The organism is Desulfosoma caldarium (assembly GCF_003751385.1).
In the GTDB taxonomy this organism is placed as follows: domain Bacteria; phylum Desulfobacterota; class Syntrophobacteria; order Syntrophobacterales; family DSM-9756; genus Desulfosoma; species Desulfosoma caldarium.
The window spans coordinates 57,672-98,706 of record NZ_RJVA01000001.1 but is presented as its reverse complement, the minus strand read 5'-3'; the positions used below and the strand labels follow the sequence as shown (position 1 = coordinate 98,706).

The following is a 41,035-nucleotide window of genomic DNA, read 5'->3' as shown; positions in this document are numbered from 1 at the left end:
ATGTTGCGTTTGAAACCATGACGCGCAGCCTCTCGCGGGCACGAAACAGCGGATAGCTTCTTCGTGGAATACTATAACATGGGACCCAACACCTACCGGTCGATACCCGTAGATGGATCAAATGGTCAGTTGCGCGTTTCGGACTGCCTCGGTGCCTTCGCCGAGACATAGATCAGGCCTGTCGCTGGGTCTTTTTGAAATCATGGCCGACAAACCCGCCACCTGAGCCGGTCCCTCGTGCAGCCCAACGCAAGGAAGGTTAGACTCAATCCGGGGGGCTATAATAAGCGCGTCTCCAAAAAAATTTTCGGTCCCATAACCCCGATGCAGGCACTGAAAAAACGGGAGCGAAAATGGCATCAACTTTTTGTTGCAATGGTTCATACTTTTACGGGACTGGAGAAAATCGCCGTCTGCCGGCAGTGAACCCTGCGCGCCGACGCCAGTACGGAAAAATGACCTTCAAAAAAGGGCTGCCATCTCCCGCCGCTTAATAGATGGTGGATCTGGAGGGCCACGGCCCTGCGAAAGACCCTGAAAGGGTTGAAAAAGCGGGGACCCCCAGCCTGCCCTCTGTCCGCAAAGCCCGCGTGTCTTTTAAGCCCCACATACCTTACAAAGATGCCCATCATGAGGAGTTCACCCACGGACGAAGCAAGAATTCCCCAAGAGGCTGGCCTGGGCGGGCTGGTGATGGTCTTTTCTGAAGCCGACCGTGGCATTGGGCGCGCCGCCGCGCAGAGCTTGGCGCGCGCGGAAGCCCGAACCCTTCTGTGTGCTTGAACCTCAACGCAAATTGAAGAGGCATGCGAGGCCGTTCGAGCGTAAAAAGGGCAGGCCGACGCCATGATGAGCGATGTCTCCACGTGGAAAAATGTGACTCGCTTGGTGGAGCAGGTCATGTCCCTGGCCGGTGTGCCGCACACCGTGGTGGCCAACACCAATGTCATTGAGTCCGTGGGCGATACCTGGGCCGAGCCTCTCGAAGACTGGTCCAAAAACGAAGTCGTCAACCTGATCAGGGCCTTTCACAGGGTTCGCCCGGTCCTGCCGGGCAAGATCGAGGCCAGGTGAGGGGTGCTGATTGTGACCTCAAGCGGCGCCGCGACCCATCCTGTGGCCGGTTGGAGCGTCTATGGCGCCGCCAAGGACGGCTTGGAACTCTTTGGGAAAACCCTTGCCGAGGAATCCCGCGAAGCCTGCTTCAATCTTCGTGTGCACCTGCTCTACGCCAGCATTGTGGACACGGCCGTGCATGAATGGATTCGCCATATGACATTTTCAGCGGTGGAAGAATTTCGGGGCTATGAGCGTTCGGGCCTTCTTCGACCCCTTGAGGAACCAGCGGCCCTCATCTGGTGGCTTGCCACCTCCTTTGCACGGGACACCCTTGATCGCGTGGCCGCCGTGGACGATGGCAACGTGCGGCGACGCCTGGCTTCAAATCTTGGACTGCCTTTGTTTCGACCTTGCGGCGCCGCGGCCTGAAAAAAGCCGGCACATCAAAACCCTTCGTTGACCGAGCCCTGTGACGGCGCGCTTGACAAGGAATGGGGGCCTTGACTATAAGCAACAATTCGCGTCTAGAATGTGCGCCGTAAAAGAGCCCGAAGGGCCATGACCTGAGGCAAGAAAGCGCTTCCGGGTTGAGACATAAGAAAGAAAGGGAAAGGAAAGGTCCATGAAACGCACATATCAGCCTCACAATTTGCGCCGGAAACGCACGCACGGATTTCTCGTTCGCATGGCCACGAAGTCGGGTCGAGCCGTCATCAACAGGAGACGGGCCAAGGGGCGAAAGCGACTGTCCGTGTGATGCAGGCGGAACACGGGGCGGTCGTGTCGGCCACCACAAGATGTCGCCCGTTATCCTTTCGTCCCGAGGAGCGCCTGAAAAAGCGTTCGGAATATCAGAGGGTGAGCCGGGAGGGTTGGCGCCTTTCGTGCGGTCCTTTTGTGCTCAGTGTGGCGCCCAACGGCCTGCCGCACCATCGCCTGGGGCTTGTAGTGCAAAAAAGGTACTGGAAGGCTGCGACAAGGAACCGCATCAAGCGATGCCTTCGGGAGTGGTTTCGGCACGCCAAGAGCACCCTGCCGCCACCAAACTTGGACATTGTGGTCATTGCCCGACCCGGCGCCGAAACCGTCACCCCAGCCCGCATGGCCGACCTTTTCGGTGAATGCTTGAAAAGAGGGGGGCGACGAATGGCATGATGAAACGGTTGGTCTTGTATGCTCTAAGAGTCTATCAAGTGTGCCTGTCGCCCTTCCTTGGAGTCCACTGCCGATTTTATCCGTCTTGTTCCGCTTACATGTATCAGGCCATTGAAAGGCACGGCCTTGTGGCCGGCGTGGTGCTGGGAGGCCGTAGGCTTCTCAAATGCCATCCCTGGCATCCCGGCGGCGTCGATCCCGTGCCGCACACTTTAGGAAAGTCTACGGAGTAATCTACATGGAAAAAAGAGCCTTGTTGGCATTTGCCCTCTCCATGGCTGTTTTATTTCTTTGGGAAGTGTATTTCACGCCGCAACCGGCGCGCAAGGCTGAATCCCCTGCCGTTTCTGAGACGGCAACCGAGCCCAAGCGTGAATCCTCCACGGCCCCGTCGAGCTCTTTTGCTGGGTCGGAGGCTTCGCGTGGCGTGGATTGGTCCCATGTTCCCCAGCAGCACGCCGCCACGGTTGCGCCTTCGTCCAAGTCCTGGGTTGTAGACACCCCCCTTTATACGGCGCGCGTTGCTGCCGCAGGTGGGCGCATCGAAAGCTTCACACTGAAAAAACACCGACAATCGGTCGACCCGTCCGCCCCTCCCATGGACCTCATTCCATCCAAGGGGATGGGATACCTTCCTCTGGCCGTGGATTTGCTCCACCATAAGGAATGGCCTTTGGCGACCATGGCCTACGACGGTGATGCGCCCACGGAAATGCGTCTGAACCCGGGTGATGGGGAAAAGGCCCTAATCCTTTCCGCGGAAGTTCCTGGAATCGTTCGGGTGCAAAAGATTCTGCGTTTTTCGGCGGACACCTACGCCGTAAAGGTGGAGGTTTCCTTGACCAACCTATCCGAGGCGCCACTTACAGACCAGCTGGGAATTAGCTCTTACGCCATGCCCTTTGAAGGTTTGGCATCGTCCTACAACCAGTCCCATGTGACGGTGTTGAAAAACGGATCTTTAGAGCATTTCAACCAAAAAGCCTTGAAAAAGGACACCCCCATTCTAAAACCGCCTGTGCACTGGGTGGGTTTTGACAACAACTATTTTCTCCAGGCCGTGGTTCCCGCTGCAGACCAGCATTTTCAGGTGGCCGCAAGGCTTCTGGATGCCGGTTCCGGCTTGGTGCAGCTGGTCTATTTGACCGACCCCTTTACTGTGGATCCTGGGGCTACACTGACCGTTTCCAACACCTATTATTGGGGTCCCAAGGAACAGGATGCTTTGAAGCGGGGGGACGTGCGGCTGGAGCGCGCCTTGGATTTTGGGTGGTTCAGCTTCCTGGCCAAGCCCTTGCTGATGTTCCTTCGGTGGATTTACAACTACACGCACAACTACGGGGTTGCCATCATCATCTTGACCGTCATCATCAAGATTCTCTTTTGGCCCCTCACCCATAAGAGCTTCAAGTCCATGCAGGTCATGAAAAAGATTCAGCCCAAGATGGCCCAGATACGAGAAAAGTACAAAGACGATCGAGAAAAGCTCAACCAGGAACTCATGATGCTCTACCGCACCTACAAGGTGAACCCGCTGGGCGGGTGTCTTCCCATAGTGCTGCAGATTCCGGTGTTTTTTGCCCTTTATCGAATGCTCTACGGCGCCATCGAATTGCGGCATCAACCGTTTTGGCTCTGGATCAACGATCTCACGGCCCCCGATCGACTGTCCGTGGGTTTTGAAGTGCCGTACTTGGGAGGGCTCCCCGTGCTCACCCTGCTCATGGGGGCGAGCATGTTCATTCAGCAAAAGATGACGCCATCGGCGGGGGATCCCCGACAGGAAAAGCTCATGCTCATGATGCCCGTGATTTTCACCGTATTCTTTATCAACTTTCCATCGGGTCTCGTGCTATATTGGTTTGTGAACAATGTTCTGTCCATCGTGCAGCAGTACTGGATCAACCGTCAGGCTTAACCAGGCGCCTCTCCGCTTCAAATTGGCGATCGTGCGTGCGCTTCGGATGACAAACGGAGGAGAGTATGCCAGCGCAGGAGTTTGAAGGGAAAACCCTTGACGATGCCATTCATTTGGCCTGTGAGGCGTTCCAATTGCCTCAGGAAAAGCTGGACATTGAAATCCTGTCCAAAGGCTCTTCGGGCATTTTTGGCATTGTCGGGGCCCGCAAGGCGCGCATTCGCGTCACCCCCAAGGAAACGCCTCTCGGCATGGCGTGCGAACGGGCCAAGCAGGTGCTCACGGAAATCCTCAAATATGTGGACGTTCCCACCGTTGTGGAAAGTGAAGTGCGGGAAGAGAGTGTTTATTTAAACATCGTGAGCAACGGCTCGGGGCTGCTCATCGGCAAGCGGGGCAAGACCCTCAATGCATTGCAGTACGTGGTGAGCAAGATTGTCAGTCGAGAGGTGGGCGACAATGTGCCTGTGATCGTGGACACGGAAAATTACCGCTCAAAACGTGAAAGCAACCTCACCGAAATGGCCCTTCAATTGAGTGAGCGGGTCAAGAAATCTCGACGTCCTGCAACCACAGGTCCCATGAACGCTCAAGACCGACGGATCATTCACATGGCTTTGAAAGAAGACCGGGGCGTTCGCACTAAGAGCAAGGGCGAAGGCAACCTACGTCGGGTGGTTATCTACCCGGCCAAGAAAACTAAAAACATTCCAGACTCCATGACCGAAGCGAAATCCAACGCACAGTGAGCGGAGGCTGCATCCGCGCACGATGGACATTGCCTGCCGATCCGAGACAATCTGCGCCATTGCGACTCCCATCGGCATCGGGGGCATCGGGATCATCAAGATCAGTGGCCCCGATGCCCTCACCCTTCTGCAGAAAATCTTTCGGCCCGCCCACGCCTCCTTTGTTTTGCCCCCATCCCACAAACTGATCTACGGCTGGATCGTCGACCCAGAAACCCAAAGTCCCATCGATGAAGTCCTGGCCAGTTACATGGCCGGACCGAGATCCTACACCGGCGAAGATGTGGTGGAAATCAACTGCCACAGCGGCTACGTCGTCCTGCAGCGCATTCTCGAGCTGGTGCTGAGCCATGGGGCCCGACTGGCTCGCCCTGGAGAATTCACGCTCAGAGCCTTTTTGCATGGCCGCTTGGATCTGTCTCAGGCCGAAGCCGTGATTGACGTGATTCACGCTCGATCGGAAAAGGCTCTGGAAGCCGCCGGAAAACAGTTGCGCAGGGGTTTTGGGCAGCAGGTCTCGCGGTGGCGTAATGAACTCCTGGAGCTTGAGGCACGGCTGGAGGCGTCGTTGGATTTTTCCGAAGATATGGAGCTCGAGGGCGCCTCTGAGCTGGAGGCTGTGGCCGAACAACTGGAAAGAGACATCCTTCCGGCTCTGCGCCGTCTTGCGGAGAGCTATGAAGAAGCCCGCGTGCTTCGCGAAGGCCTTTCCTTGGTTCTTGTGGGAAAGCCCAACGTGGGCAAATCATCCCTTCTCAACGCCTTGGTGGGGCAGGAACGGGCCATTGTCACACCCGTTGCGGGCACGACGCGAGACGTCATCGAAGACGGTTTCCTTGTCGCAGGATTGTGGGTACGCGTGCTGGATACGGCAGGAATTCGGGAAAAACCTGACATGATCGAATCCCTAGGGATTGAACGGACACTGCGCTGCGTTGACGAAGCCGATTTGGTGCTGTGGATTGTAGATCAAAGCCGATATTTGGATGCGGATGATGATCGCATTCAGGAAAAAACGCGTCATAAAAAGCGACTGGTGATCCTCAACAAGAGGGATTGTCCCATGGAAACCAGTGTGGACGACCTGAAGGCACGCTACGGCCTGGAGAATGCCATTATCCATCTGTGTGCGCACGACCCAGGCGACATCGAGCGTTTGAAACGGTTTTTGGAACGTGACGTGCTTCAAGAAGTTGTCTTGGGAGCGGAATCCACCTTTGCCGTCAATGTAAGACAAAAAGAGTGCCTGGAGCGCGCCGTGTTGGCTCTAGACCGAGCCGTTGAGGTGGCTCGCGCGCAGGGGTTCCCCGAGTTGGTAGCCGAAGAGGTGCGAGCGGCTCGAAGCGCCGTGGAAGAGATCCTGGGCCTCCATGTGGACGATGCAGTGCTCGAGCGCATCTTTTCTCGATTTTGTATCGGCAAGTGAGCCCTTCGAGACCTAACGACCATGATGCAAGCACACCATGGCCCGTGTCGTGAGCTGTTGGCCGGCCTTGCCGCTTCCTGCGGTCTGAAGTTGTCGGCGGACCAGGTGGCCATGTGTTGCCGCCACCTGGAACTGGTGGAGCTCTGGAACCGGCGGATCAATTTGACCCGCATCACGGGCGTGGATGCCGTGGTGCAGCACGTGCTGGACAGCCTCATACCCCGGCCCTGGCTGCCTCAGCGGGGCGTGGCCCTGGATGTGGGGAGTGGCGCAGGCTTTCCTGGCATACCTCTGGCGGTGACGTGCCCGGATCTTCATGTGGTCCTGTTGGATGCTGACCGCAAGAAAGTGAGTTTTCTCAAGTTTTGCGCCGCCGACATACACTTGAAAAACGTGAGGGTCCTGGAGGGGCGACTGGAAGAGGTGTTTCAAAAGCCGGTCTTCCACGGCGGCATTCACGCCGGTGGTGCATGGAAAGCGCTTGAAGTGCCAAGCTTTTTTGACCTCATCACCGTTCGGGCCGTGCGGGTAAATGAAGCCTTGCTCCGCCGGCTGGGGGCGCTGCTGAAGCCAGACGGCGTGGTAGCCTACTGGTGCGGGTTTGTACCTCCGGTCACGGTGCCGCAACATCTGGAATTGAGGTTCTGCCCCACATCCTTTTTCCGTGGTGCGCGGCGAGCTCGGTCAGTGACCAACGAGGCTATGGCCGCACTGAAAGCCGAGAGCACGGATGGGGCGGAACTCGAGGGGGTTCTGAAGCGCCTCGAGGACCGCGAGTACACGCTTCCGGGCTTGGACGAACCTAGGCGGCTACTTTGCTGGAGGCGTCGACGGTCATGATCCAATCTCTTCCGCCACGCGACTGTGCCGGACGCGATCCTGCAGGGCTAGAAGTGGATCGCTGGGGCGCACCGGATAAATTTTTTCCGGCCTGAGCTTTTTGTACTCCTCGGGCAGCCGTTCCCAATCGGCTCGAAAGCGGGCGCGGATTTCGGCAAGGGATTCTTCGGCAGCCGTGCGCCGTCCCTGCACCACCACGGGCTCAAGAAGCGGTTCAGCTCCCGGGTGTTTTTCTTGCTTGAGCCCAAGGATGTCGTATTCCATGAGCCCTGAGGGATCGTAGGATCGAAAAACCTGCTTTTCACCGACCCACGTCTTCTTTCCTGGGCTTAGCTTTAGTACCGGCCGGCCGTCATATTCCACCAGCTTGTAGGCCATGTCCAGATAGGGTGCGTCGGCGGAAACCCCCAGCCGCGTGCCGATGCCGAAAAGATCGATGTGGGCGCCCGACTGGAGCAACTCTTCCACGCGATATTCATCCAGATTACCGCTGGCCATGATGGCCAGGTCCGAAAAGCCGTGTCGGCAAAAGAGTTCACGCACCTGAGAGCTCAATCGTGTCAGGTCGCCACTGTCCAGCCGCACACCTCTCAGTTTCTTACCCTGCGCCTGAAGCTCTCGTGCTATGACCACGGCCTTCTCCGCGGCGCTCAAGGTGTCGTAAGTGTCCAGCAGCAAGACGGTGTTGTCCGGAAATGCCGCGGCATAGGCTCGAAATGCATCCATTTCACGAAGAAAACTGGTGATGTAAGAGTGGGCCATGGTGCCGAACACGGGAATGCCGTACATCTGCCCCGCAAGGACATTGCTGGTGCCGATGAATCCTGTGAGGAAGCTGGATCGCGCCGTCTTTAAGGCGGCGTCGACGCCGTGCGTGCGTCTCGGAGAGAAGTCGATGAGAGGGCGGCCACGGGCGGCGTGCACGCACCGAGAGGCTTTGGTGGCCACAAGGATTTCCAGATGAAGAGTGTTGATGATGAGCGTTTCGAGCAGCTGTCCTTCCACAATGGGTGCCGTGACTTCGAGAATGGGTTCGTTGGGAAAAAAGATGCGCCCTTCGGGAATGGCCCGCACGGTTCCCGTGAAACGTACACTTTCCAGGTATTTTAGAAACCCTTCGGGAAACCGTCCTAATGAGCGCAGATACTGAATGGAGCTCGCGTCGAAATGAAAATCGTCCAGGAAAGCGAGAAGACTCTGCAATCCCGCGCTGACGAAATAGGCTCGATGAGGCGGTAGGTCTCGAATAAAGAGGCTAAAGGCGGCTCGTCCCCGCATGCCTTCTTTCCAATAGCTTGCCGCCATGGTGAATTGGTAAAAATCGGTGAGCAGTTCTGGTCGATAACCGTGCCACAGCGCCATGGACGAGGCCTCCTGGCAAGAATGGGTTCGTGTTCAGCGAACGACGGCACCGTAGACGCGCTCCATGCGTTTCAGCGCAAAAGCATGAAATTCAGGGTCGAAGTCGGCGACGGCCTGGGACGGCACCACCACCGCATAATCTCGATTGCGCAGATCCCCTACGGTGTCCATGACGCAGATGGATGTGCACACGCCCACCACCCACACTTCCTCGGGAGCATATTCCTTGAGGATACGGTCCAGATCCGTGCCGAAAAAGGCGCTGTAACGTGTCTTTTCGATCTTGATGGCCCCACTAATCTGGGGCAACTCGGGAATCACAGCCCCGCCCCAGGTGCCGCGCACGGCATGGGGTGCAAACATTTTGAACTCGGGATCGTCCTGGGCATGGGCATCTTGAACCATGACGACCATGTCTCCGTTTTTGGCAAAGTCCTCCATGAGTTGTCCCACGGTGGGAATAATGGCTCTGGCCGTCTCGCCACAGTACAGGGCGCCTCGAGGATCCAGGAAATCGTTCAGCATGTCGATAACCAAAAGGGCTTTGCGTGCCATGGTCCTACCTCCGTGCCGACGAGTTTAGAAAAGGCATTGTATCACAAGTCTAACTGGTATATTAAGCATCCTTTATTCTAGAGGGTGAGAGAAAAGCATGCAGTTGGAGCGCATTGCGGTGACCACGCGTGATCATTATGCCGGGGCCCAAGAGCCTGCAGAGTTCCTATGGCGAGGGCGGTATTATCGAGTGGTTGCCGTCGAAGATCGCTGGTATGAAGGCTTTGTTGCCTCGCATCGAGTGCCCATGCGCTATTATCGCGTGCGGGTGGACACGGGGGAACAGTTCTTGGTGCGCTACCACGAACTTTTTGACAGCTGGAGCCTTGTGGTTGGGCCGCAGGAGGAATCGGCTCCATGACGTGCGTCATGGCCATTGCCAACCAGAAAGGGGGCGTGGGCAAGACCACCACGGCCATCAATCTAGGGGCCGCTTTGGCAGCCAAGGGTGAGCGGGTGCTTCTCGTCGACTGTGATGCCCAAGGCAACGCTTCCAGCGGCCTTGGCGTTCGCGTTGTCGACGCCGAGGCCACTTTATACGGTTTTCTTTGCCACGATGTGCCGCCTCCCTTACATCGACCCGTGGACAGCCTTCCTTTGTGGCTTCTTCCCTCAAATCCCACGCTGGCGGCCGCCGAGTGGGAATTGGCTGCGCAAAGCGGAGCTGAGACGGTCCTGGCGCACAAGATGGATGGCCTTTGGCAGGATTTCGATGCCATCATTCTGGACTGCCCCCCCTCCTTGGGGCTTCTGACGGTCAACAGCTTGTGTGCCGCGCAAAGCGTCCTGATTCCCCTGCAGTGCGAATATTTTGCCATGGAAGGGCTGACCCTCTTGCTGGAAACCATACGCAAGATCAAGATGCGATGGAACCCTCATTTGCGCATTCGAGGCATCGTGCTAACCATGTTTGATCGGCGCAACAACCTGTGCCACCAGGTGGCCATGGAGGTGCGCCAACACTTGGGCGGGCGAGTGTTCAAGACCATGATTCCGCGAAATGTGCGCTTGAGCGAGTGTCCCAGTCACGGGCTGCCCATTACCGTGTATGACAGAAATTCCGCGGGAGCTCGAGCCTACATGGCCTTGGCCGATGAGTTGCTGGAAACGGAGCGCTGTGGTGGCTGAAAAGAGAAAAGGATTGGGTCGAGGACTTCAAGACCTGCTTCCGTCCACCGACTGGCTCAAAAGGGAAGAGGTGCAGGTGTTTTACTGCCCTGTGGAGCGACTGAGGCCGAATCCCTATCAGCCGCGACAAAAGGTGGAAGACGAAGCCTTTCGAGAGCTGGTCGATTCCGTTCGAGAAAACGGTATTCTTCAGCCCATTCTGGTTTCTCGTGGCCCGGAACAGGAAACCTACACCATCGTTGCGGGAGAAAGGCGTTGGCAGGCGGCTCGAGCGGCGGGGTTGCGCGAAGTGCCGGTGGTGGTGCGGGAGGCCACGCCACGGGAAGCTTTGGAATTGGCTCTGGTGGAAAACCTGCAGCGCCAGGATCTCAACTGCATCGAACAGGCGGCCGCCTATCGGCGCCTACACGACGAATTCGGGCTCACTCAGGCCCATATCGCTCAACGCGTGGGTAAGGACCGATCCACCGTCGCCAACATCATGCGCTTGACTCAACTGCCGTTGGTCATCCAAGAGGATCTTTTGGACGGACGCTTGACCATGGGCCATGCTCGAGCCCTTTTGGCCTTGCCCGACGATGAATCTCGTCTAACCATGCGCGATGCCATTTTGCGCGGCCAGCTTTCCGTGCGCCAGACCGAAAAGCGGATCAACTTTTTTCTTCAGGGGAAAAAGCGCAGCGAGGGCGCTCCCCCTCGATCACGCTGGCAGGAGATGGAAAAGCGCCTGCGCCAGCATTTGAATCTACCCGTCACGGTGCGAAGGCAAGGAGAATCCGGAACAGTGACCATTGCCTACCGCGATGCTCAACAACTTCAAACGCTGCTGCGTCACTTGGGTGTGCAGGACGCAGGTGATGCGGACGATGCAGGTTCATGAGCCGGCTTGAGACGCCGCACCTGATTCTGGGAGGGGCGAGAAGCGGCAAGAGCACCTATGCCGAAGCCCTTGTGATGTCTATGCCCCCGCCCCACCGCTATGTAGCTACGGCACAGATCCTTGACGACGAAATGGCCCGGCGTGTGCGGGAGCACCAAAAGCGGCGCGGAGCCACATGGCGAACCATCGAGTGCCCCATTCATTTAGCGGACCTTTTGCGGCAATTGGATTCGGAACCTGCCCCGATTCTGGTGGACTGTCTTACCCTGTGGTATTCTAATCTTGTCTTGTCCTTGGAAGAGGGAGCCATCAGAGCCCAGGTAGCCTCTGTATGCGACGTGCTGCACTCGGCACGATCCCCGCTACTTCTGGTCTCCAATGAGGTGGGGTGCGGTATTGTGCCGGACAACGCCTTGGCGCGATTCTACCGGGATTTGGCCGGTTGGGCCAATCAGAGAATTGCCCAAGCCTGTCGAGCAGTCACCTACGTCATTGCCGGTATTCCGGTGCCTTTGAAGCCGCGATAAGGATTCAGCGCCATGTGGAGGTCCTTCGTTTTCGCGTTGGGATTTCTCACGCGGCTTCGCCTTCCGGGGCAAGGTGCCGTGCTCTGTGGCGACGATAAAGTGGCGAAGTCCCTCACGGCGTTTCCCGTCGTGGGGCTCATGGTCGGCATTCTGCAGGCTGCAGCGGGCTGGAGCCTTGCGATTTGTTTTTCACCCGAATTGACCGCCTGGTGGGTGGTTGGGCTTGGAGTATGGATTACCCGCGGCTTGCACTTGGATGGTCTGGCGGATGTGGCCGATGGCATGGGGGGCGCTTATGAACCCCAGCGACGGCTGGCCATCATGAAAGACAGTCGCGTGGGATCCTTTGGTGTGATCGCCTTGATTCTGGGCCTGGGCCTCAAGGTGTCTGCCGTCTCCGGCTTGCTATCCGCGCAGCGTTGGTCAGCGCTTCTTGTAGTGCCAGCCCTGAGCCGCTATGCCATGGTACTGTCCATGCACAAAGTGGCGTATGCCCGCCCCGAAGGTGGCTTGGGCAAAGCCTTTGTGGATCGGTTGGGGCGTCATGAACTGTTCTGGGCCTCGGTCTGGGCTGTTCTTTTGGCGCTGGCCCTGTTTCAGCACTGGGCCTGGCTCATGCTGGCGGTCGCCATGGTTTCGGCGACAGCGCTTCGATATGCGGCGAAGCGATGGCTTGGAGGCATGACGGGGGATATGTTGGGCGCGGTGAACGAAGTGACCGAAATCCTTCTTTACCATGCGGCTCTGGTGATCACCCAAGGAGTGGGCTCATGACAGGCCGCTCGAGCACATGTCTTGCCATACTGGCGGAACTCAAACGGCGCTGCCATGAAACCGTTTCCGGCAACGAATTGGCCGCTGCTTTGGGCATCTCGCGCACGGCGGTGTGGAAACACATTCGCACCCTTCAATCTCGAGGCTACCAGATCGAAAGCCAGCGCAAGAGAGGCTATCGGTTGAAGGCGTGGAGCCATTCCTTGAGGCCGGAAGAAGTGATCCCTTTGTTGCGCACGCGATGTTTTGGTCGCACTTACGAGTACCACGAAACCATCGAATCCACGAACGATCGCGCCATGGATTTGGCTCGAACGGGCGCGCCGCATGGAACGGTGGTGGTGGCTGAAGAGCAGACGGCAGGTCGAGGTCGACTTCGACGGCCTTGGGTTTCGCTTAGAGGATTGGGGCTCTACCTTTCCGTGATTTTGCGGCCCGAACTGCCGCCGCGCTATGGACACGAAACAACCCTTACGGCCTCTCTGGCTTTGGCTCGTTCTCTTAGGGATCTCTATGGCCTGCCCGCTCGCATCAAATGGCCTAACGATATTTTGATCTCGGGAAAGAAAGTGGCCGGCATTCTTACGGAAATGCACTCGGACCCGGACCGTATACAATTCGTGGTGGTGGGTGTGGGCGTCAATGTTCTTCATAGCTCCATGGATCTGCCGTCCGACACCCTCTATCCCGCCACGTCTCTGGCTCTTGAGCGCGAAAGACTCGGCGCCCAGCCGAGCGGTGAGGAACCGTGGGCGTGGAGCCGCCCCCATGTCCTGGCGGGGTTTCTCAACACCTGGGAAGAACTGGACGAAATCTACATGGCTCAGGGCCTCCAAGCGCTTCGGGAGGACCTCATTGCGGTGTCGGCCGTCATAGGCAAAGTGGTTCGTGTGCAGGTTTCGGAAAGGATTCTGGAAGGCGTCGCACGGGATTTGACAGACCGTGGTGCCCTGGTCTTGGACATGGAGGGTGGGCGGCGCGAGACCGTGTGGGTTGGCGACATCCTGCACCTGCGGGAGGTTCAGCAAGATGCGCCTGAACCGTCATCATCTTAGGCTTCTCGAATCTTTTCCAAAGCCTCTTGGCGACGCTTGCAATCAATGCACAAGGTTGTCACGGGGCGAGCCTTGAGGCGTTCGATGCCGATATCGTCGCCGCAGGCCTCGCAGATGCCAAAGGAACCATCTTCGATCCGCTGAAGGGCTTCGCGAATTTTCGTGATGAGCTTGCGTTCTCGATCGCGAATGCGCAGCATGAAGTTGCGGTCTGATTCCAGAGAGGCCCTGTCGGTGGGGTCTGGAAAGGTCTCTCCTTCATCGGTCATGCCCGTCACCGTCTTTTCCGCTTCCTCGATAAGCTCGCGCAGTCGCTGTTCGAGGATTTCTTTGAAGTAAGCCAGTGTCTCTTGGTCCATGGCGAATCCTCCGCGCGCTGTCATGAAGGGATGTTGGCTAGCACAAGGCATGCCGCCTTGTAAAGCTTAAAATCATGAGACCAGGTCGCGCGAGAAGCGAACTTCAACCCTGGGTATTATCCTTTCAGGACAAATTCGGCGCTTCTTCGGCTTCAAACGTACCGCTTCGACCTCCTGATTTGTGGGTGAGCCGTATGTTTTCCAGGACCATGGAGCGATCCAACGCCTTGCACATGTCGTAAATGGTTAAGGCGGCATGAGTGACGGCCACCATAGCTTCCATTTCCACGCCCGTTCGATCAAAGGTTTTTGTTCGAGCTTCTATGCGCACACCGGGAAGTTCGGGCTCGGGCTGCAAGAAGACTTCCACGGACGCCAAAGGCAAAGGGTGGCATAGGGGAATCAAATCCCAGGTTTTCTTAGCAGCCATGATGCCTGCCAAGCGTGCCGTGTTGAACACGTTGCCCTTGGCCACCGTGCCTTCCAGAATGCGCTCGAGGGTTTCCTTGGCCATGCGCACCTGGCCTCGCGCACGAGCTTCCCGCCAGGTTGGAGCCTTATCGCTCACATCCACCATCTTGGCCTGTCCTTCGCTATCCAAATGAGTCCAGTGTTTGGCGTTTTCTGTCATGCGCTCTCCTCTTTCTGTGAGCCGTTTCTCTTGGTGTGGCCGATGGCCACAACGGCCAGGAGTGAATGGAAAAACTCTTTACGTGCCCATACTCTCTATGGAACTCAGCAAGCATGCCGCGTCACAAGGTTACGTTTCTCGAGGAGAACCACTTCGGGTTTCCCTGAGCGCTTTCTCAAAGAACTCCTCGTCAATGAAGAAGGTCGGCTGCAGTCATTCGCTTCCAGAATAAGGACACCCCCCACCCATCTTGGATGGTCGGGTAGCGGTGGGTTTCCATCTTCAAGGTACCGGCCCGGCGGCGTTGAGTGCCCTTTGAAGCCCGCTGGAACCTCTTCGAGTGCCTTTCCTTCACCTGCCAATGGACCCCGGCGCTGAACGCGGCGAGTCATGCCTCTTGAAGGGAAAAAGCCGACAGACGTCAAAGGGATGGGCTTTGGGGCTTTGAAAACCAAAAGCCCGGTCTCTCCGGGGGACCGGGCCGACTTGTGAACATGTGGCGGAGAGAGAGGGATTCGAACCCTCGGTACCCCTTTTCGGAGTACACTCGCTTAGCAGGCGAGCGCCTTCAGCCGACTCGGCCATCTCTCCAGACGACGCGCGTAATGGCGGAGGGAGTAGGATTCGAACCTACGGGCCGGCTCATCACCGACCAACGGTTTTCAAGACCGCCGCCTTAAACCACTCGGCCATCCCTCCACAGCATGAAGCTGAGTCAGATCTAACTACCATTCACCTTTTTCAGTGTCAAGAGAAGGCGAAACTGCAAAAGGCTATCCTGCTCGAGGAACGAGGCTCGGCTGGTCGTTGACAAGCATGGGAGCGCATTGTTAAGGGGATGCGGGAGGAAGACACCGCACCATGAGCAAACCTTCATGGCCCACCAATTTGCCCGTATTGCCTCTTCGCCACACCATGCTCTTTCCTGCCATGATTCTTCCCCTGTTTCTCTCCGAGGCAAACGAAAAGGCGGTGCTGGCCGAAGCTGAAAAAACGGGCCGATACATCTTTTTGGCGACCTGCTGCGGCGAAGATTCGACATGTGGCCGTGGAGGGCCTGGCGAGCCATCATGGAAAGGCGCTTTGGGCTGTGTGGCCCTGATTCTCAAAACCACGCTGCTGGAAGACGGCAGGATAAAAATTTTGGTTCAGGGCATTGCCAAGGCCCGCGTCCTCAGCGTGATGGCGTCCTCATCGGGACTTATGGTCCGCCTCGAGCCCTTGGTGGAAACGGATATGCCCCTGGACGCAAGCCTTCTGCCTTTGTTGTCCAGAGTGCGCCAAATGGGTTTGAAGCTTTTCACGCTGCGGGGCATGCACGCCGCCGATGCCGAGGCTGTGCTTCACGGTATCGCGTCTGCAGGGCGCCTGGCCGATTTTTTGGCGATGAACCTACATCTGGATCCCCATGAGTGCTGCCGGTTGATGGGGTTGGTCGATCCATCGGAGCGCCTGCGCGCCGTGGCCGAGGCTTTGGGCGAGGAGCTGCAAAAGGCTGAAGTGCAGCAGGAAATCGAGTCCGAAGCCGAAACGGCCCTTCGGCGACGCCAACGGGAACGGTACTTGCGAGAGCAACTCAAGGCCATTCGCAGGGAACTGGGCGAATGGGACGAGAACAAGGAGGAGTGGGTTTACAGGGAAAAGATTCGCGCGGCAGGAATGAGCCCTGAGGCTTTTCAGGTGGCCATGCGGGAACTGGATCGGCTGCTGATGATGCAAAGCGATTCGGCCGAAGCTTCCCTCGTGCGCACCTACCTGGATTGGCTCATTGAAATGCCCTGGCGGCGAACCACCGAGGATCGCTTAGATCTTGCGGAAGCAGCCAAGGTTCTGGACGCCGACCATCATGACATGGAAACCATTAAAGAGCACATCTTAGATTTTCTCGGCGCCTGTAGCTTAAAAGGCAGTCTTAAAGGATCCATTCTCTGCCTGGTGGGGCCACCGGGAGTTGGCAAGACGTCTCTAGGGCGATCTATCGCCAAGGCTATGGGGCGCCGATTCGTGCGCCTTTCCCTGGGAGGAGTTCGCGACGAGGCGGAGATTCGCGGACACCGGCGCACGTACCTGGGCGCTTTGCCCGGGCGCATCATTCAAGGGCTGCGCTATGCCGGCACGAAAAATCCGGTCTTCATGCTGGATGAAATTGACAAGATTGGATCCGACGCTCGAGGAGACCCAGCGGCAGCGCTCCTAGAGGTCCTGGATCCCGAACAGAACAAGGCCTTTTCCGATCATTATCTCAATGTAGCGTTTGATTTGTCCCAGGTGCTTTTCATTGCGACGGCCAACAGCCTGGAGCATGTTCCGCCGGCTTTGGTGGACCGCATGGAGGTGCTGACCCTGACCGGCTATACGGACAGGGAAAAGCTGGTGATTGCCAAATCGTATTTGCTTCCCCGCCAATTGGAAGAGCACGGGCTGCAGCCGGAAGACCTGGCGCTCAGCGATTCGACTCTCATGGCCTTGGTGCGCCGGTATACACGAGAATCCGGTGTGCGCCAGTTGGAGCGAGCCATTGGCACATTGTGCCGCAAAGCCGCTAGACATCGTGCCGAGGGAGGGCGTGCTCCCTTTCGCGTTTTCGTGAAGAATCTGGAGCGCCTTTTGGGCCCGCCATTGAAGGATCTTTCATCGCAGCAGTTTCCCTCCATACCCGGTGTGGCTTTGGCCTTGGCCTGGACACCCCACGGCGGGGAAGTGCTGCGCATCGAGGCGGCTGTCATGACCGGCAAGGGGGCGGTGGTTCTCACAGGACATTTGGGAACGATCATGAAGGAGTCGGCTCAGGCGGCTTTGAGTTTCATTCGTACGCGAGCCGGCCGTTGGGGCTTGCCCTCAGATTTTCATGAAAAGATGGACGTGCACATTCATGTGCCGGCAGGCGCCGTGCCGAAAGATGGACCCTCTGCAGGTATGGCTTTGTGCGCCGCCCTAGTGTCCGCCTTGCTCCAAAAACCCTTGGGAAAACCGTGCGCCATGACGGGAGAGATTTCCCTCTTGGGTGACGTGCTTCCGGTGGGGGGCTTTCGAGAAAAAGCCCTGGCGGCTGCCCGTTCCGGACTCCGCTTGGTGTTTGTTCCTCAAGGTAACATGGACGACGTTGCCCAGTTGCCGGCCTATGTCACACGCGCTGTCAACTTTATCCCCTCATCCCACATGGATCAGGTCTTAGAGCACCTCTTTGGCGCAGACAAGGGGGCGGCATGCGCCTAGCCTACGTGGATGCTTTTTCCGGAGTCAGCGGAGACATGATGCTCGGCGCCCTGATCGATGCCGGGGTTTCGGTGGTTACTTTAAACAAAGCTTTGGAGGCTCTTGAACTTCCAGGGTGGCACCTGGATGTGCGCAAGGAGTCTCGAGGAGCCATCACGGGCACTCGGGTTGTGGTGTGCGAAAGGGGCTCGCCGCCTCTGCGCCACTACCGACACATTCGCCACCTCATAGCGGCTTCTTCTCTGACCGAGATGGTCAAAGAAAGAGCGTTGCATATCTTTGAGCGGCTGGCGCGGGCCGAAGCCAGGGTCCACGGCATGGACGTGGACGATGTGCACTTTCATGAAATTGGGGCCGTGGACACCGTGGTGGATGTGGTGGGCACCGTGGTTGGCCTTGAACTATTAGGTATTCAAAGGCTTTATGCGTCCCCATTGCCCCTTGGGCGAGGTCGCGTGTCCTCTAACCATGGCGTGCTTCCCGTGCCGACTCCGGCCACCGTGGCCCTGCTTGAAGGTGTGCCCGTTCGGGACGGTGGCGTGGAACGAGAATTGGTGACACCCACAGGCGCCGCCATTTTGACCGGGCTGTGTGAAGGGTTTGGACCTCTTCCCGATATGGTCCTCAACACGGTAGGATACGGTGTAGGGGCGCATTCGGCCGACAATCCACCCAACGTGCTGCGGCTCATGGTGGGCGAATCCCAGGCGGAGTGCATCACGCGACGGCTCTTGATGATGGAAACCCAGATCGACGACATGAATCCGGAATTCTACGAACACTTCATGGCGTCGTGCTTTGCCGAAGGTGCTTTGGATGTGGTGCTGGTTCCCGTGTATATGAAAAAGAATCGTCCCGCGACCTTGGTCCGCATCCTCATGGATCCTTCGCTTAAAGATCGCATGGCGACCCGGGTTTTTTGTGAAAGCACTACGCTGGGCGTTCGGTTTCACGAAGTGGACCGCATGGAGCTGCCTCGTGCTTTCATGGATGTGGACACCCCATGGGGCGTGGTGCAGGTCAAAATGATTAGTCTACCTGACGGATCGGTGCGATGTCAGCCGGAGTACGAGGCGTGTCGGGATGTGGCCCGGCGCACCGGTCTTCCTTTGCCGCAGGTCTACGAAGAGGTTCGTCGGCGCGGTCAGGAAAAGGTGGCTCCAAAAAAGTGATGAGTTGTCGGCATGATGGATCAAAACAAACGTTCTGACATTCTAGGTTCGCTTCTCACCGTCGGGGATGAAATTCTCCTAGGGGACATTCTCAACACCAATGCGCATCACATAGCCGGGGTTTTGAGAGCGCACGGGTTTCGTTTGCAAAGAGTGGTCGTGGTGGAAGATGCCGAAGAGGCCATCGCCCTGGAGCTGGAACAGCTCACGGCGCAGAGCCGATTTGTAATTGTCACAGGCGGTTTGGGGCCGACGGACGACGACCGGACCAAATGGGCGGTGACGCGAGCCTTTGCTCTCCCCATGGCGGTGGACGAAGCGGATCTTCAGAGCTTGATGGCCCGAGTGAAGGATCGAGGTGGTGAATGGAGTGATCGGTTGGGCCGTCTCGCCCAGTTGCCTCAGGGAGCCACTCGGCTGGCCCCGGGACGTCCCATGGCCGGCTTTTCCTTGGAGCATCACGGCGTACCCTGTTACTTTCTGCCGGGGGTTCCTCACGAGATGGAAACCCTGCTGCGGGAGGTGGTTCTGCCCGATCTCATGCACCGATTTCCTCAAAGACCCGCCTGCTGTCAACGCGTGCTTCGCCTTTACGGTCTGATGGAAACGGAGATCAACGATCGGCTAAGCGGCTTTGATGCCGTGGCTTACGGCGTCAAGGTGGGATACCTGCCGCAGACGGCGGAAAATTGGGTCACCCTTCTGGCTTCAGCCACAGACGCCGAGGAAGCGCAGCGGCGCCTGAACGCGGCGGAAAAGGAACTGGTTCTTCTTCTGGGCGAGGACCATGTGATCGGCCGCGATGACGAATCCTTGGAAAAAGTTGTGGGAACGCTTTTGCGCCAAAGGGCGTGGAAACTGGCCGTTGCCGAATCCTGCACGGGAGGGCTTTTGGCGGCACGCTTGACGGCCATTTCCGGTGCCTCGGACTATTTCGACAGAGGCTTTGTGACCTACAGCAATCAAGCGAAGAGCCAGCTGCTGGGCGTACCGGAAGAACTGTTGCAGAGGTACGGAGCGGTGAGTCGGCCCGTGTGTGAGGCTATGGTGCAAGGGGTGCTGGAACGATCCAAGGTCCAGGCGGCCTTGGCCGTGACGGGCATTGCAGGCCCCACGGGAGGGTCGACACAAAAACCGGTGGGTACCGTCTTTATCGGGGGGGCGGTGGGAACGCGCACGGTGGTCGAACAGCACCATTTTCAGGGCAATCGGCGCCTGGTGCAAGAACAGTCGGTGCAGCACGCCTTGGCTCTTTTGTGGAGGATGTTGCGATCATGATACGCACCTTTGTGGCCTTGGATCTTCCCCCGAATGTTCAAAAGGATCTCGGTGAGTTCTGCGCTCCATTGCAACAATTGGATGTGCCGGTCAGGTGGATCCGTCCCCATCGGGTTCATTTGACTTTAAAATTTTTAGGCCATATTGCCCCCTCGCTTATCGAGGCCGTTGCCGACGCTTTGCGTCCTGTGGCGGCAAGCACGGCACCATTTTCCTTGCGTCCTGCAGGGTGCGGCGCCTTTCCTTCCCTTCGCGAGATGCGGGTCGTCTGGGTTGGAGTGCAAGGGGATATGGGGTCGCTCCACGCCCTTCAGCGCAGTGTGGAAGATGTGCTGCAGCCGTTGGGTTTTCCCAAGGAGCATCGGCCTTTTCGGGCGCACTTAACCATCGGGCGCGTCAAGGGGCGGCGTCACCTGAAATCCCTTCAGGATATGTTGGTGGCTCGCCAGGGCTATCAAGGGGTTGTTTTTGACGTCTCGGAACTGGTGTTGTATAAAAGTGATCTTAAGCCCGACGGAGCCCAATACACCCCTTTGCAGAGATGGCCCTTTCAGGGTAGATCGAGGCTTTAGGGATAAAGGTTTTTTATTCACGAGGAGGACCGTGCCATGACGGCACAGGTAGGCAATGATCGCCAAAAGGCTATCGAGATGGCCGTGGCGCAGATCGAGCGCCAGTGCGGCAAGGGATCCATTATGCGCTTGGGCGAAGGGGCTCAAGCGATGGAGGTTCCCGTCATCTCCACAGGATGTCTGTCCCTGGATTTGGCCTTGGGCATTGGCGGAATTCCTCGAGGGCGCATCGTGGAGATTTATGGACAGGAATCATCGGGCAAGACAACCCTAGCTTTGCATGTCATTGCCGAGGCCCAAAAAAAAGGTGGGTTGGCGGCCTTCATCGATGCGGAGCACGCCCTGGATGTGCACTATGCCCGCAAACTGGGCGTCAAGGTGGACGATCTGCTGATCAGTCAACCGGACTACGGTGAACAGGCCCTGGAAATTGCCGAGATTCTTGTGCGCAGCAATGCCATCGACGTCATTGTCATTGATTCCGTGGCAGCTCTGGTGCCCAAGGCGGAAATTGACGGTGAAATGGGCGATCCTCACGTGGGGCTTCAGGCGCGCCTCATGAGCCAAGCCTTGCGCAAACTGACAGCGACCATCAGCAAGTCGCAGACCTCGGTCATTTTCATCAACCAGACCCGCCAGAAAATCGGGGTGATGTACGGATCTCCGGAAACCACCACCGGAGGCAATGCGCTCAAGTTTTACGCCACCATGCGCCTTGAGATTCGCCGAACGGGCCCCATCAAGGAAGGCCAGGAAGTGGTGGGCAACCGCACCCGGGTCAAGGTGGTCAAGAACAAGATCGCTCCGCCTTTTCGAGAAGTGGAATTCGATATTGTCTATGGGCGTGGGATTTCTCGAGAGGGCGATGTGTTGGATTTAGCGGTGGCGGCCAATATCGTGGAGCGTTCGGGAACCTGGTACGCCTACAATGGAGAGCGCTTGGGGCAGGGGCGGGAAAACGTCAAGAATTTTCTACGTGAAAACCCTGACCTGCTCCTGGAAATTGAGAACAAGGTGCGAGAACGGCACCTGCTGCCCGAGTTGAGCCCCCCTCAAGCCGCCGAGGTCTAGCAGCGACCATGTCGCCCAGGGTGTGCAACACAGGAGACTTTTCATGAGAGCCAGCGAAATTCGTCAAAAATTCTTGGAATTTTTCCGCGACAAGGGCCACACCATTGTCAAGAGTTCCTCGCTCATTCCCCATGACGACCCCACTTTGCTCTTCACCAATGCGGGCATGAACCAGTTCAAGCGCTGTTTTCTTGGGGAAGAAAAACGAGAGTACAGCCGAGCTGCCTCGAGTCAAAAGTGCATGCGGGCCGGCGGCAAGCACAACGATTTGGAAAACGTGGGCTATACAGCGCGGCATCATACCTTCTTTGAAATGCTGGGTAACTTTTCCTTTGGCGACTATTTCAAAAAGGAAGCCATTGAGTTTGCGTGGGAATTCCTTACGGAGCGCATGGGCCTGCCCAAAGACAAACTCTACGCCACCATTCACGAGGGCGATGCCAGCATGTCCCTGGGACCCGACGAGGAAGCTCGCCAATATTGGAAACGCTACCTTCCTGAAGAGAGGATTTTGACCTTTTCCACCAAGGACAACTTTTGGGCCATGGGAGATACGGGCCCCTGCGGACCGTGTTCCGAAATCCTTATCGACCAGGGCGAAGCCATGGGGTGCGGTCGACCTGAGTGTCGGCCGGGATGCGATTGCGACCGTTTCTTGGAGCTCTGGAACCTGGTCTTTATGCAGTTCAATCGTCATGAAGACGGAACGTTGGAGCCACTGCCCAAGCCCAGCATCGATACGGGGATGGGTTTGGAACGCATCGCGGCGGTCATTCAAAAGGTCCCGTCCAACTATGACACAGACCTGTTTGCCCCCGTAATGGAAGCCATCGGCGCGCAGGCCGGACTGCGGTACGGGGCTGATGCCGAAAAGGACGTATCCTTTAAAGTCATTGCCGACCACAGCCGCGCGGCGGCTTTTCTCATCGGGGATGGCGTGCTGCCCAGCAACGAAGGCCGCGGCTACGTGCTTAGGCGGGTGATTCGCCGAGCCTTACGCCACGGACGTTTTCTCGGTCTCAATCGGCCCTTTCTTCATAGCGTCGTGGAAGCCGTCATGCATTCCATGGCCGATGTCTATCCCGAGCTTTTGGACAACCGGGCGTACATTACCCGGGTTATTCTGCACGAAGAAGAACGGTTCAGTGAGACGCTCGATCATGGCCTGAAACTGCTGCACCAAGAAATGTCTCGCCTTCAAGACGAAGGCGCCCGCGCCGTTCCGGGGTCCCTCGTGTTCAAACTGTACGACACCTACGGTTTTCCCATAGACATTGTCACGGACATGGCCAAGAAAATGGGTATGCAGGTGGATCAGGCCGGCTTTGACGCGCTGATGGAACGCCAAAGAGAGCAGTCCCGCCGGCACTGGAAGGGGAGTGGAGAACGACAAGTTTCAGAAGCGTACCGCAAGCTGGCCGCCCAAGGCGTGCGCACCGAATTCGTCGGCTATCACCGGTTGGAGGCGGAGAGCCGGGTGCTGGCCCTGATTCAAGAAGGAGTTCTGATCGATGCGGCGGGACCGGAGAGCCGAGTGGAAGTGGTGGTGGAACAAACGCCCTTTTACGGAGAAGCCGGCGGGCAGGTGGGGGACCGAGGCAGTCTTTCGGGTCCTGGAGTGAGCGCCGTCGTGGAGGATACCCTGCGGCTTCCTGGAGACATCTGGGTCCATGTGGTGCGCATCGAAAACGGAGAATTGCGCCCTGGGGATCGCGTCGTTCTTACGGTGGACGAGGCCAGTCGAAGAGATACCGCGCGCAACCACACGGCCACGCACATTTTGCATCGCGTTCTTCGTGATGTGCTGGGCGATCACGTCAAACAGGCCGGTTCCTTGGTGGCTCCGGAAAGGCTGCGGTTCGATTTTACGCACTTTGCGGCCCTGACGCCAGAAGAGCTTTTGGAAATTGAGCGTCGGGTAAATGCGGCGATTCTGGAAAATCGACCGCTACACGTGCACGTGATGGCCTTTGACGAAGCCATTCGCACAGGAGCCGTGGCCCTTTTTGAAGAAAAATATGGGGAAACGGTTCGACTTGTGGAAATCGCCGACTTCAGCAAGGAACTGTGCGGCGGCACGCACGCGGAACGCAGCGGGGACATCGGTTCCTTCGTCATCACGCAGGAATCCAGTGTGGCTGCGGGAGTGCGCCGCATCGAAGCCCTCACAGGCCGTCACGCCCTGAACTTCTGGCAGGAACAGCGCCGCCTCTTGGAAGTGGCAGCGCGGCGCCTAAAAGCACCCGCGGAAGAGGTGCCGGATCGGGTGGACAAGCTGTTGATCCAGATCAAGGAATTGGAAAAGAGCCTGGACGCAGTCAAAAGTTCTATGACGGCCAAAAAGTCCTTGGACCTTTTTGAGGAAGCCAAGGAAATGGCCGGCGTGAAAGTATTGGTGCGCCATGTGAAAGAGGCAGACCCCAAGGCGTTGCGGGAGATGAACGACCGCTTCAAAGAACGCATTGGTTCCGGGGTGATGGTGCTCGGGGCCGTTCACGACGGCAAGGTGTTCCTGCTGGTTGGTGTGAGCAAAGATCTCACCCACCGCATTCACGCGGGCAACTTCATCAAGAAAGTGGCCCAAGTGGTGGGGGGAAGCGGTGGTGGGCGACCCGATATGGCTCAAGCGGGCGGCAACCTGCCCGAAAAACTTCCGGAAGCCCTGAAACTGGCCGAAAGCTTGCTCGAATCCACTCTGGTCGGTTCCTGAAACGTTCCTCAGACGGGTCAAATTCCTTCTTGTTTTTCCGCATCGCCGCAAGCTCTGAAGCGGAGTTTGCGGCTACAGCCGATCCACGCGAAGGTTTTCCAAAAGCTTTTCCAAGTCATCGTCCAAAAAGGCGGCGAGAGAATCCAAAGTAAAATCCAGGCGGCACACCGTGCAACGCCAGAGCTGACGCCGTCATTGTCGAATCCACTGCAGCGGCCGACCACAGTGCGGGCACGAAAGCATGAAGGCTCCTTTTGTGTTGGAGTTTGACGCCCCTTTCATAGCCGGCGGCCACTCCATTGACAAGAAGGGTTCAGAAATGCAATGCTATACGCCCAAAAGCTCAGGAAACATCACAATTTGGCGAGGAGGTGTGAGGCATGCCGGCAAATCTCCCCCCGCCTTATTTCGAAGCTGAAAAGCGGTATCGCGAAGCGAAAACTCCCGAAGCCAAAATTGAGGCGCTGGAAGAAATGCTCACCATCATGCCCAAGCACAAGGGTACGGACAAGCTGCGCGCCGATCTGCGACGCAAGATTGCCAAGTTCAAGTCCGAGGCGCAGCAAAGAAAGGGCACGGGCCGCAAGGGGGTTAATTATGCCATTGACAAAGAAGGCGCCGCCCAAGTGGTGGTCGTCGGCGCTCCTAACACGGGAAAGTCTTCTCTGGTGGGCATTTTGAGCAACGCGTCACCGGAGGTGGCCGAATTTCCCCATAGCACCTGGAAACCCACACCAGGCATGGTGCCCTATGAAAACATTCAATTCCAACTCATCGACACGCCTCCTATCAGTAAAGACTACGTGGATCCTTGGATGGCGGACTTGATTCGAAGATCCGATCTCGTGATGATTCTGGTGGACCTGAAAGCCGATCCGCTGCAGCAAATGGAAGATACCATGGAGGTTCTTGAAAATCTGAGAGTTTTTCCAGAAGGCCAGTCTCCGCCGCCCGATCTGCAGAAAAAGCCTTTTTTGAAAAAAATGATCGTGGTGGTCAACAAGGTCGATACCGAATCGGATGTGGAAGACTTTTGTGCCTTTCAAGAGTTGAGCCAATGCAGTCTGCCATGTGTGGCGGTGTCCACAGCCTCAGGTCGAGGCCTCCATGCCCTGCTGGACATGATTTTCGCGCACTCCGACGTCCTTCGCGTTTACACCAAAGCGCCGGGCAAGGAACCCGACACATCCGCTCCCTTTATCCTTCCCAGAAAAAGCACGGTGCAGGATCTTGCAGAAAAAATTCACAAGGACTTTGTGAAGAAGCTGAAGTTTGCTAGAATATGGGGGAAAGCAGTCTTTGACGGCCAAATGGTTCAAAAGGACTATGAGCTGCAAGACGGCGATATTGTGGAATTTCGCATCTGACACGGCACGTTTCCTTTGAGCACGCCCAAGAGGGCGAGGCACCCGCGGAAACGAGTGCACCCAATCCCTTGACCATTCAACGAAAATCCTGTGCCTTTGACGCAATCGTGACGAATTCCATTGACGGGACATGCGCTCAAGCTTACCCTTTACGAGGGTAACCTTGCCAAGAGCAAGGGGTTATGTTGCGTAAACTCGAGAGTCAGGAGGGCCGTGAAGGAAGAAATCAGGATGAGTTAATGGCTTGCGACCTGGGGTGTCCCGAGGGGAAGGAGGATCGCCATGAAAAGCGTGCATGGACAACGATTGGATCCTCTGTACTCCTTGCGGTTGACCCGCGAGGGGGACGATGATTATGAGCGCCTCCTGGACATGGGAATCCTGGGATCCGAAGACAATCTATTCGCTGAACAGCTAGAAGAGGAAGAATCCGTGGAGGACAATCGCAACGGGTTGCTTCAAGACGAAGAAAGAGATCTTCGGCATGAGCGGTTTCGGGTCGCTCCCTCGATGCCTTCAAAGGAGACGGAGGGGGATGCTGCCGTGGAATTCGACGAAGATCATGTTACGTGTTATCTTCGCGAGGTTTCCTCGTTCCCACTGCTGACTCCGGAAATGGAAATTGAATTGGCCAAAAGGATCCGGGATGGCCAAGACCAGTTGGTGCAATTGGTGGAGTGTCACAAAGAGGATCACCCGGTGGTTAAGGACCTTCATGGAAAGGTTCGCAACCTCCTGGGTCAGGCCAAGACATTTCCCGGCGTTCGAGACAAGGTGCTGAAAGTCATTTCTCGAACCCTACATCAGGCGGTGGCGAATGAACCTCAGAATCCGACCTTGTCGTCGATGAAGGAGGTGTGTGACCGAATCATTGCGGAGATCGACGAAGCTAAGCACACCATGGTCAAGGCGAACTTGCGTCTGGTTTTGAGCATTGCCAAACGGTATCGCGGCCGCGGTATGAGTTTTGACGATCTTATTCAGGAAGGCAACCTGGGGTTGCTCAAGGCGGTGGGACGCTACGATCATACGAAGGGAAACCGGTTTAGCACTTATGCCACATGGTGGGTAAGGCAGAGTATTATTCGTGGAATTTATGACAAGACCCGCACCATCCGCTTGCCGGTGCATTTCATCGAACTGAAGAATCTTTTCTACAAGGTCTTTCATGAGTTGGTGAAGGAATTGGGCCGAGAACCCACGGCAGAAGAAATCAGCCAACGGGCTAACATTCCGCCGGATAAAGTGGAGATGGTGCTCAGCTTGATTAGCCAGCCCTTGTCGTTGGAGATGCCCGTGGGGGATGACGAGCAGCGGCTAGGCGATTTCATCGAGGATGTTGAGAGCGCGTCGCCGGCTCAAGGGTGTGAAACCAATGAATTGAGCGAAGTCACTCGGGAAATCTTAGCGAGCTTGCAGCCCAGGGAGGAGAAAATTCTGCGGTTGCGGTTTGGTTTGGGGGGACAGCCCCGCGAAACTCTGGAAAAGATCGGCAAGAGCTTTAAGGTTTCCAAGGAAAGGATCCGTCAAATCGAAAAGAAGGCTTTGCGCAAGCTGCGCCATCCCAGCAAGCAGGAACTGTTGAAGTCTTATTTGGAATGAAAGTGGATGCCAAAAAAACACAGGATCCGGCCCGCGACAGCAGGCCGGATCTTTTTTTGTTTCAAGGAGGCGATGCATGGACAAACGCAACAAGGAACCATGGTGGCAGCAGGGTGTGGATCTTTCCCTACTGTCATGGAATCCTGTGCCGTTTGCCGAACTCACCGGCAAACAGCGCGGCTATTTGAAATCTTTGGCCCACAAATTGAGCCCTGTGGTGCGCATCGGCCAGGAAGGGGTGACGGCCGCGGTGATTTCTGAAATCCGCAAGCAACTTCTCCACCACGAGTTGATCAAGGTCAAATGGCTGGGACTGTCCGGAGAGGACAGCCCCAAGAAGGAGCAGGCGGCCAATTTGGCCCGCGCCGTCGGAGCCCATTTCATTCAATTGGTCGGCCAGGTGGTGGTGCTGTACCGAGCACCCGATGCCGGCGCTCTGGCTGAAGGCCGTTCCCCCAAAATCCTTTTACCCGAGCATTGCTCGAGGTCGTCCGTTAAAGAAAGCGCATGAACAGAAAAATTGGCCTTGAGCGATTTAGAAGGCCCCGTGCAGTTTCAGGCAGAGTTCTGCCACACGGCGACCCAGCTTGCGTGCATTTTCTGCTGTTTTTTCGTCAGGTGCGCCCACGCACGCCACACCGTAATGGCCGGTGGCCGAAAGGGGATCGCCCACCACTATCATGCCGTAGATCAAGAAGCATTGCAGAATGGACATGATGGTGGTTTCCTTGCCGCCCGTGGGATCTCCGGAGGTGGCAAAGGCGGCTCCCACTTTGTTCTCCATTTTCTTGCGCACGCCGACAAACTCATCAAAAACGCGCTTGAGGTCCGTGGCCATGATGCCAAAATAGACCGGTGATCCGGCGATGATGCCCGCCGCGTTGACGAAGTCGTCCCGAGTGACTTCCTGCGTGGATCGAAGAACGGCGGAGACGCCATCCACGGCTTGAACTCCTTCGGCCACGTGTTCGGCGAGCTTTTTCGTGTTGCCGCTTCGCGAATAATACAGGACGAGCACTTCCATAGGCTTTTCCCCTTTCACCTATTTTACCATTCACTGTTCAGTCGGCGGGATACATCCGACCAGTTGGCCTCGAGGGCTCTGACCGCCTCGAGGCCCAGTTCCAGGTGGGTGGGCATGTATTCCGCATAGATTTTCTCGTGCAGTTCTTTGCTCTTGATGCCCTTGCGTTGCAAAGGCATGTCTGAGACCAGCATGATGGATCCGATGGGCACCTCGTAGTGATAGGACACGGAAAAGAGGGTGGCCAGTTCCATTTCAATGGCCAGAATCCGTTGCCTTCTAAGGTGGTTCACAAAATTCTCGTCGTATTCCCACAAGCGCCGATCGGTGGTGTAAACAATGCCGCACTTGGGCTGAATACCCAGCTTCTTGACGGCACCGATACAAAAAAGATTGACGGAAGAAGCCGGAATGGCGGGAAATTCCGGCGGAAGATAGTGGCGGCTGGTCCCTTCGCCTCGTATGGCGGCAGAAGGCACCACGAAATGCCCGACTTCCAATGTGTCATCAATCCCGCCACACATGCCCAGCATGATGACCGATTTGAGTTGGTCCAGGTAGGCCAGGCAGTGAATGAGCAAGGCCGCCTGCGGGGATCCGATGCCAAAATCGATCAGCGTGCAATTGATATGGGGCGCATTGACCAGTCGAAAATTGCCTTCGCTTTTTTCACCTCCCGTCTTTTCCTGAAACCAGTCTACGTATTTCTTGAAATTCGTGATCAGGAAATGCTCACACATTCGATCCAAAGGAAAATTGGTGTAGCGTTCCAGAGTCTGCCGTACATACTCGTGTTCTTTCAACCCCATAGCCTTCGTCCTTTGCAGCCCGATTTGACCACACTACGAGGACTGGCGGTTAATGGAAGAGCGTGTATGCCAATGTGCTTATTTGGCCAGTTCGGCCGCCGAGGCGGCATCCAGGCGTCCCGTGACAGGAAGGCCTCTGTCCGCCTGGAAGTTCATCAAAGCCTGACGGGTTACCCGACCCATTATGCCGTCGGGTGTTCCGGCCTCATAACCCAACGCATTTAGTTTTCTTTGGGCAGCCTTCAGCGACAGCTTAGCCCATTGATAGCCGCCGGCTTGGCTGCTTCCATCAACGCGCAGACCGCCTCCCGTGCCCAATTGCCGGTCGCCCATGGTTTGTGGTGTATATGCTTTGGCGACACGCACGAGCTGGTTGTAGGCATCCATAAAGGCTCCGGCAATGACCTTGCCTTGCGGCGTCTTGGTATAGCCGCCCAAGCCGCCCCCGGCACTGCCCCCAAAGATGGCTCCACCCAAGCCCCAATCGAAATTCTTGGAGCTGCCCTCGGCCACGCCGAGCTGCACCCCGGATCGGTTATCCACAAGCATGAGCATGGCGGTTGCTTCATTGGCCTTGAGGCCGCCCAAAATACCCCGGCGATGGTGCCTCCGATACCAAAAGCCCCAAGGGCACCACCGAGACCGCCGGTTCCTTTTTGGCTGATCATCACTTCAGGGGTCAGTGTGTCATTCGCGCTCACCATTTGCCCTTTGCCAAAAGTGCTTCCCGCTCGAAGTTCACCCGTCTGTTGAAGGGCTCTTTCTCCCATCATGGTTTTCATCGCGCGGCCTCGATCCACCACGATGAAGCAATTGGATTGCTGAATCAAGAGCCAGAGAACGGGCACCGTCGAGGTCAGTTTGTACTGGCCTGAGAGGTAGTGGTACCAGTCAGAAATTTGGTCCTCTTCCACCGCGATGGTTCCGAGGGGCCGGTCACAGTGCTCCAGAGACGCGTTGGCATTGCCACGGGTTACGCCCCGTCGCTTTTCGTGGCCACGGTCTTGGCCGAGGAGTCTTCGACCTGAACGGGCATACTGCCGCATGCCGAAAAAATTGTCGTTCCAATGACCAAACCGAGCCTCAATCCCCAAAGTTTTCTGAACCGAGGCATCCTTCTCTTTTCCGTGAGTATCCCGCCATTTTCTAATTTCTATCCTTCCTTCATGTTCGGAATCTCTGTGAAATCTTCTGCCGGAAATACATCCCAAATGTCCGTCACCTCCCTTCTGCGGATCCCTTAAGCCTGATACGCCTTAGTTCTTCGCTATGGCCTCCAGAGCCGAGGCGGCACTTCCAGGCTATTTGGGCCTATAAGAAACGAAGGCGCGAGGGATGCCTGTAGACTTGGGAGAAAAAAGTATCAAAATTTCTAGAGCGTGACCACGGGAAAGCGCCTGGTTTACCGATGCGGTTGGCGTGACCATTGCGCCTGGGCTTTCCATTGGCCGAAAAGTTTTCCTTGGGAGATGAGCCTTTCCATGCGGGATTGAATGGTGTCCGGGATGGGTTCGGGTTTTCGTGCCGCCCACGGAGAACCGGGCAAAGGCATAAAGGTGTGCGCATGGATTCTTGCGCCCTTTTCGGCGAGTTCCTCCATAAAGTCGACCGAACGAGACATCTGCTCCTCCGTTTCTTCAGGCAATCCAAGAATGAAGTCCACCACGGGCCGAAGCCCAAAGCTGCCGGCTACAGCGCAGGCTTTTCGCACATCCTCCACACTGTGGCCTCGATGCATTCGCTGAAGCATGTGTGGATCTCCGCTTTGCGCTCCCATGACAATTTGGCGGTTGTCAGCGTAGCGCACGACCAATTCCATGAGCTGCGGCTGGACCCATTCGGGGCGAACTTCCGAGGGAAAGGTACCGAAAAAAATGCGTCCTGCACTGGACACGCGATGGCGCAAGCCCGAAAGGAGTTCCTTCAGTGCCTTCACGTTAGGATGTCGTCCATCGGGGGAACCGTAGGCCAAGGCATTGGGTGTGATGAAACGAAGATCCATGCGGCCCGCTTCGACCATGGCTTCCACCGCATGAAAAATGGCCGTCAGGCTTCTGTGCCGAATGGTGCGCCCTTTGAGACGAGGGGTCTGGCAGTACCGGCAGCCATAAGGGCATCCGCGGCTGATTTCAATGGGCCCGAACATTCCATGAGCCACAGGCAGTGCCGGAACATCTTCCAAGGACGCTTTCAAAGGGTGTCCTGTGAACACCACTCCGAAGGGCGTATCCAGGTAGAGCCCGGGAAGAAAGTTTAGGCAAGCCTTCTGGGCCCATTGCCGTATGAGTTCTGGAAAGATCGGCTCTCCATCCCCACGACACACCACGTCAAATCCGGCGTGAAGCACCGAGCGCGGGCTTGCGGAAGGATGAGGGCCTCCGGCGGCTAGAGTCAGACAACCGCTCTTCCTAAGGTGCTGAAGATCGCGCACCTCCTGGACTGTTTCTGGCCATTGAGGCGTCATGAAGGAATACAGCACGAGGAGCCGATCGTAGGTATGCAGCCATTTGTGCAGGGCGTTGACGGCCTCGGCCTTTGTCCTAGCATTGAGCCAGAGAATCGGTGTATGATCCGTCCCCTGTCGGGCTTCCAAGGAGGCCAAAAGGGCCAAAAAACTGTAACGATTCCAGCGCTGAGACCGAAAGACGATGGCGTGCGGCGTGCGATCGATGCTGGACTCCACAGAATCATATCCGGACCGATGTTTTTCCATTTTCATCGTTATCAAGGAACCCATCCATGCCGATGCAGAATTTCCTGAGCGCTCTTCTCTTGTTGTGGCTCGTCAACTTTGCGCCTCCTTTGTTGGCGTTTCTTCTCGACGAGCGATGGTCCACCCCTCTGGATCGCGGCCACCTCTTTAGGGATGGCAAGCCTCTTTTGGGGCCTCACAAGACCATCCGTGGGGTTGTGGGTGCCGTGGTGACCGGTTGCGCAGTCGCCCCAATCCTAGGCTTTCCCTGGCTCGTGGGCGCTGCTGTCGCCGTTTTGAGCATGGCCGGGGATCTCCTTTCCAGCTTCATCAAACGGCGATTCGATCTGCCCAGCGGCAGTGCGGTCCCCGTCTTGGACCAGATGTTCGAAGGCGCCTTGCCCCTGTTTGTGCTTTCTTTCCACGTGGGCACCCATCCGGCCGTGCTCCTGAGCCTCCTTGTCATTTTTAGCGTGGGCGCCTACGCAGGCTCTCATTTTTTCAAAAAGATTTTGTTGCAGCAACCTTTTGAAGGCTATCCCAGACCTGTGAAGACGCGCATTCGTTTTCGAGAACTGACCAGTTGCCAGATTCGGTCTGCACCCTGGGCGCACATGTTTCATTTTGAAGACGTGGTCATGTACCGCATGATCATGAACACGGTGTTTCGATGGCTGGGACTTTTGGAGCCCGGCCGAAACAATGCCTTGAACATTCAGACACGGCACCTGACCTTAGCGTTTTCACATCTTCCAGAGGCCTTTGATGGATACGAACTGCTGCTCATAACAGATCTGCATTTGGACGGGTTGGACGGCCTGGTGGAGCGGCTTCAGGGACTGTTGGCCAATGAGCCTGTGGACTTATGCCTTCTGGGCGGTGATTACCGCATGGAAAATTACGGGCCTAGCGACGAAGCGGTTCGGCGCCTAAAGCGCCTTGTGCCTCACATTCGCGCTCGAGATGGTGTGCTGGCGGTGCTCGGCAATCACGACTGTCCAGAAATGGTCACTGCCCTGAAGGATGATGGGGTTCGCTTTCTCGTCAATGAAGCCCACTGTCTTCAGAGGGATCTGAGTCGTCTGTGCATTGTCGGCGTGGATGACCCTCATTACTTTCGTGCCGACGATCTACCGGAAGCCTTGAGCCACGTTCCTTCCGGGGCCTTCGTTATTCTTTTGGTGCATTCTCCGGAAATTGCTCATCAAGCCGCACGTTATGGCGTCCCTTTGTATCTGTGCGGCCATACTCATGCCGGCCAGATTCAGATTCCTCGCATTGGCCCTCTATTCACCCACAGTCGGTCCTCGCGCTCCCTGGTCCAGGGGCTCTGGAAATATCACGGCATGATCGGTTATACGAGTGCGGGCGTTGGCGTTTCCGGTACTCCCGTGCGATTTCACACTCATGGCGAAATCGTGCGAATTACCCTCAGAAAGGCGTTTGGGCCATCAAACGACACCTCCACGTGACGGTGAGTTTCTCCACAGAATAACTATGAAGACGAAGCCGTTTGCTGAAGAAACCGCAGCCATTCGCTTGCGCGGCGTGCGGCAGCATAATCTCAAGGATGTGCACCTTGATATTCCTTTGTATCATCTCATTGCCGTGAGCGGCGTGAGCGGCTCGGGAAAATCCAGCCTCGCCTTCCACACATTGTATGCTGAAGGACAGCGGCGTTATGTGGAAACCTTTTCCCCTTACGCACGCCAATTTCTGGAAAGAATGGATCGTCCGGACGCGGATATCATCGAAGGCATTCCTCCGTCCATTGCCATTGAATCGGCCGTCACCGTGCGCAGTTCCCGCTCCACCGTGGGCACCATGACCGAAATCACTGACCATTTGAAATACCTCTATGCCTTGAGGGCTGTACCCCATTGTCCCAAATGCGGCGCCGAGATTCATCGGGAGGATCCCGAAACAGTGTTTCAACGCTTAGAGCATTTGCCACCTCATGCGCGCGTCCTTGTGGCCTTTCCCTATCGGCCGGCGGGGAAAAAGTGGGTTCAGGACCTGTTGTCTCAAGGGTTCCTGCGCATATTTGACTCGAAAAAGGTGCTGGACCTTGAGACTTTGTCGCAGGAAGAGACAACCCGAGCGGCTGAAGAAGAAATCCTGGTGGTCGTGGACCGCCTGGTGTGGTCCAAAGCGCAACCGCCCCGCGTGATGGATTCCCTTCGCACGGCCTTTGCGATGGGCAACGGTGAAGCCGTGGTGGTGGTTGTAGAAGGTGAAAGGTGGAGATTTTCCCAAGATCTAAAATGTGCTCGGTGCGGCGTGAGCGTGGAAGAGCCGTCGCCGAACCTTTTTTCTTTCAACAGCCCTTTGGGGGCGTGTCCGCAATGTCGAGGCTTTGGGCGCATCATCGATGTGGATATGGATCTGGTGATTCCGAATCCTCGGCTTTCCTTGAGGCAGGGGGCGATTCGTCCCTGGACGCCGGACCGCATAGAATATGAAGAATTGCTGGACTTTTGTCGCAAAGAAAACATTCCACTGGACGTTCCTTTTCAGGATCTGTCCGAGGCGGATCGTCGCAAAATCATCGAAGGTCACAAGGACTTTTATGGCGTTCGAGGATTTTTTCAATGGCTGGAATCGAAAACCTACAAGATGCATGTGCGGGTATTTCTATCTCGATACCGAGCCTACGTGCCGTGCTCTCAATGCGGTGGCCGTCGATATCGAGACGCGGCGCGCCTGTACCGGCTTCATGGAGTGGCCATCGATGAACTGTGCGCTTGGCCCGTGAAGCGCTCCTTGTCCTTCTTTAAGGCTTTGGAAAACACGTGCCGAAAAGATTCCGCGGAAGCCCTGCTCATCCAGGAAATACGCAATCGACTTCAGTTCCTTGCCGATGTGGGCCTGGACTACCTGACCCTGGACCGCCAGTCTCGCACCCTTTCCGGCGGTGAAGTGCAACGGGTCCATTTGACGCGAGCGCTAGGCTCCGCCCTCACCCACGTCCTGTATGTGCTCGACGAACCCAGCGTGGGACTGCACGCCAGGGATCAAGAGCGGCTCATGGGCCCTTTGCGCCGACTTGTTTCTTTGGGTAACACGGTCATTTTTGTGGAACACGATCCGGACATGCTGCGCATGGCCGACGTGGTGATCGACATGGGGCCTTTTGGAGGGGATCAAGGCGGCCATGTGCTCTACATGGGCCCGCCCCAAGGCCTCGCGCACGTGCCCCAAAGCCTGACCGGACGCTATTTATACCGGACGCCAAACGTTGTCCGTCGCAGGAAAAAGCGACGTTCTGAGCGAAGGTTTTCCCAAGCGATCACGGTCAGGGGAGCACAGGAAAACAACCTGAAGAACCTCACCGTCTCCTTTCCATTGGGATGTTTGATCGGCGTCAGTGGAGTTTCCGGATCTGGCAAGAGCACACTCGTTGAAACCACACTCTACAACGGATGGCGGCGCCTTCGAGGTCTGCCCAGTGAATCTCCGGGCCGCATGGACGCTATAGAAGGGATCGACGCCATTGCCGACATGGTTCTTGTGGATCAAAGGCCGGTGGGGCGGTCTCCTCGAGCCAATCTGCTCACCTACACCAAGGCACTAGATCCCCTAAGAAAGCTTTTTGCGGCGGAGCCTGAGGCACGTCTTCGAGGATTTGGCGAAGGGTATTTCTCTTTCAATGTGCCTGAAGGGCGCTGCGAGCACTGCAAGGGAGAAGGGTTTCTCAAGATTGAGATGCAATTTCTTGCCGATGTCTATGTGCGATGTCCGGTCTGTGACGGGCGCCGTTTTCGCCGCGAGGTGTTGCATGTACGCGTGAGGGGCTTATCCATTGCCGATATTCTGGAAAAAACCGCTCGGGAACTTCTTGAAGTCTTTGGGGATGTGGAGCCCGTTCGAAAGGCTCTAGAGCCGGTGATGGCCATGGGTTTGGACTACCTTCGGCTTGGTCAACCCCTGAGCATGCTGTCAGGAGGCGAAGCGCAACGCGTGAAACTGCTTCGTTACCTGGGGCCTCAAAGGCCCAAGGTGGAAAACAAGGGCATTTTTTTTATCCTGGATGAGCCCACGGTGGGGCTTCATCCCCATGATCTGCAAAAACTCATCGCCATATTGGACCGGTTGGTCGATGAAGGGCACACGGTGCTGGTGGTAGAGCACAACCTGGAGCTGTTGAGCGCCTGCGACTGGATTATCGACTTGGGTCCCGAAGGTGGGGACGAGGGAGGCCACCTAGTGGTGTGCGGGACCCCAGAGACGGTGGCGGCGCACGAGGGCAGTCATACCGGACAGTATCTGCGAAACCGAGGGCTTGTGGGCGAAAATGTGTCCACACGCCGGGCAACTTGTAATGAAGAACGGTCAGGACCCGCGCTGCAGCTCGTGGATAAACCGACACACATTACGATTCGAGAAGCGCGGGAGCACAACCTCAAAGTCCATGAACTCCAACTGCCTCTGCATGCCATGACCGTCATTACCGGGCTCAGCGGTTCCGGAAAATCCTCCTTGGCTTTTGACATTCTCTTTGCGGAGGGGCAAAGGCGGTACTTGGAATGTTTGTCCACCTTCGTCCGCCAGTATTTCAAAATTCTGGAAAGACCCGATGTGGATCAAATCCTCGGGCTTCCTCCCACAGTGGCCATCGAGCAGAGAACGTCCCAGTTGGGTCGAAAATCCACCGTGGGAACCATCACGGAAATTTACCACTTCCTTCGACTGGCCTTTGCGCGTTTGGGGCATCAGCACTGTCCTCAGTGTGGCATGCCGCTACAGGCCATGAATCCGGAAACCATCGTGCATCGGGTGGAAAGCGTTCTGCGGGAACATGGCGGGCGTCTTTTGGCTCCTTTGGTTCGAGGCCGAAAGGGTATTTACAAGGATCTGTTTCTTCGCCTAACCGCCATGGGCTTTGATCGTGTTCGAATTGACGGCGTGCTGCATTCCCTGGTGCCTCTTCCATCTTTGGCTCGACATCGAGAGCACGACATCGAGGTTGTGGTGCTGGATACGGAGGCCGTGGAGGGTCTGCACGAACGTTCGTGGCACAGGCAGATTCACGAAGCACTCAAACTGGGGGGAGGCACGGTGGTCGTTTCGAGAGCTGAGGATCTCTTCTTCAGCCAGCACTTAATGTGCCCTCGATGCGAAAAGAGCTATGCTCCTTTGGATCCCCGTCTCTTTTCCTTTAACAGCCGCCACGGCATGTGTCTGCGATGCGATGGAACCGGTCTCGACCGCGATCGACCATGCCCGGAATGCCACGGCACCCGCCTCAATGCGCAAGCACGAGCGGTGCGCCTCAAAGGCTTTTCCATTACCGAACTCGCCGAAATGCCTCTGTGGGCGTTTCAAGACACCTGGACCCATATGTCCTTTCACGGTACCGAGCGGGCTGTGGCGGATCCAGTGACACGAGAAATGATTGAAAGGGTAGGCTTTCTCACAAACGTGGGGCTGGATTATCTGACATTGAACCGATCCGGTGAGACCCTTTCCGGAGGAGAAGCGCAGCGCATTCGTTTGGCGGCCCAACTGGGATCCAACCTACGCGGCGTGTGCTATATTCTCGATGAGCCCACCATCGGGTTGCATCCCGCAGACCACCATAAGCTATTGACAAATCTTCGAGCCTTAACCGACAGGGGAAACACCGTTCTCGTGGTGGAACATGATGAGGACACGATGCGCGCCGCGGATCATGTGGTGGAGCTGGGACCCGATGCGGGCAGTGGTGGGGGCCGAGTGGTGGCGCAGGGGGCGTTCCATGACCTGGTTCGCCGACCGAATACCCTGACCGGCACATGGTTCGGCCGCTCTTGTCCCGACTGGCTTTCGTGGCCCAAACACCCGATTCCTGGACCCGACGGTTGGCTTGTGCTTCGAGGCGCCCGGGCCAACAACCTCAAAGGCATCGACGTCCACATTCCCTTGGGAACCTTTGTGTGTGTGACCGGCGTTTCGGGCTCAGGAAAAAGCTCCCTGGTCTACGATGTGCTGAAAGAAGCACTCCAATCTGTGCGCCACAGGGGGCACCTGGACGCCACAGTGCCTTTGGACGATCTGGAAGGTTTTGCTCCGATTCGCCGCCTCGTGGAAGTGGACCACACGCCCATAGGCAGAACGCCACGATCCACGCCCGCCACCTATGTGGGCATATGGGACGAGATTCGCAAGCTCTTTGCCGCTGTGCCGGAAAGCCGGGCTCGAGGGTTTCGACCGGGGCGTTTTTCGTTCAATGTCAAAGGAGGGCGCTGCGAAGTCTGCCAGGGGCAGGGGCGCATTCGCGTGGCCATGAGCTTTCTTCCGGACGTGACCGTGCCCTGTGAGGCTTGCGGTGGAAAGCGCTTCAATCGAGAGACGTTGGGCATAGCGTATCACGGAGCCTCCATTGCCGATGTGCTGCACATGACCATCGCCGAGGCCCGTCATTTCTTTTCTTCAGTGCCCTCCATTGTGCGACCGTTGGTCGTGTTGGATGAACTGGGCCTGGGCTATCTGACCTTGGGGCAGCCCAGTCCGACCCTTTCCGGAGGGGAAGCCCAGCGCATCAAGCTGGCGGCGGAATTGACCAATCATCGAAACCACACGCTCTATCTGTTGGATGAGCCCACCACCGGCTTGCATCGAGCCGATATAGGAAAGCTTCTGAAAGTCCTTCGAGCCCTCACCGTGCAGGGGCACACCGTCATCGTCATCGAACACAATATGGATGTGGTGGCGGCATGCGATTATGTGGTGGATCTGGGGCCGGGCAGCGGAGACCGCGGAGGGCGCGTGGTGTTCAGCGGAACGCCCGATGAAATGCTGCAGGCCGCCCATGATTCCCTGACCGCGGAAGCGCTTCGGCGCCACCTGGGCCGGGCCAAAAAGGAGGGCCGGGATGTGTGAAAAGGCCACAGGCATGGTTCTTTCCTATCATCCGGTGATCCCGGGGGATGTGAACCGATTGTGCGCCGGACGTGAACCTGATGAGAATGACCGGCGATGGATGCAGCGTGCCGCCGCCATCATTCTGCCGCAGGGATGTTCGGAATCCCTCTACCGCATGGCTGTGAGGTACTGCCGTCATGTGTTTCCGGATTATCGCATGAGGTTCTTGTATCCCGGGAAAATCGGGGATATTCGCCTCTTTCGCATTCTGGGGTTTCCTCATCCAAAGAGTCATCTTTTTCACTCCGTCAAGTTTTGCCCGCCGTCATTTTGGAACGACCTTCGCTATCCTGTGGTTCTCAAGAGCGCGCATGGTGGTGAAGGATCCTTGGTGTTCAAGGTCGAAAGTGCCGAGGAAGCGATGGAGCCGTTGAAGATCTTTGAGGGCATGGAGCGCAGCGGGTTTGGTGGTTTTGTGGTCCAGGAGTTTGTGAAGAACGACGGCCGAGATCTGCGGGTGGTCGTGATCGGACGCACGGTGAAGAGTTACTGGAGGGTTCAGAGGGACCCGACCAATTTCTTACACAACACTTCCCACGGGGCCGTCATTGACCGAGAAAGCGATCCGGATTTGCAGGCGGAAGGCCGCGCATGGGTGCGCGCTTTGTGTCAGCGCACGGGAATCAATCTAGCCGGTATGGATCTTTTGTTTCGTGACAGAAGCCTTCACCAACAAAAAAACCCTCTGTTCCTAGAGATCAATTACTACTTTGGCCGAAAAGGGCTTGGCGGAAGTGAGCGGTTCTATACACTGCTGGAAAAGGAAGCCCGCGCATGGCTGAAAAGTTTGGGACTTTCCGACCTTCAGCCACCTCCCACCGGCGGGAAAAAAGCGACCCGCTCGTTCCCCTGAAGGGCTGTATTCCACGAAGAGGCGACGCCATTGACCATAATCAACTTGACATCTTCCAAGGGTAAATGCAGCATTTCTGCTAACTCTTTTACGGTGGTTCCTGCTGGCACGGTCATGGTCAGACCCGTCATGGGGTCGTAGTCGGGGACAGCGCGTCGCAATGTCGCTGCTAAGAGCACCAGCAAAGGCATGACTTTTCGTCCTTACCGTGTAAAACCTTGTTGAAGAGCAGTGCCACGACGTTCACTGAACCTTGCGCATCACATGGCGGCCGCATTGCGGTAGACCCGCTTGATGTGCACGTTGGAAATGAGCGCCGTATAGTCCTTGCCTTTTTCAAAATCCACCTTGATGGTTCCGCGATCGATTTCCATGTAGCGTGACAGGACATCGATGATGTCGTTTTTTATGGCTTCCATAAGTTGAGGGGAAATGTCGAGCCTGTCGTGCATAAGGACCACACCCAGACGTTGCTTGGCCGTATCGGCACTGCTTCTTTGCCGGAAGAAATTCTGGATCGTTTTAAGCATGACGACAACTCCTTTCAGCCGCCGAAAATCCGCTTAAATCGGCTCAAAAACCCGTTCTCCTCTTCGTCATCGAGGGGAATGTTTTCGCCGTTGAGCCGTGCCGCAATCTTTTCAAAAGCCTGCCCGACTCGGCTGCCTCGTTCATGAACCAGCGGCACACCCCTGTTGGTGGAAACGACCACTTCACTGCTTTCGGGAACGACGCCGATGAGCGGAATGGAAAGCAAGGAGACGATATCCGCTGTGGACATCATGTCTCCCTTTTTGACCATCTTGACGTTCAGGCGATTGATGATCAAGTGAATATCCTTTAGCAGGTGGGCTTCCAGTAGTCCAATGACTCGGTCGGCATCACGAATGGCGGACACTTCGGGCGTGGTCACCACCAGGGCCTTTTGCGCGCCGGCCATCGCGTTTTTGAAACCGCGTTCGATTCCCGCCGGACTGTCGATGATGACGTAGTCATTTTCCGCGGCCAACTGCTCACACAGGGCTTTCATCTGCTCCGGAGAGACGGCGTCTTTATCCCGAGTCTGCGCCGCGGGAATGATGTGAAGCGTTTTTAGTTTGCGGTCTCGAATCATGGCCTGTTCGATGCGGCATTTGCCTTCCACAATGTCCACGAGGTTGTAGACGATGCGGTTTTCCAACCCCATGACCACGTCCAGATTGCGCAGACCGATGTCCGCATCGATGAGCACCACCTTGTAGCCCTTTTTGGCCAGGGCCGTCCCCAGATTGGCGACGGTCGTGGTCTTGCCGACGCCTCCTTTCCCCGATGTGACAACCAGTGTTTGTGCTGCCATGGTTTGTCCTTC

39 protein-coding genes and 2 tRNA genes are annotated in these 41,035 nt (G+C 56.7%); 28 read left to right on the top strand and 13 right to left on the bottom strand.

What is annotated here, in order from left to right:
- Positions 1-630: 630 nt before the first annotated feature.
- From EDC27_RS15845 to rsmG, 10 genes are all read left to right on the top strand, one after another.
- On the top strand, positions 631-783 hold the full coding sequence (locus tag EDC27_RS15845; protein WP_170161484.1) for a hypothetical protein: 153 nt from the start codon (positions 631-633) through the stop codon (positions 781-783).
- Between the two features lie 63 nt (positions 784-846).
- Positions 847-1,074, top strand: a complete 228-nt coding sequence (locus tag EDC27_RS00455) for a hypothetical protein (protein WP_123288657.1) — start codon at positions 847-849, stop codon at positions 1,072-1,074.
- Positions 1,075-1,086: 12 nt separating this feature from the next.
- A complete protein-coding gene (locus EDC27_RS00450; RefSeq protein WP_170161483.1) occupies positions 1,087-1,488 on the top strand; it encodes an SDR family NAD(P)-dependent oxidoreductase in 402 nt (133 codons plus the stop codon).
- Between the two features lie 193 nt (positions 1,489-1,681).
- Positions 1,682-1,816, top strand: coding sequence for a 50S ribosomal protein L34 (gene rpmH / locus EDC27_RS00445; protein WP_123288655.1), 135 nt, complete (start codon positions 1,682-1,684; stop codon positions 1,814-1,816).
- On the top strand, positions 1,816-2,214 hold the full coding sequence (gene rnpA, locus EDC27_RS00440) for a ribonuclease P protein component (protein WP_123288654.1): 399 nt from the start codon (positions 1,816-1,818) through the stop codon (positions 2,212-2,214). The genes rpmH and rnpA overlap by 1 nt, the downstream gene beginning before the upstream one ends.
- Positions 2,214-2,447 (top strand): membrane protein insertion efficiency factor YidD, encoded by a 234-nt coding sequence (gene yidD / locus EDC27_RS00435; RefSeq protein WP_123288663.1) that lies wholly within the window; start codon positions 2,214-2,216, stop codon positions 2,445-2,447. Before rnpA ends, yidD begins: the two co-directional genes overlap by 1 nt.
- Before the next feature lie 5 nt (positions 2,448-2,452).
- The gene (gene yidC, locus EDC27_RS00430; RefSeq protein WP_170161482.1) at positions 2,453-4,132 is read left to right on the top strand and encodes a membrane protein insertase YidC; all 1,680 of its coding nucleotides are present in this window, start codon (positions 2,453-2,455) and stop codon (positions 4,130-4,132) included.
- Positions 4,133-4,197: 65 nt separating this feature from the next.
- Positions 4,198-4,881 (top strand): RNA-binding cell elongation regulator Jag/EloR, encoded by a 684-nt coding sequence (gene jag / locus EDC27_RS00425; RefSeq protein ID WP_123288652.1) that lies wholly within the window; start codon positions 4,198-4,200, stop codon positions 4,879-4,881.
- 22 nt (positions 4,882-4,903) lie between these two features.
- Positions 4,904-6,307: a tRNA uridine-5-carboxymethylaminomethyl(34) synthesis GTPase MnmE gene (gene mnmE, locus EDC27_RS00420; protein WP_123288651.1), complete on the top strand. Its 1,404-nt coding sequence runs from the start codon at positions 4,904-4,906 to the stop codon at positions 6,305-6,307.
- Positions 6,308-6,328: 21 nt separating this feature from the next.
- The gene (gene rsmG, locus EDC27_RS00415; RefSeq protein WP_123288650.1) at positions 6,329-7,147 is read left to right on the top strand and encodes a 16S rRNA (guanine(527)-N(7))-methyltransferase RsmG; all 819 of its coding nucleotides are present in this window, start codon (positions 6,329-6,331) and stop codon (positions 7,145-7,147) included.
- Here the strand turns inward: rsmG and EDC27_RS00410 are convergent.
- Together EDC27_RS00410 and EDC27_RS00405 are read right to left on the bottom strand one after the other, a co-directional pair.
- Positions 7,142-8,509 carry a nicotinate phosphoribosyltransferase gene (locus tag EDC27_RS00410; protein WP_123288649.1) on the bottom strand — a complete coding sequence of 456 codons (1,368 nt, stop codon included), beginning with the start codon at positions 8,507-8,509 and terminating at the stop codon, positions 7,142-7,144. The two genes, rsmG and EDC27_RS00410, sit on opposite strands and share 6 nt — an antisense overlap.
- A 33-nt stretch (positions 8,510-8,542) precedes the next feature.
- Positions 8,543-9,064 (bottom strand): cysteine hydrolase family protein, encoded by a 522-nt coding sequence (locus EDC27_RS00405; RefSeq protein WP_123288648.1) that lies wholly within the window; start codon positions 9,062-9,064, stop codon positions 8,543-8,545.
- A gap of 97 nt (positions 9,065-9,161) precedes the next feature.
- Between EDC27_RS00405 and EDC27_RS00400 the strand changes: the two genes are divergently transcribed.
- The 6 genes from EDC27_RS00400 to EDC27_RS00375 are packed head-to-tail and all read left to right on the top strand — an operon-like array spanning position 9,162 to position 13,428.
- A complete protein-coding gene (locus EDC27_RS00400) occupies positions 9,162-9,425 on the top strand; it encodes a DUF6504 family protein (RefSeq protein ID WP_123288647.1) in 264 nt (87 codons plus the stop codon).
- Complete coding sequence (locus tag EDC27_RS00395) at positions 9,422-10,192, top strand: ParA family protein (RefSeq protein WP_123288646.1); 771 nt, start codon at positions 9,422-9,424, stop codon at positions 10,190-10,192. The genes EDC27_RS00400 and EDC27_RS00395 overlap by 4 nt, the downstream gene beginning before the upstream one ends.
- On the top strand, positions 10,185-11,072 hold the full coding sequence (locus EDC27_RS00390) for a ParB/RepB/Spo0J family partition protein (protein ID WP_123288662.1): 888 nt from the start codon (positions 10,185-10,187) through the stop codon (positions 11,070-11,072). The genes EDC27_RS00395 and EDC27_RS00390 overlap by 8 nt, the downstream gene beginning before the upstream one ends.
- Positions 11,069-11,599, top strand: coding sequence for a bifunctional adenosylcobinamide kinase/adenosylcobinamide-phosphate guanylyltransferase (cobU, locus tag EDC27_RS00385; protein WP_123288645.1), 531 nt, complete (start codon positions 11,069-11,071; stop codon positions 11,597-11,599). Before EDC27_RS00390 ends, cobU begins: the two co-directional genes overlap by 4 nt.
- 12 nt (positions 11,600-11,611) lie before the next feature.
- Positions 11,612-12,373, top strand: a complete 762-nt coding sequence (gene cobS, locus EDC27_RS00380; RefSeq protein ID WP_123288644.1) for an adenosylcobinamide-GDP ribazoletransferase — start codon at positions 11,612-11,614, stop codon at positions 12,371-12,373.
- Positions 12,370-13,428, top strand: a complete 1,059-nt coding sequence (locus EDC27_RS00375; RefSeq protein WP_170161481.1) for a biotin--[acetyl-CoA-carboxylase] ligase — start codon at positions 12,370-12,372, stop codon at positions 13,426-13,428. Before cobS ends, EDC27_RS00375 begins: the two co-directional genes overlap by 4 nt.
- Here EDC27_RS00375 and dksA read toward each other — a convergent pair.
- The 4 genes from dksA to EDC27_RS00355 all read right to left on the bottom strand — a co-directional run bounded on the left by dksA (position 13,425) and on the right by EDC27_RS00355 (position 15,117).
- Positions 13,425-13,787: an RNA polymerase-binding protein DksA gene (gene dksA, locus EDC27_RS00370; RefSeq protein WP_123288661.1), complete on the bottom strand. Its 363-nt coding sequence runs from the start codon at positions 13,785-13,787 to the stop codon at positions 13,425-13,427. The two genes, EDC27_RS00375 and dksA, sit on opposite strands and share 4 nt — an antisense overlap.
- A 124-nt stretch (positions 13,788-13,911) precedes the next feature.
- On the bottom strand, positions 13,912-14,418 hold the full coding sequence (gene moaC / locus EDC27_RS00365; protein WP_123288642.1) for a cyclic pyranopterin monophosphate synthase MoaC: 507 nt from the start codon (positions 14,416-14,418) through the stop codon (positions 13,912-13,914).
- 497 nt (positions 14,419-14,915) lie between these two features.
- Positions 14,916-15,009, bottom strand: a tRNA-Ser gene (locus EDC27_RS00360).
- Positions 15,010-15,024: 15 nt separating this feature from the next.
- Positions 15,025-15,117: transfer RNA gene (locus tag EDC27_RS00355), tRNA-Ser, on the bottom strand.
- Positions 15,118-15,279: 162 nt separating this feature from the next.
- Between EDC27_RS00355 and lon the strand changes: the two genes are divergently transcribed.
- From lon to yhbY, 9 genes are all read left to right on the top strand, one after another.
- Positions 15,280-17,634 carry an endopeptidase La gene (gene lon, locus EDC27_RS00350; RefSeq protein WP_123288641.1) on the top strand — a complete coding sequence of 785 codons (2,355 nt, stop codon included), beginning with the start codon at positions 15,280-15,282 and terminating at the stop codon, positions 17,632-17,634.
- Positions 17,625-18,806: a nickel pincer cofactor biosynthesis protein LarC gene (gene larC / locus EDC27_RS00345; RefSeq protein ID WP_123288640.1), complete on the top strand. Its 1,182-nt coding sequence runs from the start codon at positions 17,625-17,627 to the stop codon at positions 18,804-18,806. Before lon ends, larC begins: the two co-directional genes overlap by 10 nt.
- 12 nt (positions 18,807-18,818) lie before the next feature.
- A complete protein-coding gene (locus EDC27_RS00340) occupies positions 18,819-20,084 on the top strand; it encodes a CinA family nicotinamide mononucleotide deamidase-related protein (protein ID WP_123288639.1) in 1,266 nt (421 codons plus the stop codon).
- Complete coding sequence (thpR, locus tag EDC27_RS00335) at positions 20,081-20,656, top strand: RNA 2',3'-cyclic phosphodiesterase (RefSeq protein ID WP_123288638.1); 576 nt, start codon at positions 20,081-20,083, stop codon at positions 20,654-20,656. Before EDC27_RS00340 ends, thpR begins: the two co-directional genes overlap by 4 nt.
- Before the next feature lie 36 nt (positions 20,657-20,692).
- The gene (gene recA / locus EDC27_RS00330) at positions 20,693-21,727 is read left to right on the top strand and encodes a recombinase RecA (protein ID WP_123288637.1); all 1,035 of its coding nucleotides are present in this window, start codon (positions 20,693-20,695) and stop codon (positions 21,725-21,727) included.
- A 43-nt stretch (positions 21,728-21,770) separates the two neighbouring features.
- Positions 21,771-24,437 (top strand): alanine--tRNA ligase, encoded by a 2,667-nt coding sequence (gene alaS / locus EDC27_RS00325; RefSeq protein ID WP_123288636.1) that lies wholly within the window; start codon positions 21,771-21,773, stop codon positions 24,435-24,437.
- Positions 24,438-24,817: 380 nt separating this feature from the next.
- On the top strand, positions 24,818-25,804 hold the full coding sequence (locus tag EDC27_RS00320) for a TGS domain-containing protein (protein WP_123288635.1): 987 nt from the start codon (positions 24,818-24,820) through the stop codon (positions 25,802-25,804).
- 282 nt (positions 25,805-26,086) lie between these two features.
- A complete protein-coding gene (locus EDC27_RS00315) occupies positions 26,087-27,406 on the top strand; it encodes a sigma-70 family RNA polymerase sigma factor (RefSeq protein ID WP_123288634.1) in 1,320 nt (439 codons plus the stop codon).
- 76 nt (positions 27,407-27,482) lie between these two features.
- Complete coding sequence (yhbY, locus tag EDC27_RS00310) at positions 27,483-27,917, top strand: ribosome assembly RNA-binding protein YhbY (RefSeq protein WP_123288633.1); 435 nt, start codon at positions 27,483-27,485, stop codon at positions 27,915-27,917.
- Between the two features lie 24 nt (positions 27,918-27,941).
- Here yhbY and EDC27_RS00305 read toward each other — a convergent pair whose 3' ends face one another.
- The 4 genes from EDC27_RS00305 to EDC27_RS00290 form a co-directional block, all read right to left on the bottom strand.
- Entirely contained in the window at positions 27,942-28,430 is a 489-nt protein-coding gene (locus EDC27_RS00305; RefSeq protein WP_123288632.1) for a flavodoxin family protein, read from the bottom strand.
- Between the two features lie 23 nt (positions 28,431-28,453).
- A complete protein-coding gene (locus EDC27_RS00300) occupies positions 28,454-29,239 on the bottom strand; it encodes an AMP nucleosidase (protein WP_123288631.1) in 786 nt (261 codons plus the stop codon).
- Between the two features lie 78 nt (positions 29,240-29,317).
- Entirely contained in the window at positions 29,318-29,794 is a 477-nt protein-coding gene (locus EDC27_RS00295) for a peptidoglycan-binding protein (protein ID WP_123288630.1), read from the bottom strand.
- A gap of 847 nt (positions 29,795-30,641) precedes the next feature.
- Positions 30,642-31,958 carry a TIGR04013 family B12-binding domain/radical SAM domain-containing protein gene (locus tag EDC27_RS00290; protein ID WP_245994122.1) on the bottom strand — a complete coding sequence of 439 codons (1,317 nt, stop codon included), beginning with the start codon at positions 31,956-31,958 and terminating at the stop codon, positions 30,642-30,644.
- Positions 31,959-31,978: 20 nt separating this feature from the next.
- On the opposite strand from EDC27_RS00290, the gene EDC27_RS00285 reads away from it, so the two are divergent.
- Genes EDC27_RS00285 through EDC27_RS00275 form a run of 3 tightly spaced genes read left to right on the top strand, consistent with a single transcriptional unit; the run spans position 31,979 to position 39,687 of the window.
- Positions 31,979-33,403: a CDP-archaeol synthase gene (locus EDC27_RS00285; RefSeq protein ID WP_123288628.1), complete on the top strand. Its 1,425-nt coding sequence runs from the start codon at positions 31,979-31,981 to the stop codon at positions 33,401-33,403.
- Positions 33,404-33,428: 25 nt separating this feature from the next.
- Positions 33,429-38,792: an excinuclease ABC subunit UvrA gene (gene uvrA, locus EDC27_RS00280; RefSeq protein ID WP_123288627.1), complete on the top strand. Its 5,364-nt coding sequence runs from the start codon at positions 33,429-33,431 to the stop codon at positions 38,790-38,792.
- Positions 38,785-39,687: an ATP-grasp domain-containing protein gene (locus EDC27_RS00275; protein ID WP_123288626.1), complete on the top strand. Its 903-nt coding sequence runs from the start codon at positions 38,785-38,787 to the stop codon at positions 39,685-39,687. The genes uvrA and EDC27_RS00275 overlap by 8 nt, the downstream gene beginning before the upstream one ends.
- On the opposite strand, the gene EDC27_RS00270 is transcribed toward EDC27_RS00275, so the two are convergent.
- From EDC27_RS00270 to minD, 3 genes are all read right to left on the bottom strand, one after another.
- Positions 39,639-39,878, bottom strand: coding sequence for a MoaD/ThiS family protein (locus tag EDC27_RS00270; RefSeq protein WP_123288625.1), 240 nt, complete (start codon positions 39,876-39,878; stop codon positions 39,639-39,641). The two genes, EDC27_RS00275 and EDC27_RS00270, sit on opposite strands and share 49 nt — an antisense overlap.
- 69 nt (positions 39,879-39,947) lie before the next feature.
- Positions 39,948-40,217 carry a cell division topological specificity factor MinE gene (gene minE, locus EDC27_RS00265; RefSeq protein WP_123288624.1) on the bottom strand — a complete coding sequence of 90 codons (270 nt, stop codon included), beginning with the start codon at positions 40,215-40,217 and terminating at the stop codon, positions 39,948-39,950.
- Positions 40,218-40,231: 14 nt separating this feature from the next.
- On the bottom strand, positions 40,232-41,023 hold the full coding sequence (gene minD / locus EDC27_RS00260) for a septum site-determining protein MinD (protein WP_123288623.1): 792 nt from the start codon (positions 41,021-41,023) through the stop codon (positions 40,232-40,234).
- Positions 41,024-41,035: the final 12 nt, after the last annotated feature.

Bases quoted from the DNA above. Each gene is read 5' to 3' on its own strand.
- EDC27_RS00340 (WP_123288639.1), top strand. From the start codon at position 18,819: ATGATGGATCAAAACAAACGTTCTGACATTCTAGGTTCGCTTCTCACC.
- EDC27_RS00315 (WP_123288634.1), top strand. From the start codon at position 26,087: ATGAAAAGCGTGCATGGACAACGATTGGATCCTCTGTACTCCTTGCGG.
- EDC27_RS00395 (WP_123288646.1), top strand. From the start codon at position 9,422: ATGACGTGCGTCATGGCCATTGCCAACCAGAAAGGGGGCGTGGGCAAG.
- jag (WP_123288652.1), top strand. From the start codon at position 4,198: ATGCCAGCGCAGGAGTTTGAAGGGAAAACCCTTGACGATGCCATTCAT.
- EDC27_RS00300 (WP_123288631.1), bottom strand. From the start codon at position 29,239: ATGGGGTTGAAAGAACACGAGTATGTACGGCAGACTCTGGAACGCTAC.
- cobU (WP_123288645.1), top strand. From the start codon at position 11,069: ATGAGCCGGCTTGAGACGCCGCACCTGATTCTGGGAGGGGCGAGAAGC.
- minE (WP_123288624.1), bottom strand. From the start codon at position 40,217: ATGCTTAAAACGATCCAGAATTTCTTCCGGCAAAGAAGCAGTGCCGAT.
- mnmE (WP_123288651.1), top strand. From the start codon at position 4,904: ATGGACATTGCCTGCCGATCCGAGACAATCTGCGCCATTGCGACTCCC.
- EDC27_RS00400 (WP_123288647.1), top strand. From the start codon at position 9,162: ATGCAGTTGGAGCGCATTGCGGTGACCACGCGTGATCATTATGCCGGG.
- lon (WP_123288641.1), top strand. From the start codon at position 15,280: ATGAGCAAACCTTCATGGCCCACCAATTTGCCCGTATTGCCTCTTCGC.
- larC (WP_123288640.1), top strand. From the start codon at position 17,625: ATGCGCCTAGCCTACGTGGATGCTTTTTCCGGAGTCAGCGGAGACATG.
- EDC27_RS00275 (WP_123288626.1), top strand. From the start codon at position 38,785: ATGTGTGAAAAGGCCACAGGCATGGTTCTTTCCTATCATCCGGTGATC.
- EDC27_RS00295 (WP_123288630.1), bottom strand. From the start codon at position 29,794: ATGCTCATGCTTGTGGATAACCGATCCGGGGTGCAGCTCGGCGTGGCC.
- cobS (WP_123288644.1), top strand. From the start codon at position 11,612: ATGTGGAGGTCCTTCGTTTTCGCGTTGGGATTTCTCACGCGGCTTCGC.
- minD (WP_123288623.1), bottom strand. From the start codon at position 41,023: ATGGCAGCACAAACACTGGTTGTCACATCGGGGAAAGGAGGCGTCGGC.
- dksA (WP_123288661.1), bottom strand. From the start codon at position 13,787: ATGGACCAAGAGACACTGGCTTACTTCAAAGAAATCCTCGAACAGCGA.
- EDC27_RS00405 (WP_123288648.1), bottom strand. From the start codon at position 9,064: ATGGCACGCAAAGCCCTTTTGGTTATCGACATGCTGAACGATTTCCTG.
- EDC27_RS00320 (WP_123288635.1), top strand. From the start codon at position 24,818: ATGCCGGCAAATCTCCCCCCGCCTTATTTCGAAGCTGAAAAGCGGTAT.
- alaS (WP_123288636.1), top strand. From the start codon at position 21,771: ATGAGAGCCAGCGAAATTCGTCAAAAATTCTTGGAATTTTTCCGCGAC.
- EDC27_RS00305 (WP_123288632.1), bottom strand. From the start codon at position 28,430: ATGGAAGTGCTCGTCCTGTATTATTCGCGAAGCGGCAACACGAAAAAG.
- EDC27_RS00285 (WP_123288628.1), top strand. From the start codon at position 31,979: ATGCCGATGCAGAATTTCCTGAGCGCTCTTCTCTTGTTGTGGCTCGTC.
- EDC27_RS00270 (WP_123288625.1), bottom strand. From the start codon at position 39,878: ATGCCTTTGCTGGTGCTCTTAGCAGCGACATTGCGACGCGCTGTCCCC.
- rpmH (WP_123288655.1), top strand. From the start codon at position 1,682: ATGAAACGCACATATCAGCCTCACAATTTGCGCCGGAAACGCACGCAC.
- thpR (WP_123288638.1), top strand. From the start codon at position 20,081: ATGATACGCACCTTTGTGGCCTTGGATCTTCCCCCGAATGTTCAAAAG.
- EDC27_RS00455 (WP_123288657.1), top strand. From the start codon at position 847: ATGATGAGCGATGTCTCCACGTGGAAAAATGTGACTCGCTTGGTGGAG.
- yidC (WP_170161482.1), top strand. From the start codon at position 2,453: ATGGAAAAAAGAGCCTTGTTGGCATTTGCCCTCTCCATGGCTGTTTTA.
- rsmG (WP_123288650.1), top strand. From the start codon at position 6,329: ATGATGCAAGCACACCATGGCCCGTGTCGTGAGCTGTTGGCCGGCCTT.
- yidD (WP_123288663.1), top strand. From the start codon at position 2,214: ATGAAACGGTTGGTCTTGTATGCTCTAAGAGTCTATCAAGTGTGCCTG.
- EDC27_RS15845 (WP_170161484.1), top strand. From the start codon at position 631: ATGAGGAGTTCACCCACGGACGAAGCAAGAATTCCCCAAGAGGCTGGC.
- rnpA (WP_123288654.1), top strand. From the start codon at position 1,816: ATGCAGGCGGAACACGGGGCGGTCGTGTCGGCCACCACAAGATGTCGC.
- recA (WP_123288637.1), top strand. From the start codon at position 20,693: ATGACGGCACAGGTAGGCAATGATCGCCAAAAGGCTATCGAGATGGCC.
- moaC (WP_123288642.1), bottom strand. From the start codon at position 14,418: ATGACAGAAAACGCCAAACACTGGACTCATTTGGATAGCGAAGGACAG.
- EDC27_RS00375 (WP_170161481.1), top strand. From the start codon at position 12,370: ATGACAGGCCGCTCGAGCACATGTCTTGCCATACTGGCGGAACTCAAA.
- uvrA (WP_123288627.1), top strand. From the start codon at position 33,429: ATGAAGACGAAGCCGTTTGCTGAAGAAACCGCAGCCATTCGCTTGCGC.
- EDC27_RS00410 (WP_123288649.1), bottom strand. From the start codon at position 8,509: ATGGCGCTGTGGCACGGTTATCGACCAGAACTGCTCACCGATTTTTAC.
- EDC27_RS00290 (WP_245994122.1), bottom strand. From the start codon at position 31,958: ATGAAAATGGAAAAACATCGGTCCGGATATGATTCTGTGGAGTCCAGC.
- yhbY (WP_123288633.1), top strand. From the start codon at position 27,483: ATGGACAAACGCAACAAGGAACCATGGTGGCAGCAGGGTGTGGATCTT.